The 56,070-nt window shown below is 72.1% G+C and carries 61 protein-coding genes (1 of these 61 cut by a window edge); 47 read left to right on the top strand and 14 right to left on the bottom strand.

Annotated features, from left to right (window positions below; all coding sequences use genetic code 11):
- The 5 genes from ACFXPX_RS04715 to ACFXPX_RS04695 all read left to right on the top strand — a co-directional run.
- Window positions 1-611, top strand: the final stretch of a protein-coding gene (locus ACFXPX_RS04715; protein ID WP_380594418.1) for a hypothetical protein. The gene continues 1,570 nt to the left of window position 1, outside the view; 611 of the gene's 2,181 nt are visible here — the last part of the coding sequence; its start codon lies off the left edge, out of view; its stop codon occupies window positions 609-611.
- Window positions 612-627: 16 nt separating this feature from the next.
- Entirely contained in the window at window positions 628-1,002 is a 375-nt protein-coding gene (locus tag ACFXPX_RS04710; protein WP_380522402.1) for a hypothetical protein, read from the top strand.
- 3 nt (window positions 1,003-1,005) lie between these two features.
- Window positions 1,006-3,306, top strand: coding sequence for a helicase HerA-like domain-containing protein (locus tag ACFXPX_RS04705; protein WP_380594416.1), 2,301 nt, complete (start codon window positions 1,006-1,008; stop codon window positions 3,304-3,306).
- A gap of 122 nt (window positions 3,307-3,428) precedes the next feature.
- Complete coding sequence (locus ACFXPX_RS04700) at window positions 3,429-3,782, top strand: hypothetical protein (protein ID WP_380594414.1); 354 nt, start codon at window positions 3,429-3,431, stop codon at window positions 3,780-3,782.
- Window positions 3,783-3,913: 131 nt separating this feature from the next.
- Window positions 3,914-4,423, top strand: coding sequence for an ATP-binding protein (locus tag ACFXPX_RS04695; protein ID WP_380522399.1), 510 nt, complete (start codon window positions 3,914-3,916; stop codon window positions 4,421-4,423).
- Here the strand turns inward: ACFXPX_RS04695 and ACFXPX_RS04690 are convergent.
- Window positions 4,420-4,764: a hypothetical protein gene (locus tag ACFXPX_RS04690; RefSeq protein ID WP_380522398.1), complete on the bottom strand. Its 345-nt coding sequence runs from the start codon at window positions 4,762-4,764 to the stop codon at window positions 4,420-4,422. The two genes, ACFXPX_RS04695 and ACFXPX_RS04690, sit on opposite strands and share 4 nt — an antisense overlap.
- Window positions 4,765-4,926: 162 nt before the next feature.
- Here ACFXPX_RS04690 and ACFXPX_RS04685 point away from each other — a divergent pair, with 162 nt between their 5' ends.
- The 19 genes from ACFXPX_RS04685 (at window position 4,927) to ACFXPX_RS04595 (ending at window position 22,398) form a co-directional block, all read left to right on the top strand.
- Entirely contained in the window at window positions 4,927-5,487 is a 561-nt protein-coding gene (locus tag ACFXPX_RS04685) for a hypothetical protein (RefSeq protein ID WP_380594412.1), read from the top strand.
- Window positions 5,488-5,686: 199 nt separating this feature from the next.
- Window positions 5,687-6,343, top strand: coding sequence for a hypothetical protein (locus ACFXPX_RS04680; protein WP_380594410.1), 657 nt, complete (start codon window positions 5,687-5,689; stop codon window positions 6,341-6,343).
- 121 nt (window positions 6,344-6,464) lie between these two features.
- On the top strand, window positions 6,465-6,755 hold the full coding sequence (locus tag ACFXPX_RS04675) for a hypothetical protein (protein WP_380594408.1): 291 nt from the start codon (window positions 6,465-6,467) through the stop codon (window positions 6,753-6,755).
- Between the two features lie 175 nt (window positions 6,756-6,930).
- A complete protein-coding gene (locus tag ACFXPX_RS04670) occupies window positions 6,931-7,392 on the top strand; it encodes a hypothetical protein (RefSeq protein ID WP_380594406.1) in 462 nt (153 codons plus the stop codon).
- A 73-nt stretch (window positions 7,393-7,465) separates the two neighbouring features.
- Window positions 7,466-7,837, top strand: a complete 372-nt coding sequence (locus ACFXPX_RS04665; RefSeq protein WP_380594404.1) for a hypothetical protein — start codon at window positions 7,466-7,468, stop codon at window positions 7,835-7,837.
- 124 nt (window positions 7,838-7,961) lie between these two features.
- Window positions 7,962-8,216 (top strand): hypothetical protein, encoded by a 255-nt coding sequence (locus ACFXPX_RS04660; protein ID WP_380594402.1) that lies wholly within the window; start codon window positions 7,962-7,964, stop codon window positions 8,214-8,216.
- Window positions 8,217-8,235: 19 nt separating this feature from the next.
- The gene (locus ACFXPX_RS04655) at window positions 8,236-8,970 is read left to right on the top strand and encodes a hypothetical protein (RefSeq protein WP_380594400.1); all 735 of its coding nucleotides are present in this window, start codon (window positions 8,236-8,238) and stop codon (window positions 8,968-8,970) included.
- Window positions 8,967-9,830, top strand: coding sequence for an AAA family ATPase (locus ACFXPX_RS04650; RefSeq protein WP_380594398.1), 864 nt, complete (start codon window positions 8,967-8,969; stop codon window positions 9,828-9,830). Before ACFXPX_RS04655 ends, ACFXPX_RS04650 begins: the two co-directional genes overlap by 4 nt.
- A gap of 222 nt (window positions 9,831-10,052) precedes the next feature.
- Window positions 10,053-10,619 (top strand): hypothetical protein, encoded by a 567-nt coding sequence (locus ACFXPX_RS04645; protein WP_380594396.1) that lies wholly within the window; start codon window positions 10,053-10,055, stop codon window positions 10,617-10,619.
- A gap of 241 nt (window positions 10,620-10,860) precedes the next feature.
- Window positions 10,861-12,180 carry a site-specific integrase gene (locus ACFXPX_RS04640; RefSeq protein ID WP_380594394.1) on the top strand — a complete coding sequence of 440 codons (1,320 nt, stop codon included), beginning with the start codon at window positions 10,861-10,863 and terminating at the stop codon, window positions 12,178-12,180.
- Window positions 12,180-14,096 carry a hypothetical protein gene (locus tag ACFXPX_RS04635; protein ID WP_380522386.1) on the top strand — a complete coding sequence of 639 codons (1,917 nt, stop codon included), beginning with the start codon at window positions 12,180-12,182 and terminating at the stop codon, window positions 14,094-14,096. The genes ACFXPX_RS04640 and ACFXPX_RS04635 overlap by 1 nt, the downstream gene beginning before the upstream one ends.
- Entirely contained in the window at window positions 14,093-15,649 is a 1,557-nt protein-coding gene (locus ACFXPX_RS04630) for a hypothetical protein (RefSeq protein ID WP_380522385.1), read from the top strand. Before ACFXPX_RS04635 ends, ACFXPX_RS04630 begins: the two co-directional genes overlap by 4 nt.
- 16 nt (window positions 15,650-15,665) lie before the next feature.
- Entirely contained in the window at window positions 15,666-16,790 is a 1,125-nt protein-coding gene (locus ACFXPX_RS04625) for a tyrosine-type recombinase/integrase (RefSeq protein WP_380522384.1), read from the top strand.
- Window positions 16,787-17,113 carry a helix-turn-helix domain-containing protein gene (locus ACFXPX_RS04620; protein WP_380522383.1) on the top strand — a complete coding sequence of 109 codons (327 nt, stop codon included), beginning with the start codon at window positions 16,787-16,789 and terminating at the stop codon, window positions 17,111-17,113. The genes ACFXPX_RS04625 and ACFXPX_RS04620 overlap by 4 nt, the downstream gene beginning before the upstream one ends.
- A complete protein-coding gene (locus ACFXPX_RS04615) occupies window positions 17,110-19,470 on the top strand; it encodes an XRE family transcriptional regulator (protein WP_380639576.1) in 2,361 nt (786 codons plus the stop codon). The genes ACFXPX_RS04620 and ACFXPX_RS04615 overlap by 4 nt, the downstream gene beginning before the upstream one ends.
- On the top strand, window positions 19,467-20,165 hold the full coding sequence (locus ACFXPX_RS04610) for a hypothetical protein (protein WP_380522381.1): 699 nt from the start codon (window positions 19,467-19,469) through the stop codon (window positions 20,163-20,165). Before ACFXPX_RS04615 ends, ACFXPX_RS04610 begins: the two co-directional genes overlap by 4 nt.
- The gene (locus tag ACFXPX_RS04605; RefSeq protein ID WP_380522380.1) at window positions 20,146-20,883 is read left to right on the top strand and encodes an SMI1/KNR4 family protein; all 738 of its coding nucleotides are present in this window, start codon (window positions 20,146-20,148) and stop codon (window positions 20,881-20,883) included. Before ACFXPX_RS04610 ends, ACFXPX_RS04605 begins: the two co-directional genes overlap by 20 nt.
- Window positions 20,884-20,959: 76 nt before the next feature.
- Window positions 20,960-21,994, top strand: a complete 1,035-nt coding sequence (locus ACFXPX_RS04600) for a hypothetical protein (RefSeq protein ID WP_380522379.1) — start codon at window positions 20,960-20,962, stop codon at window positions 21,992-21,994.
- Window positions 21,994-22,398 (top strand): hypothetical protein, encoded by a 405-nt coding sequence (locus ACFXPX_RS04595; RefSeq protein ID WP_380522378.1) that lies wholly within the window; start codon window positions 21,994-21,996, stop codon window positions 22,396-22,398. Before ACFXPX_RS04600 ends, ACFXPX_RS04595 begins: the two co-directional genes overlap by 1 nt.
- A gap of 218 nt (window positions 22,399-22,616) precedes the next feature.
- Here the strand turns inward: ACFXPX_RS04595 and ACFXPX_RS04590 are convergent, their stop codons facing one another.
- Window positions 22,617-23,162: a M35 family metallo-endopeptidase gene (locus tag ACFXPX_RS04590; RefSeq protein WP_380522376.1), complete on the bottom strand. Its 546-nt coding sequence runs from the start codon at window positions 23,160-23,162 to the stop codon at window positions 22,617-22,619.
- A 472-nt stretch (window positions 23,163-23,634) separates the two neighbouring features.
- Here ACFXPX_RS04590 and ACFXPX_RS04585 point away from each other — a divergent pair, with 472 nt between their 5' ends.
- The 4 genes from ACFXPX_RS04585 to ACFXPX_RS04570 all read left to right on the top strand — a co-directional run bounded on the left by ACFXPX_RS04585 (window position 23,635) and on the right by ACFXPX_RS04570 (window position 26,363).
- Window positions 23,635-23,871, top strand: coding sequence for a hypothetical protein (locus ACFXPX_RS04585; RefSeq protein WP_380593449.1), 237 nt, complete (start codon window positions 23,635-23,637; stop codon window positions 23,869-23,871).
- Between the two features lie 87 nt (window positions 23,872-23,958).
- Window positions 23,959-25,173: a hypothetical protein gene (locus tag ACFXPX_RS04580; protein ID WP_380593448.1), complete on the top strand. Its 1,215-nt coding sequence runs from the start codon at window positions 23,959-23,961 to the stop codon at window positions 25,171-25,173.
- Between the two features lie 128 nt (window positions 25,174-25,301).
- Window positions 25,302-25,568, top strand: a complete 267-nt coding sequence (locus ACFXPX_RS04575) for a hypothetical protein (RefSeq protein WP_380593447.1) — start codon at window positions 25,302-25,304, stop codon at window positions 25,566-25,568.
- 189 nt (window positions 25,569-25,757) lie between these two features.
- On the top strand, window positions 25,758-26,363 hold the full coding sequence (locus ACFXPX_RS04570; protein WP_380593446.1) for a hypothetical protein: 606 nt from the start codon (window positions 25,758-25,760) through the stop codon (window positions 26,361-26,363).
- Here the strand turns inward: ACFXPX_RS04570 and ACFXPX_RS04565 are convergent.
- Window positions 26,338-26,670, bottom strand: coding sequence for a hypothetical protein (locus tag ACFXPX_RS04565; protein WP_380593445.1), 333 nt, complete (start codon window positions 26,668-26,670; stop codon window positions 26,338-26,340). The two genes, ACFXPX_RS04570 and ACFXPX_RS04565, sit on opposite strands and share 26 nt — an antisense overlap.
- Window positions 26,671-26,791: 121 nt before the next feature.
- On the opposite strand from ACFXPX_RS04565, the gene ACFXPX_RS04560 reads away from it, so the two are divergent.
- Window positions 26,792-27,298, top strand: a complete 507-nt coding sequence (locus ACFXPX_RS04560) for a hypothetical protein (RefSeq protein WP_380593444.1) — start codon at window positions 26,792-26,794, stop codon at window positions 27,296-27,298.
- 17 nt (window positions 27,299-27,315) lie between these two features.
- On the opposite strand, the gene ACFXPX_RS04555 is transcribed toward ACFXPX_RS04560, so the two are convergent.
- Both ACFXPX_RS04555 and ACFXPX_RS04550 read right to left on the bottom strand, forming a co-directional pair.
- Window positions 27,316-28,266 (bottom strand): hypothetical protein, encoded by a 951-nt coding sequence (locus ACFXPX_RS04555; RefSeq protein ID WP_380593443.1) that lies wholly within the window; start codon window positions 28,264-28,266, stop codon window positions 27,316-27,318.
- Between the two features lie 63 nt (window positions 28,267-28,329).
- Complete coding sequence (locus ACFXPX_RS04550) at window positions 28,330-28,875, bottom strand: hypothetical protein (protein ID WP_380593442.1); 546 nt, start codon at window positions 28,873-28,875, stop codon at window positions 28,330-28,332.
- 298 nt (window positions 28,876-29,173) lie between these two features.
- Here ACFXPX_RS04550 and ACFXPX_RS04545 point away from each other — a divergent pair, with 298 nt between their 5' ends.
- A complete protein-coding gene (locus ACFXPX_RS04545) occupies window positions 29,174-29,584 on the top strand; it encodes a hypothetical protein (protein WP_380593441.1) in 411 nt (136 codons plus the stop codon).
- 9 nt (window positions 29,585-29,593) lie between these two features.
- On the opposite strand, the gene ACFXPX_RS04540 is transcribed toward ACFXPX_RS04545, so the two are convergent.
- The 3 genes from ACFXPX_RS04540 to ACFXPX_RS04530 are packed head-to-tail and all read right to left on the bottom strand — an operon-like array spanning window position 29,594 to window position 31,581.
- Window positions 29,594-30,493: a DNA ligase gene (locus ACFXPX_RS04540; protein ID WP_380593440.1), complete on the bottom strand. Its 900-nt coding sequence runs from the start codon at window positions 30,491-30,493 to the stop codon at window positions 29,594-29,596.
- Window positions 30,494-30,550: 57 nt separating this feature from the next.
- Entirely contained in the window at window positions 30,551-31,264 is a 714-nt protein-coding gene (locus ACFXPX_RS04535) for a hypothetical protein (RefSeq protein WP_380593439.1), read from the bottom strand.
- The gene (locus ACFXPX_RS04530) at window positions 31,261-31,581 is read right to left on the bottom strand and encodes a hypothetical protein (protein ID WP_380593438.1); all 321 of its coding nucleotides are present in this window, start codon (window positions 31,579-31,581) and stop codon (window positions 31,261-31,263) included. Before ACFXPX_RS04530 ends, ACFXPX_RS04535 begins: the two co-directional genes overlap by 4 nt.
- Window positions 31,582-31,833: 252 nt before the next feature.
- Here ACFXPX_RS04530 and ACFXPX_RS04525 point away from each other — a divergent pair, with 252 nt between their 5' ends.
- The 4 genes from ACFXPX_RS04525 to ACFXPX_RS04510 all read left to right on the top strand — a co-directional run bounded on the left by ACFXPX_RS04525 (window position 31,834) and on the right by ACFXPX_RS04510 (window position 36,924).
- Window positions 31,834-33,039, top strand: coding sequence for a hypothetical protein (locus ACFXPX_RS04525; RefSeq protein ID WP_380593437.1), 1,206 nt, complete (start codon window positions 31,834-31,836; stop codon window positions 33,037-33,039).
- A 65-nt stretch (window positions 33,040-33,104) separates the two neighbouring features.
- Window positions 33,105-34,826: a type I-E CRISPR-associated protein Cse1/CasA gene (gene casA / locus ACFXPX_RS04520; RefSeq protein ID WP_380593436.1), complete on the top strand. Its 1,722-nt coding sequence runs from the start codon at window positions 33,105-33,107 to the stop codon at window positions 34,824-34,826.
- Between the two features lie 251 nt (window positions 34,827-35,077).
- Complete coding sequence (locus tag ACFXPX_RS04515; RefSeq protein ID WP_380593435.1) at window positions 35,078-35,767, top strand: hypothetical protein; 690 nt, start codon at window positions 35,078-35,080, stop codon at window positions 35,765-35,767.
- 80 nt (window positions 35,768-35,847) lie between these two features.
- Window positions 35,848-36,924 (top strand): hypothetical protein, encoded by a 1,077-nt coding sequence (locus tag ACFXPX_RS04510; RefSeq protein WP_380593434.1) that lies wholly within the window; start codon window positions 35,848-35,850, stop codon window positions 36,922-36,924.
- 913 nt (window positions 36,925-37,837) lie between these two features.
- Here ACFXPX_RS04510 and ACFXPX_RS04505 read toward each other — a convergent pair.
- The 3 genes from ACFXPX_RS04505 to ACFXPX_RS04495 form a co-directional block, all read right to left on the bottom strand.
- Window positions 37,838-39,355 (bottom strand): hypothetical protein, encoded by a 1,518-nt coding sequence (locus ACFXPX_RS04505; RefSeq protein WP_380593433.1) that lies wholly within the window; start codon window positions 39,353-39,355, stop codon window positions 37,838-37,840.
- A 78-nt stretch (window positions 39,356-39,433) separates the two neighbouring features.
- Window positions 39,434-40,075 carry a helix-turn-helix domain-containing protein gene (locus ACFXPX_RS04500; protein WP_380593432.1) on the bottom strand — a complete coding sequence of 214 codons (642 nt, stop codon included), beginning with the start codon at window positions 40,073-40,075 and terminating at the stop codon, window positions 39,434-39,436.
- A 165-nt stretch (window positions 40,076-40,240) separates the two neighbouring features.
- Entirely contained in the window at window positions 40,241-40,363 is a 123-nt protein-coding gene (locus ACFXPX_RS04495) for a hypothetical protein (protein WP_380593431.1), read from the bottom strand.
- A 439-nt stretch (window positions 40,364-40,802) separates the two neighbouring features.
- Between ACFXPX_RS04495 and ACFXPX_RS04490 the strand changes: the two genes are divergently transcribed.
- From ACFXPX_RS04490 to ACFXPX_RS04460, 7 genes are all read left to right on the top strand, one after another.
- The gene (locus tag ACFXPX_RS04490) at window positions 40,803-42,455 is read left to right on the top strand and encodes a hypothetical protein (RefSeq protein WP_380593430.1); all 1,653 of its coding nucleotides are present in this window, start codon (window positions 40,803-40,805) and stop codon (window positions 42,453-42,455) included.
- A 64-nt stretch (window positions 42,456-42,519) separates the two neighbouring features.
- Window positions 42,520-42,777, top strand: a complete 258-nt coding sequence (locus tag ACFXPX_RS04485; RefSeq protein WP_380639574.1) for a hypothetical protein — start codon at window positions 42,520-42,522, stop codon at window positions 42,775-42,777.
- A gap of 149 nt (window positions 42,778-42,926) precedes the next feature.
- Window positions 42,927-43,889, top strand: coding sequence for a hypothetical protein (locus ACFXPX_RS04480; RefSeq protein ID WP_380593429.1), 963 nt, complete (start codon window positions 42,927-42,929; stop codon window positions 43,887-43,889).
- A gap of 192 nt (window positions 43,890-44,081) precedes the next feature.
- Window positions 44,082-44,690, top strand: coding sequence for a hypothetical protein (locus ACFXPX_RS04475; RefSeq protein ID WP_380593428.1), 609 nt, complete (start codon window positions 44,082-44,084; stop codon window positions 44,688-44,690).
- Window positions 44,691-44,736: 46 nt separating this feature from the next.
- Window positions 44,737-45,120, top strand: coding sequence for a hypothetical protein (locus ACFXPX_RS04470; protein ID WP_380593427.1), 384 nt, complete (start codon window positions 44,737-44,739; stop codon window positions 45,118-45,120).
- Window positions 45,120-45,512, top strand: coding sequence for a hypothetical protein (locus ACFXPX_RS04465; protein ID WP_380522357.1), 393 nt, complete (start codon window positions 45,120-45,122; stop codon window positions 45,510-45,512). The genes ACFXPX_RS04470 and ACFXPX_RS04465 overlap by 1 nt, the downstream gene beginning before the upstream one ends.
- A gap of 41 nt (window positions 45,513-45,553) precedes the next feature.
- Window positions 45,554-46,159 (top strand): hypothetical protein, encoded by a 606-nt coding sequence (locus tag ACFXPX_RS04460; protein WP_380593426.1) that lies wholly within the window; start codon window positions 45,554-45,556, stop codon window positions 46,157-46,159.
- Window positions 46,160-46,179: 20 nt separating this feature from the next.
- Here ACFXPX_RS04460 and ACFXPX_RS04455 read toward each other — a convergent pair whose 3' ends face one another.
- The 3 genes from ACFXPX_RS04455 to ACFXPX_RS04445 all read right to left on the bottom strand — a co-directional run bounded on the left by ACFXPX_RS04455 (window position 46,180) and on the right by ACFXPX_RS04445 (window position 48,869).
- Window positions 46,180-46,809, bottom strand: coding sequence for a hypothetical protein (locus tag ACFXPX_RS04455; protein ID WP_380593425.1), 630 nt, complete (start codon window positions 46,807-46,809; stop codon window positions 46,180-46,182).
- A gap of 328 nt (window positions 46,810-47,137) precedes the next feature.
- A complete protein-coding gene (locus ACFXPX_RS04450) occupies window positions 47,138-47,440 on the bottom strand; it encodes a hypothetical protein (RefSeq protein ID WP_380593424.1) in 303 nt (100 codons plus the stop codon).
- A gap of 133 nt (window positions 47,441-47,573) precedes the next feature.
- A complete protein-coding gene (locus tag ACFXPX_RS04445) occupies window positions 47,574-48,869 on the bottom strand; it encodes a helix-turn-helix domain-containing protein (protein ID WP_380593423.1) in 1,296 nt (431 codons plus the stop codon).
- A 477-nt stretch (window positions 48,870-49,346) separates the two neighbouring features.
- On the opposite strand from ACFXPX_RS04445, the gene ACFXPX_RS04440 reads away from it, so the two are divergent.
- From ACFXPX_RS04440 to ACFXPX_RS04415, 6 genes are all read left to right on the top strand, one after another.
- Window positions 49,347-49,874 (top strand): DNA-binding protein, encoded by a 528-nt coding sequence (locus tag ACFXPX_RS04440; RefSeq protein WP_380593422.1) that lies wholly within the window; start codon window positions 49,347-49,349, stop codon window positions 49,872-49,874.
- Between the two features lie 5 nt (window positions 49,875-49,879).
- On the top strand, window positions 49,880-52,099 hold the full coding sequence (locus ACFXPX_RS04435) for a hypothetical protein (RefSeq protein WP_380593421.1): 2,220 nt from the start codon (window positions 49,880-49,882) through the stop codon (window positions 52,097-52,099).
- Window positions 52,096-52,800 (top strand): helix-turn-helix domain containing protein, encoded by a 705-nt coding sequence (locus tag ACFXPX_RS04430; protein ID WP_380593420.1) that lies wholly within the window; start codon window positions 52,096-52,098, stop codon window positions 52,798-52,800. Before ACFXPX_RS04435 ends, ACFXPX_RS04430 begins: the two co-directional genes overlap by 4 nt.
- A 67-nt stretch (window positions 52,801-52,867) precedes the next feature.
- The gene (locus ACFXPX_RS04425) at window positions 52,868-53,053 is read left to right on the top strand and encodes a hypothetical protein (RefSeq protein WP_380593419.1); all 186 of its coding nucleotides are present in this window, start codon (window positions 52,868-52,870) and stop codon (window positions 53,051-53,053) included.
- A 60-nt stretch (window positions 53,054-53,113) separates the two neighbouring features.
- Complete coding sequence (locus ACFXPX_RS04420; RefSeq protein ID WP_380593418.1) at window positions 53,114-55,510, top strand: Helicase associated domain protein; 2,397 nt, start codon at window positions 53,114-53,116, stop codon at window positions 55,508-55,510.
- Window positions 55,511-55,588: 78 nt separating this feature from the next.
- The gene (locus tag ACFXPX_RS04415; protein ID WP_380593417.1) at window positions 55,589-55,942 is read left to right on the top strand and encodes a hypothetical protein; all 354 of its coding nucleotides are present in this window, start codon (window positions 55,589-55,591) and stop codon (window positions 55,940-55,942) included.
- Window positions 55,943-56,070: the final 128 nt, after the last annotated feature.

The raw sequence follows: 56,070 nt of genomic DNA, 5'->3' as shown, positions 1-56,070 counted from the left end.
ACCGACCGGAGATGGAGCAGGTCAGCGGATCCACCGCGGACCTCCGCAAGCCCGCCGAGGGCGGCACGCCGCGGCAGGTCCCCACCGCGCAGCGCGAGCCGTACGCCCCGAACCTCGGGAAGGCGCCCTACCGGGAGAAGGCTCCCGCCGCGGCCGTGGAGGTCGAGCCCCCCACCAAGACCCACGTCAGCTTCAAGCCGCAGGACCCCACGGACCTCAAGAACTACCGGCTCCGCCGGGGCGAGGTCCGTTCGCTGTTCCAGTTCGAGAAGGCCCTGGAGGAGAAGGTCACCGTCCTCGCGCGCATCGCCGAGGACGCCAAGGTCGCCCTGGACCACGCGGCCAAGCACGCGAAACTCGCCCAGCAGTACGCCGAGCAGGCCAAAAGCGTCAAGGGCGGTATCGCTCTGGTCAACAAGCTCGTCCGGCTGGCCGAGCAGGCGGAGGGCCTGCGCACGCGGGCGCAGGCGGCCAGATCGATGGCCCTCAACTCGGCAGAGGGCGTGAAGACCCTGGCCGCCAACGCTCGGACGCGCCACGGCGGTATCTACCGAGCCGTCGTCGACAGCCCGCTCACCGCTCCCGCCGAGCGCCAGTTCTACCGCAGCTGAACAGGAGAAGAACGCCATGACCACCGACACCACCCTGCGCCAGCTGCGGCGCGACGTCCAGACACTGGCCCGCTCCCTGCGCAGCGACCTCAACGCCTTCCGCGGCCTGGCACGGGTGCAGGACGACGAGGCCAGGGCGACGGGGCGGACCGCGGAACAGATCGCGGCCATGAAGGTGGACCAGGCCACCGTGGCCGAGACGCGCGAGGTGGCCCGGGCCATGGCCGGCCTGTCCCAGGCCGCGATCGCGCTCGCCGCCGCCACCGAGACCACCGCCCAGGCCGCGGCCGCCACCGACGAGCAGGCCCGTTCCGATCACGACGGCATCCAGCAGGCCCGCGACCGGTCCCCGGTCGAGATGGCCGACCGTGACTGGTACCGGCAGGAGTAGACGATGACCACCGACGACACCGCACCGGCCCGGGCCGAGCTCGATCCGGCCTCCGAGCGGCGCTTCGCCCTCGCGCAGGTGGCCGCACCGATCGCCGCCGCCATCACCATGCCGTTCCTGGACCCGCAGGCGGCCCTCACCATGACCACGTTCCTGGCCGCGCCCGCCCTGGTGGCCGGCCTGAACGCGGCCGGGCGCCTGCCCGAGGCCGTACTGGACGCCGTACCCGGCGGTGACATCCTGCGCGCCCACCGCGTCCCGTTCCTCGTCTCCTCGGTCGCCACCGTCACCGCGGCAGCCACCGCCACCCTGCAAGGCCCCACCGGCATCGACGCCCTGGTGGCGGGCTTCATGACGATGCCTTCGCTGGCCGGCCTGGTCTCCACCGTCTGGTGGAGCAGCGTCGGCTTCGTCGGCTACTCCCTGCGGGCGGTCCTGGGCAGCAGCCGGCGCCGCAGGGCGAGGGCGGCCAAGCCGCAGGACCCGCGGACGCCCAGGCCCGCCCGGGACGCCGCGGTCGACAAGATCCTCCAGCTGTGGGACGCCCACGTCTCCGGCGAGTACGGCGCCCACACCGGGCAGCACCTGGTCCTGACGGGGCTGGGTGACACCGCCTGGGAGGGTGTCGTCCAGGCCCCGCCGGGCCGCCCGGTGACGGTGACGGCCGACACCGTCTCCGGCGTCTACCACGTCCCCGCCCAATGGATCTCCATCACCGAGGGCCCGCACGCCAGCTCCAAGCGGATCCTCGTGCGCCTGACCGCCCCCTCCGAGGAGGAGGACCGCCACGGCGAGCTGGAGGCCCGCTGGCTCAAGCACGTCGCCCACAGCGGCGGCTGTATGCCCGGAACCCACCTGGAAGGAGTCATCCCCGACCCCGGGACCGGCGGCGAGGCCGCCTGGATCGTCGCGGACGAGGACACCGACGCGATCTCGATGCCGGACCCCGTCCGTATCGCCGGAGCCCTGCGCAAGACCACCCTGCTCGTCAGCGTCGAACCCACCGACGACCCCCGCAGGGCGATCCTGCGCGTCATGGACCGCTCGCCGCTGGAGGACGGCAAGCCCCTGCCCGGCCCCAAGACGCTGATGGCCAACGACAACGGCTACGTGGAACTGGGCAGCGGCGTGTCCGGGCGCCCCGCCCGGGTCCAGCTCTACGACCCGGCCGGAGGCGCCCGCCACGTCCTGGTCGCCGGCGTCACCGGCTCCGGCAAGGGCGGCGCACTCCAGCTCATCGCCCTCAGCTACCACGTCAACGGCGTCGCGATCATCTACGCGGACCCCAAGGGCAGCAGCAATCCCGACGTCGAGGACATGGCCGCGTACGCCGGCTGCGGCCTCGACGAGGCCATGGGCGCGCTGCGCGTGGCCTACGCGATCCTGCGGCACCGGATCCGGGAGAGCCAGCGCCTGCGGGCGAAGAACTTCAAGCCCACCCGCGACCGCCCCTACATCGCGGTGATCCTGGACGAGTACGCCCAGCTCCTCGGGGACAAGAGCCCCTACCGGGCGGAGGCGGCCAGGATCGTCGCGGCACTCGCCGAACAGGGCCGCTCCCTCGGCATCTCCCTGGTCCTGTGCGGTCAGATCCTCAACCTGGACAAGATGGGCGGGGACACGGCGATCCGCGACAACGTCTTCCACGGCGGGGCGCTGATCCTCCTGCGCAGCGACAGCGCCCAGAAGCACCGCGTCGACCTGCCCGACGCCTTCGACGGCGCCGACCCGTCGAAGATCCCCGCGTTCTGGCGCAGCACCAACGACTCGCTCATCTACGACCCGACCGTCCCCGCCGACGACCCCCGCCGCACCTTCGGCCTCGGGTACATCGTCGGCCCGGACGAGCGGGCGGAACTGACGCGCCTGTGGATCCTGGAGTCGGCGGCCGGCCTGTTCGATCCCGAGCAGATCGCGGTCCCGCTCGACTTCCCGGACTGGGACGACCGCTTCGAGATCGCCACCGCCTCGATCGACGGCGCGGACAGCGAAGGCGACGACGAAGACGGCAGCGGCGGATGGCAGCCCGCCTCCGTCACCTACGCCGCCACCCGCGAGCCCACAGCCGAGGAGAAGATCCTCGCCGTACTGGCCAGCTACCGCGACCCGATGCACCTGGAGGTCGGCTACCTCCACATCGACACCATCACCTCCATGGCCCAGGTCGCCGGCAAGACCGTCGCCAACCGCCTCACCGAGCTCGTCAAGTCCGGTGCGGTCGTCCGCAACCCGGACGAGAAGGGCGAGTACGGCCTGCCCCTGCCGAAGAACGCCGACGACGCGAGCAACCTCGTCCCGGCCTAGCCAGCGCTCTGTTGCGCCACCCAACCGAACACAGCCATCCCACCCCGGGCCCCGTCCCCGTCCCGAGCCTCAGGCCAGCAGGCGCGGACGGGGCCCCCACCCTGCGGAAAGGCAGCCCCGACATGACCAACCACCTGATCACCGACTCCTCCGGATCCGGCCTGACAACCGCTCTCGCCGAACTCGCCACCCACCGCCAGGCCCTCCCCGTCGCCCATCTGGAGGCCACCTCGTACGTGGCCGCCGGCGCCGCGTACCTGACCCGCGACGGCGACGGCCCGGCCCACCTGGTCGAGGCCGCGAAGGAAGAGACGAAGCGCCTGGCCGAGCAGGCCGCCGCCGAGCAGAAGATCAACGCCTGCTCCGACCTCGCCGACGACAAGACCCAGGTGCGCCGCAGCGCCGCCGAGTACGGCCTGCCGCTGCTCCAGAACGCCGACCAGGACAGCCTGCCGGAGCCCGCCGAAAGCCTCTGACCCTGGCCGGCCCACCCACCCCACACCGCGTCCGCCGCCCGCCCCGCGACCCCTGGCCGGGCGGGCGGACCGCTTCCCGCACCAACCCGACCGCCCCGGCGGTCACCACGCCCACCGAGAGGAACCACCGCATGTCCACGCACCTGATCGTCGGCCCCACCGGCTCCGGCAAGTCCCGCCACCTCCAGGAGCTGATCACCCAGCCCGCCACCGGCCCCGCGACCACCACCTGGGCCATCACCCCCCGCAGCGAACTGGCCGCCGCCGACCGCCGCGCCACCCCCGACGGTGCCGAGCAGATGCTCGACCACGCCCTCACCATCGTCGACCAGCGCAACGCCCGTCTGCGCGACGCCCGCCAGCGCGCCCACCAGCCCACCCAGGCCGAACCCCGCGTCCGCCTGCTCATCGACGAGGCCGAACACCTCCTGCGCCGCGAGACCACCGCCGAGCAGTTGTACCGCCTGGTCACCACCGGCCGCCCCGCCGCCGTCGAGACCGTCATCGCCGTCGCCGACCTGCGCCTGAGCACGTGGCCGTACGGGCTGCGCGACCACTGCCTCGCCGGCACCGTCACCCTCCTCCGAGGCGCCCGCACCGTGCCCGGCCACCAGGCGCTGGCCGACGTCCCCCAGGACTAACCGGCAACATTCAGCTCTCCCTGATCTGACCGGCACACCCTGCTGCGCGCCGCCGCCTGCTGGACCTGCTCGACCTGCCCGGCCTGTTCAACCTGCGCCCGGCCCACTCCTCCCCGACTGCGCTGGCAGAGGCCCTGGAGGCCCGCCGGGCCAAGGCCCGCAACCGTCGGGCCTCCCTGGCCGACGCCGGGCACTGGAGGCTCCAGCGCCCCGTCGCCTTCCAGCCCGGCCTGGTCGAGGCCGTCACCACGGCGGCCGACACCACCGCGCACCTCTACGCCCTCGCCGAAGCCGCACGGGCGCACCTGGACCTCACCCGGGCCGACGAACTGCGCCTGCACGAGCTGCTGCTGGAGGCCGCGCAGGCCGGTGACGACCTGGAGCGCCGACTGGCGGCCGCCGCCGCGTACGCCACCGGCCCGAGCACGGTCTGACGCAACACCCGCACCCGGCCAGACCCGGCCGGCACCCACCCGCACCACCAACCGAAGGGACTGACGACCATGCAGGACACCACCACCAAGCTGCCCGACTGGTACGGCCTCGCCGAGGAGACCTACCGGGCACGGCTCCAGGACGAGCAGACCAGCACCTACCAGACGGTGAAGTGGCAGGTCGACGCCATCAACGATCACCTCCACAGGCTCGGGATCACGCCGATCCGCCAGGCCCAGGTCGGCCAGGGCCTGGTCCTCAAGCCCGCCCTGCTCCTGGAGCCCGACTACGACGAAGGCCTGTACGAGGTGTCCGCGACCTGGGACACCACCTCGGGCCACGTGGCCGTCGCCGTGCGGGGCGCCGAGGACCGCCCCTCCAGTGCTCCCCGCGTCGGCAGGGCCCTCTCCGGCATCGGCGACGTGGCCGAGGCCCGGTGCTGCGGCGTGCCCGCGCCCAAGCCCGAGCCGCTGAACCTGCGTGCCATCGCGCTCGGCGCCCTCACCAACCCGGTGAACCCTGACCACATCTCGCCCGAGGCCCACGCCATCGTCGAGCAGCTCGCCGGTCTGACCGCCGCGGTGCTGTACGCCGCCGACACCGTCAGCCGATCCGTCTCCCGGCCCTGACCGGCGCCGGGTGATCACGCTGCCCGCCGCGCAGCACCCGCCTCCCGGCCCGCCAGGCCGGACAAGGGCGCAGCGCGGCGAGCGGCGCGGCCACCCGGACCGACTCCGACCGGCCTGGCCGTCGACTCCGCTCTCGATACGGCACGGCGCCCCGCCGAACGCAGACACCGAAGCTCACCACCTACGAGGAGACCAGCAGATGCAGCCCTGGAACCGGGACGACCACCAGATCGCCCAGGCCGAACGCGCCATCCTGACCTTCACCGGCGGCCGGACGCTGATCCTTGCCGACTGGCAGATCACCGAGAACGCCCCGAACCCGGACGGCCGCGTCTACGCCGAGCTGCGCGGCTGGGCCGCCAACACGGGCGGCGCCGGCACCGCCCAGGACCCATGCACCATGCCCGTCGAGTCGGGCCGGGCGCAGCTGGTGCTCGCCGAGCTGCGCGGCCGCGAGCCGCTGCGCGACCTCGCCGTCCATGTCGGCGTCGGCTACCCCGGCAAGCCGTTCCCGAACACCTGGGACCACCCCGGCGCGCTGGCCACCGTCTCCTGGATGGCCCGCAGGGTCGACGAGAACGGCCGCCAGGTCCCGGAGACCGAGATCGGCTCCACCCGGTGGACCGACCCCGGCACCGGCCGCGAGTTCGACCTCGAAGCCGCCTTCCTCCTGGACGGCGAACCGACGGGCAGCATCACCTGGCGCTACGACGACCGGTGGCAGGGCGGCGTGCCGGTGCTGCACCCCTTCTGGGGTGACGACCGCACCCCGGCGTTCGGCGATCGCCTCCTGATCACCGACCGCCGACTGGTTCCGGCGACCGGGACGCCCTCTGGCTCGTCCGCCGCCCACTAACCCCGCCAGCTGGGCAGCAACCGCGCAACGCGGTCCGGCCGACGGCGGACGGCCGGACCGCCCCGCCACCGACCGAACTGGGGCGGGAACACCTCCCGCTCCACCAGAAGGGACGACGACCATGGGCATCTACTGGGGCGACCACGTCGGACACGCCAGTTGCCTGACCACCCAGAACCTCGCCGAGCAGTTGCGGCTCGCGGACATCGGTGGCTCCGCCACGATCCAGACGTTCCTCACGGCCCTCGACGGCAATTTCCACGGAGCCCTGACCTTCACCCGGGCCCAGGCGGAGGAGATCCGGGACGCCCTCAACGAGGCCGCCGGCCGGATCAGCCCCACCGACTGGCAACACCTGGCCGTTGAGCTTGCATACGACGCCGCCGCAGCCGGTGGCTGGACCGTCGAATGACACCCCTGGCGCCTCGCGCGCCGTACGCACCCTCCGGCCTTAGCGCGACCGGACGGTGGCACGCCACCCCCGACCGCCTGCCCCGCCGCCCCTCGGCGGCTCGACGCTCCTGATGGAGAGGACCCCATGTCCGCACAGACCCAGCAGTCCCGCCCCCCTGGGCAAGACGCTCCCGATGGAGTTGTTCCGCAGCTGGCGCCGCCGCCGCGCGCGGCGCCGTGAGAACGACGCCCTCGCCCACACCGTCACCTACCGAGCCGACGGCACGTACCGGCCGGAGGGTGTGTTCCACTGCACGGCCTCCCGCTGGCTGGCGATCGCGGCGGCGAACGGCGGCGACTACGGCATCATCGGCAAGATCTGCGAGCCGGACGGCACGCCCATCCCGGCCTACGCGCCCAAGCCGGTCCTGCTCAAGACGCTGCGCCACCGCGCCGCCGCGGGTGCGCGCGTGCAGGTCGAACTCGGTCCCGCCGAGATGGGCACCCTCGTGGACCTTGCCCACGACGTCGGCGACGAACAGCTCCTCGACGCGCTGCGGGGCGCCGTGGCCCGCAACGCCTTTCCGCTGCACATCAACCTCGACGAGCCGCCGCCGAACCCCCCGGCGCCCGAGGCCGGCCCCGAGTCCGGGTGAACACCCGCCAGCCCCGCCCCCGCCCAGGCGCGACCGGCGACAGCCTGCCGCACCAGACCCCGTGGAGAACCCGATGACCGCGATCAGCACGCCCACCGAGCCCGCCCAGGACAGGTACCCGCCGCCACCGGACGAACCGCACCAGCCGGACTGCCCCGGGGGCTGCGACGGGACCGGGGTGCACCTGGTGACGATGACCTGGGACGACCAGGGCGACGGGATCTTCGTACCGGTCCACCAGGAGCACGTCGACTGCTCGGCCGGCCAGGATCAGGAGCCCCACCCCGAGGACTGCGCCGAGTGCGACGGCACCGGGTTCTCCTACGAACACGGCTACCGACACCTCTGCCAGCGCAACCAGGCGCCGGGCCGGCCCCCCTTCTGGGACGACATCGCCGACGACGAGGGGCCGTCCTACCCGGCCGCGGACGACCACCCGTTCTGAGGCAACCACCCACCAGCCCCCCACCGCCGGGCCCGGCAGTCCATCCGGGCCCGGCCCCGCACCGCCGGGCACGCCCTGGCCGGGCAGCTCAGGCGACAGCGACACACCCGCCTGGAGACCCCCTTTGCCGCACGACCCGATCCACGACAGCACCGCCGACCTCGACTACGCCGGCACCGGGCTCAACCTCGCCGACTCCCTGCTGCGCCGCTCCCTGGCCTGGGCGCCGCCGCACGACCGCCTCGACCCCGATCAGAGCGCCGCCGACTACCGCGCGCTCCTGCACCTGGACCAGCTGCTGTGGCCGCCGGCCAGCCGCAGGGGTGCCGAGCCCCGCCGCCTCTCGACCAGTACCGACCCGGGCCCGAGCGCCCACTGACGAACGGAGGACCACCGCCGTGAACCCCATCACCCGCCCCGCCGCCGCCCCTGATGCGCACGGGGACGACGTGCACACCTACTTCGGCCTCTCGTACGCCGGCCACCTCGTCCTGAACCGCTCCCTCCTCCAGTCCATGCCTCCCGGGTGGCAGCGGATGTTCGTTCTGCTCATGCGTCAGCTCAACGACGCCTTCGACCATGTGCCCCAGCCCGAGGCGTACATCGTCACCGCCGCCACCGAGCACATCGTCCGCGAGCTCAGCGACGCCGACCTGGCCGCCGTCGGCATCACCCGGGACTGGTACGGCGGCCTGACCGAGCCCCAGGAGCTGCACGCCGAGGCGCTGGCGGCCTGGCAGGACGAGCACCGGTTGGACGAGCCGGTCTACTCCGACGGCCGCAGCGAACTCGACCCCGACGGGCTGGTCCAGCTGCCCGTCGCCGACCCGCTGCCCCACTACAACCGCGGCCGCACCCGCGTTCCCCGGACCATCCCCGAGCCGCTGCCGGACGGCGCCGAGCTGTTCGATGCCTACCAGCACCTGGCGAAGGCGACCAGCGGCCTCGCCACCGCGAGCACCGACCTCGACGGCCACCTCGTCCAGGGCCTCAAGCCCGGGGCCGTCGCCGACGTGCTGGAACTCGCGCTGGCGGTAGCCGCCGCCGGCCTGCCGCTGGAGGGCACCGACTACCCGCGCGCCTACGCCACCACCCGCCCCACCCCGGCTGCCCGTACGCAGGCGCAGCGGTGAGCCCCGCGGCGACGGCCACGGCGCGCACGCTCACCGAGTTCGGCCTGCCCGATCCGGTCCTGGTCCTGACCATCGGCTGCTCGGGGTCGGGCAAGTCCACTCTGGTCCGGGCCTTCGCCCGCGACGACGTGCTCAGCGCCGACGCGCTGAGGGGCCTGCTCACCGGCAGCCGGGCCGACCAGAGCGTGAACAGCGACGCCTGGGCACTCCTGCACCTGGTGCTGGAGCAGCGGATGATCCTGCGGCGCAGCACCGTCGTTGACGCGACGAGCGCGACCGCAGCCGATCGTGCCGAGCTGGTGCGCCTCGCGGGGGAGTGCGGCGTGCCGGTGGCGGCGATCGTGGCCGACACCGCCTTGCCGGTGGCGCTGGCGCGCAACGCGCTGCGGGACGGCGCGCTGCGGGTTCCGGACGATGTCGTCCGCGAGCAGTTCGAGCAGATCGCCAGGAGCCTGCCCGGCCTGTCGGCGGAGGGGATCGAGTACGTCCGCCCCGTCAGCTCGCTGCCGCTGCTGACCACCCTGCTGCGCCGCCGGGCCGAACGGGACGCCGGGGTCGAGGCCTTGGCGCGCGAGGCCCGCGCGGTGTTCGGCGCCGGCCTGGCCGCGCTGATCACGTGGGACGGGCCCGGCAGCGACGGCGCGGTGCACGGCCTGCTGGCCGCCGGGACGGAGTCGCTGGAGCTGCGGTACCGGGGCGGCGGCGACGCGGGCCAGGACGGGTTCCAGACGATCGCGGTGTGCGAGACGGGCTGCTCGGGCCCGGCCTGGGTCAACGTCCGCAGTGCCGCCGACCTGCTCGACGTCGCGGCGGGCTGGTTCGGCGACGAGGCCCTGTGCGACGCCTGCCACGGCACCTGACCAGCGGTGGGGCGCCCATCAAGGTGCACACCTTGATGGCCGGGCCGGGCTCCCCAATTGGGGAGCCCGGCCCGGCGAACCAACCTGTTACCACTTCGTGACCTTGATGGGTGGTCGGCATCAAGAGGTCCGTCAAGGAATGCGCGGTTCACTGCCGCACCCGAAGCCGGGCCGCCCGGCCGGCGCCCGCGAACACCACCCCGACACCGAAGGGCCACGCCCGTGACCGCCTCCACCGAGCCCTACGTCACCCTGCCCGTCGACACCACCGACGACCCCGGGACGATCGCCGCCACCGTCGCCGCGATGGCCGCGTGCAGCGCCGCCTTCGACGTCGTCACCGGCGACCGACGCATCCGCTACCGCCCCGAGGAAGACCTCCTGGCCGACGCCCTGGCCCTCGCCGCCGTCCGCGACGCCTACCCGGACAACCCCTCCGTGCCGCGCCTGCTCCGCGACGCCCGCCTCATGTACCACCAGCGGATGCTCGACGACCAAGCCGACCGCCGCCACCCCGGCATCGTCGACCCCGGGCGCAAGCGCGCGAACCGGACCGAGGAGTTGCTCCTGGAGGCGGTCGTCCTCGACATCGTGTCCCTCCAGTGCGCAGCCGACATCCACAGCCCCACCGAATCCGCCCACCTCGCCAACCAGCTGCGCAGGCTGCTGAACCTGACCCTGCTCGACCACTTCGAGGTCCGCGCGTGGCTGCGGGGCGCCTACGCCGACTGGCTCCGCAACGGCCCCCACCGATTCGAATGCCCCGGCGGCTGCTTCGGCTCCGGTTAGGTCTACATCTGGTACATGTCTCACAAGCCCCTGAGCTGGGCCTATGGGTGGGCTGGAGTCCCGTTAGCGTTCGTGTGTCCTATTTGTCTCACCGAATGCTGCAATGGATCACTTCTTCACTTCAAGCGACCGGGTCCGCAGGTACTGGGAGCCGATACCCGGCGTCGATCTGGACGCCGTGGCCTATGTCACTCGATCGGGTGCACTGCCTGACGGGACGCCGTTCTTCCTCGATGAGGCGATGCGGCCGGCCGAGCCGCTCTCGTCGTTCTTCCGCTCAGAGGCGAAGACCTTGGGGGCGTCGTCGCTGCGGGACTACACCTACGACCTGCTCGACGTGGCGGACTTCCTGGCCGGCCTGGAGATTCCGGCGGACCTGCTGTCCGCGACCGAGGATGACCTGATCGCCTTCCGCGACGACCGCACCCAGTACCAGGACGAGCCGGTCAGCCCCGCGACGTGGCGGCGCCGGCGGGTGGCGATCAACAACTTCTACGGCTGGGCGGTGGACTCGGGGGCCCTGGAGCACCGGCCCTACCACCGGCGGAAGAACGGCCGGGACGTGCTGGCTTGGGGCGCCGTGTCCCAGCTCGACGTACGCCACCTGACCTTCGACCAGTGGCGCGTGTTCAAGGACGTCGGCCTGCGCGGCCTGCTGCCCGATGGCCGAGTGGATCCGGCGTTCCGCGGCACCGCCCCGCTGCGCAACAGCTGCGCGGCGGACCTGGCGATCAACACCGGGATGCGCTTGCGGGAGTTCAGCAGCCTGCTGGATATCGAGGTCGGCCCGCCCCGCCGGGACGGCTCGGCCCGGCTGGTGGAGCTGGAGGCGATCGCCAAGTACAAGCTGCCGCGTACCGTGGAGATCCAGGACGCGACGCTGCGCGAGATCGACCTCTACCGCCGCATCGAGCGGGCCCAGGTCGTGCGGCGGGCGGCCAGGACGCTCGCGCTCCGGCGTGAGGAGCTGTTCGTCGTCGACGACATCGACCTGCGGCAGATGAAGCTGAGCGGGGTACTGCACGGACGGCGGCGCACGTTCACGATCAAGCTGATGGACGCGCCGCTGCGGCGGATCACGGTGAGGGAGACCGGCCAGGGGCTGGAGCCGATGGCGCTGTTCGTCGGCCGGCACGGCCGGATGCTCAGCCGCCAGCGCTGGGACCAGGTCTTCGACGCTGCCCAGGCCCGGTGCGAGGCGGTGGTCGAGGAGTTCGGCCTGGAGCTGGAGATGCCACGCAACATCCGGATCCACGACCTGAGGCACACCTTCGCGATCTTCATGCTCGAACTGCTGACCCAGCTCGTGCTGGAGCGGGCGGCGAAGGAGATCCGCGACGGCGGCCGGAGCCCCGCCCACCTGGGCGAGCACCTGGCCGGCAACGCCTTCCTGCGCGTGCAGCAGCTGCTCGGACATCTGCGTCCGGAGTCGACGATGCGGTACCTGCGCTACATCCGCCGGACGAACCTGCTGGTCGCCCAGGCCGTCAAGGCGTGGAACGACCAGGACACGACGTTCGCCGAGTACGCCGCCCGCGAGGCCCGCAAGGCGGTGGCCTGATGCCCCGCCGTGGAGAGCGCCGTCCGCGTGCCAACGCCCGGTCTGAGGTGCAGCCGGTGGTGGTCGACGCGATCGGGATCCGCTCCAGGAAGGAGGTCAAGCGCACCCGCGTGGTGGAGGCGCGAATCGACCCCGGCGCGTTCCAGTGCCCGGCGCTGGCCGCGCAGCTGGCCGACGCCTGGCTCGACTACGCCGCGAAGAGCGCCCTGGCCGCGGGCAGCCACCAGCGCGGAGCGGTCGTCAGCTTCTGCGACTTCGCCGGCCCGCACCTGGCCCGGCTGGGACACGATCCGGCAGGGGTGCGGTTGGAGAGCGGGCACGTCGACCTGACGGAGGTGGTCTTCGCCTGGGAACAGCACCTGCCGACCCGGTACTCCCGCCAGTCGACGATGCCGTACGCGCTGGCCAGCGCCCTGCTCAACCTGATCGACCACGCGGCTCGGCGCGACCCGAGCATCCCGGACAAGCTGCAGGACCGCGCTCGCGGCACCAGCGTGCTCCGCAAGAACACCGGCCAGGTCCTCGACGAGTTCTCCAACCGCGAGCGCCTGGCCCTCAAGGGATCGGCGATGGAGGACATCAGGGCGCTGGAGAAGCGCCTGGCCGCCGGGCGGGACCTCCTGACCGCCGGGCAGGACCCCCGCGAGGCCGGCTGGCGGACGCCGGCGAACCTGCTGTGGGCGGCCCGGCACGGCATCCTGACCACGGCCGCCCTGCGGGACAACCTGCCGGCCCACGCCAGGTTCTGGCCGCAGGAACTGTGCGACCTGCGGCTCGCGGCGAGCGGGCGCGGTGCCGGGCTGGCAGGGCTGGCCTCCGGCGTGAGCCGGATGCTGTTCCCCAGCGAGAGCGACCTCCAGCCCTTCCGGGTCCTGCTGCTGCTGGCGATGACCGACTGCACCCCCGAGGAACTGCACCGCCTTCGCCTGCCGGAGATCGAGTTCGGCCCGCAGGGCGTCAGGATCGTCCAGACCAAGAACCGGGCCGGACGGATCCGGGCCGACTTCCATCCCACCGACCCTCAGGGGAAGTCGGGGGAGGTGCGCTTCGAAGGCGGCGGGCGGTGGGACGTCCCCGGCCTGATGCGGCGCCTGGTTGCCGTGAACGAGCTGACCCGGGAGGTGTTCAACTGCGAGCCGTGGCTGTTCACCGCGACCGAACTCGGCCAGCAGGGCCACCTGCTGGCCCGCTTCGCCGCCTTCAACTACGAGGGACGCCGCTTCACGAACTGGATCAGCGGCCACGAGGAGCTGGAGATCAGTCGGCCCCACGACACCCGGCGCCTGCGCAAGACCGCGAAGACCACGCGCGTGGCAGCGCTCGGCGGAACCCTGTCGGACCTGGCCGGAGACGACCACCACATCCAGGTGTTCGCCGGCCACTACGCGCACGGCACCACCGCTCACACCCTGGCGGCCCGCGCGGTCAACAACGCCCAGCGCAAGGTGTTCGACCGCCTCGTCGGCAAGCCGGTCCTCGTCCTTCCCGACGCCGAACGTCAGCTGGGCGAGCCCGCGGGCATCGAGGCGCTGGGCATCACCGCGGACCAGGGCAAGGCCCTGCTGGAGGGCGAGCTCGACATGGGGCTGACGAACTGCAAGGAGCCGATGAACTCACCCCACACCGGGCCGGGCAAGCCGTGCCACGTCGCCCCGGCGATGTGCATGGTCTGCCCGAACGCCGTGGTGTTCGTCTCGCAGCTGCCCCGCTTGCTGCTGTTCGCCGACCACGTGGAACGCATGCGCGAGCGCCTCGCCCCGCCCGTGTGGCAGCAGCACTGGGGAGGCAAGGCCGCCGCCCTGGCCGAGCTGTTCGAGCAGTGCGAGGAGCGCCTGCCCGCGGCCCGCGAGCAGATCGCCGCCGGCCATGTGGACCTCGACCTTCCCCTGGGGATGCGAACGGAGTACGACCGATGACCACCGCCCCCGCCTCCGCCGGCCCTTTGCGGTCGCTGACCTTCCGCGACGACGAGCCCGTCTTCGACGCGATGCCCGGCCGCCTTCCCGACACCCCAAGCCCGGTGTTCGCTCGCACCGACGCCTGGCCGGCCGACTGCCTCCAGCGGCCCGCGAACAGGCCGCCCGCCCACTGGAAGTACTACTTTCCGGTCGATCCGCTGTGGAACCTCACCGCCCGTGAACTGGCCTTCGCCATGTCCAACCCCAGCCACAAGGCCCTTCGCGACGCCGGTCTCTTCCTCAAGATCGGCAGGTGGTCTCCGTCGACGGTGATCGGCGACTGCGCGCGGATCGGTGTCCTGGCCCGCTGGGCCGACGACAACGGCTTGCCCGCCACCCTCGCCACCTGGAGCCCCGAGGACTGGCAGGCGTTCATCGACGACCGGGCATCGGAGAACAAGCCGAAGACCGTCATGACCTACGTCGACACCGTGCGCCACCTCGTCCACTTGGCCCCGGTCCTGACCGCCGCCGGGCCCCTGGCCGATCCGTGGCCGGGCCTGTCCGGCCGTCAGATCGCCGAGGCCAGCAGTTCCCGGACCCTGTCGACCAAGGCGATCCCGCCCGCCACCTGGTGGCCCCTGCTGAAAGCGGCCTGGGCCTGGGTGGACCGGATCGGTCCGCAGATCCTCGACCGGCGCGAGGAGCAAGCCGCCCGAGAGGCGGCCCCGGCCCCGCTTCCGACCGGGTACCGGCCCGGCCCGGCTATGGACGCCATCCTGGACGCCTGGCTGGCCGACCCCGCACGCGTCATCCCGGTCTCGGACCGGCCTCGCTCGGGCCGCCCGGCCGGAACACCGGCCTGGTCGACCATCAGCCTCGCCGTCACCGGCCACAACCCAAGCATCTTCTCCCTCGCGGGCACCGGCCGTGAGCGGGCCCTGGCCCGCCGGGCCAAGGTCCAGGCCCTCATCGACCAGGGCCGCGCCGCCGCGGTCGACCCCAACGGCGGCGCCGGCGAACTCCTCGGCGTCCAGCACACCCGCGCCACCGACACGCGACGGGGCAGCAGGGAAGCGTTCCAGCGGGAGATCGACGAGCGGATCGACCTGTGGCTGCGGAACCCGGAAAACCTGATCCCCGTGCACATCCGGCTCGAACCCGGCGACCAAGGGGTGCCCGACGGCGAGCCCGTGTGGAGGCTCTTCACCAGGCAGGTCTTCGGGCGCCGCTACCCCGCGGCCTTCGAGACGAACCACCCGGCGGTAGAGCCGCGCAAGGAACGGATCCGCCAAGCCGTCCGCGATCCGCTCCGCCGCACCGGCGACAGCCGCGGGCTGGACGAGCTGCGGATGATCCGGGCGGCCTGCTACGTCTTCATCACAGCGCTGTCGGCCATGCGCGACTCCGAAAAAGGGGCGGAATTGCGTTTGATGCAACACTCGACGGGGCGGTCAACACGCATAACCGCAGGTGGGAGGGGGTGCCTTCGCGGTCACCGGGTGAGGGGCAACCGATCGGCCAGCGGCTCTTGCGCTCGACGCGCGCCATCCCAACAATGTTGCATCTAACGCAACGGAGGTTGGAGTGGCTAGAGCGGCTGATCTGGCGGGGGCAGCCCAGCTGATGCTCGTGGACGGGGTTTCGTACCTGGACCCCGAGCCGGCGGTGTTCGAGGCGATGCTGGAGGGGTGGACCAAGCAGCAGCGGAGCCGCTTCCTGAACTGGGACTCGACCATCAAGCCGAGGCTGTCGTTGGTCCGCCGGTTCGCCGAGTTCACCAACCAGTACCCGTGGCAGTGGCAGCCGGCCGAGGTCGAGGCGTTCATCGACCACCTGCGTGCGAAGACGCCGACGTTCACCGTGTCGAGCGGCCGCGGCTACCAGAACCACCTGCGCCTGTTCTGCGAGTACATCACGGACGCGCGCTACGGCTGGATGAACGTCTGCCAGGAGCGCTTCGGCCAGGTGCCGGTGCAGATCCTGCACGAGTGGAACACCGTCACCCACGTCAGCGAGTACGAGGGCGACCCGAGCCGTCGCCCGCTGACCTATGACGAGATCCAGGCCCTGTTCGACGCCGCCGACGGCCGGGTCGAGGAGATCCGCAAGCGCGGCCGCAAGGGCGCGTTGGCTGCGATGCGGGACTCCGCCCTGCTCAAGAGCTACTACGCCTACGGCATGCGCCGCCGAGAGAGCGTTCAGCTCGATGTCGCCGACCTGCGGCGGAACCCGAAGGCACCGCAGTACGGACGCCACGGGGCGATGTTCGTCCGGTACGGGAAGTCCTCGAAGGGCAGCCCGCCCAAGCGCCGCACCATCTTCACGGTCCCGGAGATGGACTGGATCGTCGACGTCCTGGACCACTACCTCGCCGAGGTCCGCCCCCGGTTCGGTGCTGGGAAGCACCCGGCGATCTGGGTCACCGAACGCAGTGGGCGCCTGTCCCGCCGGTCGGCGAACGAAGCCTTCGACGCCGCACGGAAGGCCGCTGACCTGCCGGAAGAGCTGAAATTGCACTGCCTGAGGCACTCGTACATCACGCATCTCGTCGAGTTCGACTACCCGGAGCGGTTCGTCCAGGACCAGGCCGGACACGGCTACGCCAGCACCACGGCCATCTACACCGGCGTCTCGGACGAGTACCGCAACCGGCTGCTGCAGCGGAAGTTGACCCATCGCTACCCCGGCATCTGGGAGGACCCCAAGTGATCAAGAAGATGGGCTACCGCTGGAACCTGCGCAAGCTCATGGCCGACCGGGAGATGTTCCAGACCACCGACCTGGTCCCGCTGCTGGCTGAGCGGGGCATCACGCTCTCCCGCGAGCAGGTCTTCCGGCTGGTCACCCAGCCCCCGCAGCGGCTGTCGATGGACGTCTTGGCGGCTCTGTGCGACATCCTCGCCTGCCAGCCGAATGATCTGATCGAGGTCCAGGTCGTCAACCAGGAAGTCCGCAAGACCGCCGGCGGCGAGACACCCGGACCGCTTCCGGCCGTTCGCCGGACCTCCATCCGGCGCCCGGAGGGCCTGTGACCGCGCCCTCGCCGACCGCGCCATCGGTCGTCGCCCGCCTCGCCGCCCAGGCCGCACGGCTGGATGCCGCCACCTCCGCCGTCACCACCCACCTCACTGCGGCTCTGCCCGGCCTCGGCTCCGAGGAGGCCGCGGCGGCGCTGGTGGTTGCGGTGCCGATCCCCGTGCGCGGGGCGGCTCGTTTCCTGGAAGAGCTCGCCGAGCACCTGGCAGGCCATCCCGCGGCCCTGACCTCCGGGAGTTCGCTCTGTCCGCCGCTCCTGCTGCGGCTGACCCAGGTGTTGTACGAGGGCGGCCATCCGGTGGTTCGCCCCGGTTGCGCGCACTGCGGCACGGTGCGGACCGACCTTCGGCAGCTGCGGCCCGAGGGACGGCTCTGCGCGACCTGCGACGCCAAGAGCCGCCGCGCCACCTGCGCGCGCTGTCACCGCGAGGGCATGCGGATCTCCGCCCGCCGCCCCGAGGGCGGCATTTGCTCGGCCTGCTACCACAAGGACCCCGCCCGCCTGGAGGAGTGCGCCGGGTGCGGCGAACTCCAGAACCCGGTGGTCCGCCGAGAAGACGGCCGGGGCCTGTGCATCAGGTGCTGGAAGCGCCCCACTCACACCTGCGTGACCTGCGGCAAGACCGCGGTCGCGGCACTGGTCGACGCCGACGGCGCTCTCTGCCACCTCTGCTACAACCGCCACCGCCGACCGCGACGGCTCTGCGGCCGGTGCGGGCAGCTCAAACGCATCGCACGCAACGCGCACGACAATGAGCCCGACCTGTGTGACGGCTGCTACCGCGGCCCCGAGGTAACCTGTTCCGCCTGCGGTCGGATCCGCCCCTGCAGCAGCAAGCTCCAGGGCCAGCCCGTCTGCGGCAACTGCTACCGGCGCAACCGACAGGGCGAGCCATGCGCCCGCTGCGGTCGGACCAAGCCGGTCAACACGCGATGGCCGATCGGGCCGGTCTGCATGACCTGCTACAACACCGTCCTCCGGTCGCCGGCCGAGTGCTCACGCTGTGGCACGGTCCAGCCGCTCATCGCGCGGGACGCCGACGGCATCGGCGTCTGCGGACCCTGTGTCGGCTTCGCCGCCGACTACACCTGCCGCCAGTGCGGCCGCGCCGGCAACCCCCACAGCCGGGGTCGGTGCGCGTTCTGCGTTCTCGCCGAGCGGGTCGACCTTCTGCTCGCCGGAGCCGACGGCGTGGTCCCCGAGCAGTTGCAACCGCTCGCGACGGCGCTGGCGGCCGCTCCGGCGCCCTTCCAGGCGATCCAGTGGATCCGCGAGAGTCCGAACAGCAAGCTCCTCGCCCGCCTCGTCACCGAGGACCGTCCGCTCAGCCATGAGCTGCTCGACGAGCTACCACCCAGCCGGAACCAGCGCTATATCCGCCAACTCCTGGTGCACACAGGCGTTTTGGGCGCCCGCAACGAGGACCTCGAACGGATCCCCGGTTGGCTGGAGCACGAACTGGCCGACAAGCCGGCGGCCCACGCGAACCTCGCCCGCCCGTTCCTGCACTGGTTCCTGCTCCGACGCGCACGCCAGCGCGCCGCCGTCCGCCGTTACCCGGCCTCCGCCGACCGCGATCTCAGACGGCGCGTCAGCGTGGCCTTGGAACTGCTGGCCTGGCTCGACCAGCAGCAACTGGCACTCGAAGACCTCACCCAGGAGCACCTCGATGGCTGGGTCACTGGCGGCGCGAGCCAACGGCGCTACTTGATCCGCTACTTCCTGAGCTGGACGGCGAGCCGCCGGCTCACCCGCAAGCTCACTGTCCCCTCGATCCCGCAGCAGGAGCCGCAGGCCCTGCTCGATGAGGACGACCGCTGGAGCCTCCTCCAGCGATGTCTCACCGACGATGCCCTGCCCTTGGACGTCCGAGCAGCCGGCGCGATCACCCTGCTCTTCGGTCCGTCCGCAGAGCGGCTCTGCCATCTGACGCCCGACCATCTACAGCGCGGCAGCAAGCACACCCACCTGATGCTCGGCCGCCACCCCGTCCTGTTGCCCCCGCGACTGGCCGGTCTGCTGCACCAGCTGGCGGAAGAGTCCCTGCCCGGCTCACGATCCCTGTTTGCCCAGGCCACCCCGGGCCCCCGGCTGCTGTTCCCGGGCCTGGTCCCAGGGAAGCCCATCTCGACCCACGCCATGACGCAGAAGCTCAACCGCCACGGAATCTCGGTCCGCGCGGCCCGCAACTCCGCCCTCGCCGCGCTCGCCGCCGATCTCCCCAGCCCCATCCTCGCCGACCTGACCGGCATGCACCGCCACACCGCGATCCGCTGGGTCGCCTATGCCCGACGCGACTGGGCCGAGTACCTCGCCGCACGCGCCGAGGACCAACAGGAAGGCAGACGATGACCAACGCGACCGGCCGCAACGATGAGCGCACAGTACAAGAAGTGCTCGATTATCTGATCACGCACTTGAACGACGCCCTGCGTCGTCCGGGAATGTACGGCGGCGAGACGGCGATCAGGCTCTACCTCGACGCGGTGGCGTTCGCGGACGCCTCCGAGCAGGCATGGCAGCAGGAACTGAAGGACCTGCAAACCCGCCAAGGATCCTCCTCCACCGGCGTGAGCGGAGCCTTCCAATATCTGTGGGGTGATGCACACGAGGGCGCCGTGGCCTCGGTCTACGCCGAGATCGCACACCGTCAGGGATGGCTGCGACTCGACCGGGCCCTCACCTCGGCTGAGCACGACGAGATCCGTCGTGTCAGCGAGACCTGGTGCCGCAAGGACCGCCTCCTCAGCGACATCGTCACAGCGTTCGGTCCGCCCTCGGTCCTCTTCGGGGGGAACAACCCCAACTACCCCAAGACGCTGGCATACGCGACCGACCGACGTGACGACGCCCTGCTCTGCTTCCACCTCTGGAACACCTTCGCCCCGAGTCCAAGCTCGTCGTCGGCCTCTGTCCATGCCGAACCCGTCCTCTGGGCCTTCCGGGACGGCGGCACCCTGTTCACGGACGGCTTCACGTTCACGCCGGAGGGATCCGCCCGCCGCTCCGCGGCTATGCTCCCGGTGCATGACCGCCGCCTCGCCTGAGTCCCCTTCACCGCTTCAGCACCCTGGGATCACCGGAGAGCCGGCGGACGACGACGTGTTGATCGAGAAGCTGCGTACCCGGGCCTGGGATCCGGGTCGGCGCTTCGATACGGCGAGTGTGCCAAGCGCCTGGATCGCGGAGCGCTACGGAGCTGACTGGTTTGACCGGCCCAACCCGGATCTGCGGTCGACGGGTAGCGACGGGACGGTCCAGCTCAGATCCTCGGCCGAGGAAGTCGCCTCCTACTACGCGGACTCCCCACGCGGGCTGCTGTTCCCGCCCGTCACCATGGCCGAGGTCGAGGCCGTCGAGCGCAAAATCGGTCGGCGCCTGCCCGACGTGCTCCGCCGCATCTACACCGAGGTCGCGGACGGAGGGTTCGGGCCCGATGGCGGGCTCGTCAGCCTGCGCGAGGGGAACCGGGCGCCGGGGCACCTGAGCAACTGGAAGTCCGCAGTGAGCGTCCATGAGCGGCACCGCGCGGCCGGGGTGCCGGCGTCCTGGTTCTTCCTGACAGACGGCGGCTGCACGATGAGCTGGCACGTCTCGCTGCTTGCCGTCGATAACCCAGTGCTGCTCTACGACTGCGACGGCTGGGTCCCCGAGTGGGGCGAGAGCCCGCACGACGGCCTGTCCTACGCGACCTCGTCGTTGCGGAAGTGGCTCTGGACCTGGGCCGAAGGCGGCGATGTCTGGCGCGAGGTTCTGGACCGCTGACTGCTCGCCTCCGTTCCAGAGAGGTGCCGAGGTCCTCGTCTCGGCCGCACCGAACCCGAGATCGATCGAAGGAATAGTGCATGGTCGGAATAACCCCCTCCCGCCAGTAGTCCAGGAAATCCGCCGCGGCGCGCTCACCCAGCACTACGGGGCACCCGCCATCGCCTCCACCCTGGTCAAGGGCAGGGCGGACGCCCCGCGCGAGCACTGGTGGATCATCGAACCCGTCGCCCAAGCCGTCGCCTTGGCCGAACGCCTGTCCTGGCACGAGACCCACGTCTTCGCCAGCCTCGTCCCGCCGGCCGACGACAGCAAGCACGACGTCGCCAAGGGCTTCATCCCGCGCGACGACATCGACCACTTCATCAAGACCGTCAACGCCACCGCCGCCCGCACCGGCCTGGAACCCATCCCCGAGGCGCTCGTGCGACCGCACATGTTCCGCCGCACCATGTCGGTCATCACCCGGCAGGAACCCGACGGTGAGATCGCCAACGGCCTCCAGCTCAAGCACGCGGCCCGCCGGGCCCTGGCCAACGCCGTCACCGCAGCCTACGGACAGACCGACACCCAGTGGGCCAAGGAGTTCAACATCGAACTGGAGACCGCCGCCGCCGAACGCCTCACCGCCATGCTCCGCGCCCGCCGCACCGGCCAGGCGGTCGCGGTCGGGCCCGGCGCCCACCGCCTCCACACCGGACTCGACAAGGTCAACACCCAACTCGACCAGGCCGGTCAGGCCCTGCGGGCCACCGCCGCAGACCAGCGCCTGGAGGTCAGCCTGCTGCGGGACGAGTTCGCCGACCTGCACCTGGGCACGATCAACCACTGCCTGTGGAACCAGGCCACCGCCGAGTGCCAGAACGCCCTGCCCGAACAACAGCGCGGCAACCAGCCGCTGCTGGGCGCCTGCCAGCCGGCCCGGTGCCGCAACTCCGTCCTGACGATCAAGCACGCCCCGATCTGGCGCCTCGAAGAGCAGGACCTCACCCAACGGTTGACGACCAAGCTCCCCGCCCCGCGCCGGGTCCTGATCGAGAACCGGCTCGCGGACGTCCGCGCGGTCACCGCCCACTTCGACCAGCTCGACCCGACCGAGGAAGGTGCCTGATGCCCGTCTCGCCCGCCACCGAGGCCAAGCTCCGTGCCGCCATGCACCGGCTGTTGGACGGCCGGGCCGAGCGCACCGACGGTGCCCTCACGAAGGAGAACCTGGCCCGTGAGGCCGGCGTCAGCCACGCCACCGTCCACCGCGCCGGCACTGTCCTCGCCGACTGGGACGCCCGCGTCGCCCGTCCCGTCCTGCGGACCCCCGGCGAAGTCCGCCGTGACGAGGAGATCACAGAACTCCGCCGACAGCTCCGAGAGTCCAAGCAGAACGTCACCCTGCTGCAGAACAAACTCGACGCCCTGGCCACCGTGACCGCCAACCTCTACCACGAGAACCAGGCCCTCAAGCAGGACCGCACCCGGCGCACTCGCCCGGCACTCGCCGCCATCCCCGCACCCGGCTGACGAGAACCTCGGACGGATCCGCCTGCAGCCACAGGCCAACGCCCACGACGTCCCAGGCGAAAACCACCGGACCGCACGGCAGCGGCCCCGCAGCGATCGTGCCGACATACCGACGCGGCAGGCGACTGAGCCCGCGAACTAGGGAGGGGTCGATGCCCCGGGCAGTGGGCGGGCCAGCCGCACCCAGCGGCTACCCCGCCCACTGCCGGCAGGAGTTCTTAGTTCAGGTTGGTCGAGTTCATCACGAAATGCCGGTAAGAATCCGCGTTGCGGAGGGCTTCCTTCGGATCCTTTGCGGCCAACATCTTGCAGGCGCCTTCGTCATAGGCCAACGTCGCGGTGGCACCCGTGCTGGTGAACTGGGTGGCGAGACTCACCAGCGCGCCCGCCTGCAGCAGCGGCGGGAGCGTGAAGAAGTACGGGTAGAGGCCCACCTCGCCGTACGTGTCCGGAGAAACGGTACCGATCCGAGCCTGTCCGTCCTGAATCTTGTTTTCAGGCTCGCGACGGAAGGTGAAATCGGGGATCGTCGACAAGCCCGAACCACCGCCGGCCAGTCGAAGGATAACTCCCGAGACTGTCTTGGCACTGGTGGCGTCCGGCGTTCCGAACCACTCCTTGAACCGCGGTGAGGTGCGCTGCAGTCCTTGAAGGTAGCTGTACGTCGCCTCCACGTTGGCGTGCGCGCTCGCGGCTGCTGTCGTCACCGCCTTCTGCTCGGCGGTGCTCATGGCCACAAAACGTGACGAATCCGGACTGGTCATACCACTTCCTCCACGAGTACGAGGGTCGCTCCACCGCCACGGAAATGACCTCGCGCCGCAGCCGACTTCGACTCCGCGTGCAGCGTCAACTTCCACCCTCTCGGGATAGTCGCCGGGCCGATGGAGTCGTTGTCGTCCGGCAGGCCGGTGTCGCGGACGGTGCGCTTCGGGATCCTGTCCGTGCTGCCGTGGTCGTCGTGAGTGGTCACGTGGCCGTCAACCATCGTCCCCTCGGCTTCCTCCGGCTGGCACAAGACGAACGCGACCCTAGAGATCGCGGGGCCTCGCAGTGGCGGAACCACTCGATAGATCACTCGTTCGAGTGAACATGATCGAAAGGCTCACAGATTCACAACGAAACCTGAGACACCCGGTGCCGACAACCCACCACGGCTGATGCTCCCTCGACATCGGCGCCCTGCGACAGAAGCACCCATGAGACACCTGAACCGTTCATAAGCTGGGACAGGTCATGGCGGTCATGGTCTGGCGGGAGGAGGACCTGGTGCCGCTGCACGAAGAGCTGGTGGACTGCCGGCGCGGCGCTCCGACGCCCGGCCACGACACAGAGTGCATCTGCCTGGGCACCGGCTTCATCCGCGAGCGAGGCGAGCGGCTTCTGTGCCTCGGGCCCGTCGACGACACCCTCACCGCGCCAGTCCCCTCGCAGAACGACACCGAGCACCCTCTCCGTGGCGAGCCCCGCTGAACCCGGCCCGCACGACACCGAACCGCTGCGCCGCCTTCGGCGCCGACGCACACCCAACCATGACTGAAAGTCAGGAGTGATCTACAGATGGCAATCGAGATTGTCGTTCCGCAGGTCCAGCAGGCCCTCTACGCGGCGCCGCAGGTCGCCGTCACGCCGGTGGCCGAGGTGATCTCGTCCGTCTCGGTCCGCTACCCGAGGTTCTCCGCCGGCCACTACCAGCAGATCCTCCTGGACACCCGGACCGGCGAGCTGCGCCTCTTCGAGAATCCCGAGCACCTGGAGCCCTGGAACCCGGCCTGGACGTCCGCCAGCGACGTTCCCCGCGAGACGTGGCTGCGGTGGCACCCCGGCACGCACTTCTCCCACCGGGGGCCGCACATGTGGTTCCAGCCGGTGCCGGAGCTGCTGACCTGGGTCATCGACTCCGGCGTCAAGGAGCTGCCCTACCTCGGGGTCCAAGACGCCAACCGGCTGCTGGAGGAACTCGCCCCGCACGCCCAGGCCCTGCTGGACGGCCTCTTCCAGGCCAGTGGGGAACTGGACTGGTCGGCCGCTGCCGCCCGGGCCGGGCGCACCATCGGCCGCCTGTGCGGCCGGCACCGCCGAGCCGAGCCCGCGACTGCGGACGCCGACCTCGTCGACTACGCCGACATCGTGGCCTGCTTCCCGCAGGTCTACCAGCCGGGAGTGCTCGGAGCCGGACGGAACGCGCTCGCCTACGAGTGCGAGGCCATCACGCGCTTCCTGGGCCACAACGAGCACTGGCACCCGGAGATCAAGAAGGTCTACGGCTGCCCGGCCGACGACGGGACGTACGTCTACCTAGAGGTCCTGGGCGTGCGGTCCTGGTACCGGACGATCCTGCTCGGGGGCGACCCGCGCCCCGTCATGGTGTGCGCGGACTGGGACGCCGAGCACCAAGCCCTCGCCTTCGGCCGCATCACCTCGATGACCACCAACGCCGGGCTCACGTCCTGGGCCGCGCGCGAGACCGCCCACGCCGGGGAGGCCGGCGTCCGCCTCCTGGACGCGCTGGAAGCCGCTCATGCCCACCGGACCGCTCTGCGCGAACAGGACTGGAACCGCCTGGCAGTGACCGGCGCCGACATCGCGGAGATGAAGGCCGAAGCGGCGACCGGCGCCGACGTCGAGGGCCTGGAGGCCGAGCAGGTGGAGCTCATCGGCCGCGCCATCGCCTGCGGCCATACCGACAGTTCGATCGCCCGGCGGGCCCGGACCAGCGAGCAGGCCGTCACCCGCCTCCGCAGCAAGGCCAGCGGGCGCCCTGCGGCACTCTGAATACCTGCCCTCTCGCCTCTGAACAGTCGGTGGCCATGCTCAACGAGCGAGCGCGGGCGGGGAGATCCGCCCCGCTCCCCAGCGCATCACCGTCCATCGGCGCCCCAGCCCGATCGAAGGGAAACACGATGACCGGAATTCTGCTGGTTGCCGTGCTCGGCAGCCTCACCACCCTTGCTGTAGTAGCCGCTGCGGCACGGCGGCGGGCGAGGACGGAACCGCGTTGCGACTGGTGCGCGACCCAGTCCGGTGGCTGGGTGGTCCGAGGCCACGACGCCTCGACCTGTCGCGGCTACATCCTGGACGTACGCCGACACGACCCCGGCGCCTTCGGCGACAGCTACCGCACGGGCGAGGCGATCACGCTCCGCCGTGCCTCCGCCGCGCAGGACTGACGAACGCCCGCTGCCACCGGCCAGCATGAGACAAGGCGGTTCCAGCCGTTCCAACGGTTGGGACCGCCTTTTGCGTTTCGGGTGAGGTGACCGAGGCCACATGCCCACTGCTCAGTGCTGGGCAGCCTCACCCCGTCGCGCGCACCACCGCGCCTCCCACCCGGCCCGCTGCGCACCGTTATCGCCCCCGTGTGGCTGTTCAACATCGTTGTCCAGCACACCGCCGGCAGCGTGCTCGCCGTCGGGCCGTCAACCCTGGTCGTGCAGCAGCCCCGCCCGCTGCGTTGGCACCTCTTCGGCGTGCTCGTGCTCCTGCCCGCCGCCGTCGCCGGCATGCTCGCCCTGATGGTCCCGCCCGGCATCGCGGCGGCCTGCGCCGCCGAGGCCCTCGCCGGACCCCTCGCGGCCCGCATCGCCGGGCCCGCCGTCCTCGCCGTGGAACTCGCCGCGCTCGTCTGGCAGCTCGTGCACCTCGTCGACTCGGCCCGACGCGGCGCCGAACTCCACCGCGTCATCACGCCCCTGCGCCGTACCGCACCGTGGGGCGCAGTCGGCGGCCTGGCCGGCGGCCGGGACGGACAAGCGACACGCGACCTGGTCCGCCAGACCCTCGCATGGGCCGACGAGCAGGGCCTCGGGCTTGCGGCCGTCGCCGCCAACGACCGACTCCACCGCCTCTACCTCCGCGGCGGCTTCCACCCCGTCCACCCCGGCTCGCCGGTCCTGCTGCGCCCGCCCGCGCTCCTCGCGGCCCCGGAGCCGTCGCCCCTCACGCCAGAGCGGACAGCGAGATGAGCCCGGCCACCGTCACGAACCACAGCACCTCGCCCACCGGCGGACGCCACGTCTCGTGCACTCCCCGGGCGCTCAGCGCCATCAGCAACAGCAGCAGGCCCGGGAACAGCGCCAGCGGCCACGGCAGGTCCAGGACGGCGGCCTGACCGATCAGCCGCGACACCTCCCGCGCCGACCTCCCCGCCAGCACCCCGACCGGCACCGCCAGGAGCAGCCACGCCAGCAGCCGACGTCCGGCCCGCCTTGGATCACCACCCCAGGCCCGGGCGCGTGCGAGAAGCAGGGACGAACCCCGAGAAGTCGTCACCTTCCCAGGCTGCCAGGCGCACCCGGGCCCGGCACCCGGTACGCCACCGTCCGACAGGACGGCCCCGGCCGAACCACCCTGAGGATTCAACGGGCCCGTGCTGCTTCGCTAGGGTTCGCCCGTGATTTGGAAGAACGAGATAGGTCTCGGAGACCTGATAGCACTCGCCGCGATTGTCCTGGCGATGCGGCAGCTGGTGACCTCGCGGAGGGATCTTGTCGCCGAGAGGCGGGCCGACTTCTACCTCGGGGAGCTGATGGCCATCTCGATCGCCATGGGCCCGGTACCCGAGGCGTTCCTCAAGAGCAGGGACCTGGCCCTGCGCCTGGCGGTACTGCCCGAACACCACCTCCTGCTGATGCGAGAACTCGCGCAGGACGAGACGGGCGCGGCGCTGGCCCGGGTGAACGATGAGATGAACGCTGCGTCCGGCAGTCCGTCCGTTGACTGGCAGGACTACCTCAGGGGCCGTTGTATGGACGACGTGGAAGCCGCCGTGGCCGACGTGCTAGAGACCACGAACAGGCCCGGGCCGCTGCGGCGGCTGTGGAAGTGGGCCTGCGGCCACGTGCGGCGGCTGTGGAACTGGGCCCGAAGCCACGTGCGGCGGTCCCGCGGTCAGGCGTAAACGTCCTCGCCCGGCCGTCAGGCGTCCTCCGGCCACACGTCGCGCAGGACGACCGTTCGGCGTACGCCCGCGTCCATCATGGCCCGCGCCCGGTGCTGGCCGTTGACGTAGGTGCCGTCATCGTCCGGCATGATCGCCAGGCCGAGGGAGAACAGCGATCGCAGCACCTCGCGCTGCCAGTTGTCCGCCCCGGCCGCCCGGGCGCGCTTGTCGGCGACGCGGACCATGTCCTTGGCCTCGACGCCGGCCTCGGTGCCCTCGGCGAGGATCGCGATCGCCAGCGCGTTGACGGCGTGCCAGTCGCCCCGGTGGTACCAGCAGCAGGTTCGACCCGCGCGCACCGGCACCAGGCGCCGCCACCAGGGAACCCGCCGGGAAGCGCCCGCCGGCATGCACTCGGGCGTACGAAACGGCCGCGGCGTGCCGAGCCGGGACACCTCCATCACCTCGAACCGCTTCTCGGGCTCCGGCGGCAGCTCACGCGGGACGTAGCCCTCGCCCCGGTCCTCGGCCACCGGCCCGCCGACGAGCTCGGCCATCTGCCCGGAGGTGATCGACCGCCACTGCGGGCCGCGCAGCCGGTACGGACCGGCCTCCCGGAACGTCACGAGCTCGAACTCCTCGGGCATCCCGAACCTCCCGTCGAACAGCTGCCGCTGTACCCACAACGGCGGGAGCTCCTCGCCCGGGCACAGCCGCTCCCACACCGCCTCGGCGTACCGCTCCGCCCCGTTGGTCAACCCCGGGCCCTCGTGCATGGTCTGGGTGGCCACCGCGACCGGCCGCAGCCCCTCGCCGGTGAACAACTGCACCCGGAACGACGACGGCAGACCGCCCCCGTCGTCGATCCGGAACATGTGCTCGTCCACGGTGCGCACCCGGGCGCCAGCGAGCCGCAGCGCCGCCCGTACCGATCCCCGAGCCTGCTCGGATTCCCCCGGCCCGGGGTTGAGGAGTTCGTCGTCCATCCCCAGATCATCCCGGCCGCCGCCGACACGGGGGCGCGCACAGCCGTCACAGGCAACCTGCGGTCACTGCCCGGCGGTCGGCATGGAGGCGGCCTCCAAGTTGTCGGGGTGGGTGAAGCCCTCCCAGTCCTGCATGGGGATGGGTTGCGGTGGCGGCCACGACCCGGCGTCTTCCGGCACCGGCCAGAGCGGGACGGTGGACGTGTTCGCCGGGAACGGCACCAGCACCCTCCCCTCGTCGAGAGGGCCGACCCTGAGAACCTGCATGACCAGGTAGCCGACGCGAAGCGTGGCAATGTACGCGTGGCCGCCCGGCATCGCGAACGCCGGGCACAGGAACTCCGCCATCAAGGCGACCGGACCATGCTCCGGCGGAGCCGCCATCCCCAAGCGGGCAACCATGTGGCGGGTGGGCCTGCGCTGCTCGTAGAAGTCCGTGAAGTCGCCGGGCGGGACTATCGCCTGGGAGCTGTAGGCGGCGGCGGACATGAGGATGGTCTTGAGCGACCACGCCGCCAGAGCACCGCGTGCGGACGCGTCAAGCACCACGTTCTCGCCTTTGATCATCGCGGGCAGAAGGTCCTGAACGCTCGTCTCCAGCGCGCTCATCCAACCGTTGTTGCACGGCCCGCACGGAGCCTTGACGGTGCCAGTCAGAAGCCTCTGCCTGTGCGTGAGCGCGCCGGCCTCCGACGCCCGCACGGCCACGCCGTGCTTCAAGTCCCCAGGGTCAAAGGCCGCCTTGAGCCACCGAGGTAGGACGTGCTCCGCGGTAACCGGGCCGCCGCCGCAGAAGACACAGGTGCGAGACATGGCCCCAAACCTACGGGCCCAGCCGCAAGCCTCCAAGGCGCGCCCACCGCCCCGGGAGGCATCACGCAACCCTCCCCCGCTCGTTGAGCCCGACGTGACCCGAACTCCACGCCGCGCCCTCGGCCTCGGCCCCGACTCCCCCGCCGCCCGCCCGCAACGCGCCCCGGCGTGGCTGCCCCGGCCAGCACCCGAACCCGCCACCCCGGCCCACGACGCCGAGCAGGCCCTCGACGCCATCGCCGCGCTGCGCCTGATCCGCACCCCCGCGGCCGCCGTCGAGTCCGCACTCCTCCTCGCCCGCGCCCTCCTCGCCCGCCCCGCCGAGGACCCCACGATCCGAGAGATCGCCGAAGGTCTGGCCGCCGTCCTCCCGCAGTACCTCGCCGCCGCCCGCCCGCAGCCGGCCGCCAGCGTCACCCCGCTGCGCGCCGTGCCCACCGCCACCGTGTCCACCACCGGCGCCGCCGCCGGGATGGCGCCCAAGCCCACCGCGCGGCGGCGGTAGCAGCGCGTGCTACTCGGGCGGCCGCATCCTGACGAACCGCACCCGCCCGTGACGGCCGGAGCCGAGCAGCACCTCGGCCGCCGGCCGCGGCCCCGCCACCCAGTGCACCCCGGCCCGCTCGGAGTCGGGACGCAGCCGCCCTCGCACCGCCTGCGCCACCTGGCGGGCCTGCACGGCGGTCAGGCGCGGCGACGTGGTCACCTGACGCCCGTCCGGAAGCCGGGCGAGCACCACCTCGGGACGGTCCGGGGCACCGACGACCCCGGCGAGCTCGACGTCGGCCGTCTCCGCGTGCCGGACCTTCACCCACGAAGACGACTCCGGCCGGTACGGCGACGCGGCCGCCTTGCACACCAGACCCTCGACCCCGGAACCGTGCAGATCCCGGTACCAGCCGAGCGCCGTATCCCGGCTCCTGGTCGCCATGACCCGCTCGACCGGCGGCCGGGCGCCGGTGAGCACCTCGGCCAGCAGCCCGTGACGCTCGACCAGCGGCAGGCCGCGCACGTCCCGGCCCGGCACCGCCAGGACGTCCCATACGACGTAGCTCACCGCGACCCGGTCCGCCGCCCGCGCCCCCGCCGAGCGCAGCAGCTCCGTGAACGCGAGCCGTCCGCCCCGGTACGCGCACAGCTCGCCGTCGAGGACGACGCCCGGCGCGAGCAGCTCCGCCAGCGCCGGCAGCACCTCGGGGAAGCGCCCGTGCAACGGCCGTCCGCGCCGCGACCACAGCTCGACCCCGGCCTCGGTGCGCACCATGCAGCACCGGATGCCGTCGACCTTGATCTCGTACACGACTCCGCCGGGCATACCGTCCTCGGCGGGCAGCACCGGCACCAACCGGGGCTGCATCAGCGGCACCGGCGGGCGAACGGCGACCGGGTCCGGCGCCTTGCGTCGCGTGGGCACCCTTCCATCGTCGCGCACCCCCGGCCGCGACGGGGCCGCCCGCCGCCACCGGGCGCACTACGCCGACGCCAGCCCGATCCGCGGCACCGGCTCGATCCGGGCCGCCGACTCCACTGCGCTCACGCCGCCGCACTCGTCCGGCAGCAGCAGCCGGGCGCTGCGTCCCCGCGCCGCGCGCCCACGCCCCGTGCAATGAACTGAGATCTCGCGGCTGGACAGCTGTCCCCATCCCTGGCCAACGCCGGCCCAGACCGGATCTGAGACGCTCAGGCTCAGCGCGGCCCCCCGCCACCGGGCGGAGGTCAGCATCGTGGTCCCGGTCGTGCGCAGCCGGGCGGCGATCCGTTCGACCTGCCGGCCCGGCAGGGTGGCCGGCGGTTCGGTCAGGATCAGATCGCAGGCCCCGGCCAGAATCGACACCACCTCGGCCCACTGCTCCCCGGGGAGGTCGTCCACCAGGAGCGTGCGCTCCCACGGCATCCCGTACCCCCGCATGCCGGCGAGGCCGAGGTCGGGCAGCCCCACAACCGCCGACCAGGTCACCGCCGTCGCCGAGGCCGGCCCCGCTGCCAGCGCCAGCAGAAGGCTCGCGCTGCCGAGGACCTCGACCGTCTCGCCGCGGGGGAGCCGGCCGTCCGGCAGCACGGCGGCGAGCGCGGGCAGCACCGGGCGGGTCTGCGCCTCGACCCTCGCTCGGCGCGCGGCCGGGCTGGTCTCCGCGAGGAGCTCGGCGAGCCCCGGTCGCCCGGGCAGGGGAACGGGGGCGGTCACCGGCTGTCCTCGGTGACGCGATCGGCCGGGTTGTCGCGCTGCGGCAGCACCGGTTTCAGGGCCCCGCCCTTGTAGTGGACCCACGCCGCCTCGGCCGGGGCCCACTGCACGCGCGCCGCCCACTGGCCGGGGCGGCGCAGCAGGCGCCAGCCGGTCACCACCGCAGGGTGCCAGATGCCGGCGTAGAGCACCCACACGGCGACCAGGTCCGGCACGAGCTCGCCGACAGCGGCGGCGAGGTCGTTCTCGTTGACCCGGCGGACGCCGCGCCACGTGCGAGGGCCGGTGGCATCGAACGGGGAGGGGCGGCAGTGCATACCCACATCATCTCGTACACGTGTGCGAATACCGACCCGCCCCGCCTGTTCGCCTGCAACGCTGCCGTCCGACTTCCCATAGCGGCGCCCCGGAGGGCCCGCGAGGCGGGTCCGGCGGTATGGCTCCACTCCGGGCTCACGCCCGTTCGAGTGAATGACGGATGATCCGTCATTGGGTGGTTGTCTCGCTCTTCGCCGGGTGCTAGCGTCATGAATGACGGAAGGTCCGTCATTCGAATTCGGGAGTCTCTGATGGCGACGCGCGCACTGACCACGGCCGAGGCCTCGGGCCTCGGCTTCGACACGTCCGACCCGGCCGCCGGGGCGCTGCGGCACATCGACATCGGGACCATGGCCAACGGCTACCCCTCGGACCTGGTGGTCGCCAGGGTGGAGGGCGGCTGGATCTGGCACTTCGGCGAGGAGGCAATCCTCTGCGACAGCGAGGCCGAGGCCGACGCCCTGTTCGACAGGGACCTCACCCAACTCGTCCGGGACTGCGCCGACCCCTTCGAGAAGGGCGGGAGCGACTTCCTGTGGGACACCGCCGACGTCCTCATCGCCACGGTCGGGTACGAGGAGTACGGCGATGGCGCGTACTGCGTCTCACGGATCGACGGCACGGTGTCGTGGACCACCCACACGTCGCGGGAGAAGGCCGTCGAAGAGGCCCTGGAGCTGGCCGCCGGCCTGCTGGACGAGGCGCTGCCTGCCGACCCGCGGGCGCCGCTCGCCCGCTACGTGGTCCGGGCCCGGGTTTACCTGGCCCTCAGCTCAGGGGACGGACTGGCCGGCCCGGACGGCTTCTGCGAGCAGTTCGACGCTGCGGAAGACGACACCTGGTTCCCCAACGACCACCAGGGCGTGGCCATGGCCCGGGTCGGCACCTGGTGGGTCGTCGCGACCAACGACAGCGTCAACGGCGACTACCTCGCCTTCTCGCTGCACGAGGACGAGGACGAGGCCCGGACGGAGCTGACCCGCGGCATCGGCGCCTATTACAAGGGGGCCGAGGACATCGCCTACGACTGGACGGCCTTCGACGGGACGGCCTTCGTCCGCGCGGCACCGGTCGCAGAGCAGAGCCACACGTACGCCGTCGTGGCTGTCCTCGGCGACCGGGAGTCGGTGCTGCTGACCGTCGACGGCCGGAGCGAAGCCGCCACGAGGGCGGCCGAGACCCTCGCCCAGTACGCCGCTCGGACGCCCGTGCCCACCGAAGCGGACGACACCCAGACGGCGATCCAGTACCAGGCCATGCAGCGTCGGGTACTCCAGGACACGGTCGCAGCGCTCGCCGACTGCGAGGCCCTCCTCGGGGACGCGATCCGGCGGGCCGACTTGGAAGGGCTCTACGGCCGCGGCCGGGACCTCACCTGGATCCAGGTCGCCCACCGCCTCGGCGTCGTCCGGGACACCGTGCAGGAGATCCGCAACGGGAACGCCTGGAAGAACTGACCACCCGCCACCATCTGCCCCTCGGGCGGGCCGCGAGGCCCGCCCGTTCCTCCCAGAGGAGAGCCGTGACACCGTCGTTCAACCTCTCCGAGAGCGGATGGCTGCCCGTCCGCGACCTCGACACCGGTACCCACCGCGAAGTGGGACTACGCGAGGCCTTGGTGCGGGCCCACCGCCTGCATCTCGCGTTGGTCCCCGGCCAGGAACTCGCGGTGCTGCTAAGGGTGCTGCTGGCCGCCTACGACGCCGCCGCCGGGCCGGCCGACACCGCCCAGTGGCAGCACGCCCGGCGGGCCGAGACCCTCGACACCACCCGCATCGACGCCTACCTCGACCAGTGGCACCACCGCCTCGACCTGTTCGACCCGAAGCACCCCGCCTTCCAGAACCCCCACCTGACGGAGTACCCGCGCGGCCCCGAGGTCCTGCACCCCTCCTACCTGATGAGCGAGACCGGACGGAACTTCTTCGGCCGGGACACGACCGGCCCCGGCACGCCGCCGCTGCCGGCTCCCCTTGCCGCCCGCCGCCTGCTGGTCCTGCTCGGCTACGACGTGTCCAGCATCAAGGCGGCGGCCGGAGGCGGACGGACGTACGGCGCCCAGGTCCCCCCGGCCGCGGACAGCGTCCACGTCAGCGTCGACGGCAACCTGAACCTCAAAGACCTGCTGCTGCTCAACCTGCCCCCGCAGCCGCGCACTCCGGGGGACCGGCCGGTCTGGGAACAGGCCACACAACCGCCGGCCACCGGCGAGGCCCGGGCAGCGCTCGGCCGCATGGACCTGTGGACCTGGCCCGCGCGCAGCATGCGCCTGCACGCCGACGACAACGGCGACGTCACCGCCGTCGCCTGGCACGACGGCACCCGGCTGGAGGGCAAGGCCGCCGAACGCTGGACCACACAGCGGGCCCTGGACCCGCTCACCGCCTGGCGCACGACGAAAAGCCTCGGCATCACAGCCCCAGCGCTGGCCACCGACCAGCACGGCACGATCCCGCCCTGGACCGGGGTCCTGCTCATGTCCTCCCACCACGGCCCCGCCGTCCTGCAACACCTGCGCGCCGCCTGCGAACGCGGCGACATCCCAGGCGACACACCGCTGCGCCTGGCCGTCTCCGACCTGACGCACGGCAACGAGCACCGCACGACGGTGGCCTGTGTTCCGGCGGCCTCCGTGGCGATCGGCCGTGCCCGGCTCTGGCAGGGTGAGGACGCGAGGCGGCGGGACCTGCTCGCGTGGGCGGCCGGCATGCCCGAGATGACCGTGCGCGCCATGCGCCACGGCGTGCACGCCGCGGGCCTGCCGGACCACCTCGCGAAGGAGAACCTCAACGTCAACCCGGACGATGCAGCGTGGCGGCGGCTGGTCGACGCAGTCGACAGCGAACCCGACCCCGGCCTCTACGAGTCCTGGCGCAGCCACCTGCTGACGCACGACCTCCGCCGGTGCATGGACGCCCTGCCCCCGACATCCCGCAACACCGGGATCAAGGCCGGGATCATCGCTGAGCAGGAGCTTCGACGGCTGGCCGGCAAGGCCTGTGTGCTCAAGTACGCGGCCGAGTTCGCCGCCGCCACCGGCGCACGGCCGGCCCCGGCGAGACCAGCCGCCGCCCGCGGCCGGGCCTACACCGCCTGGGGCGAGAGCAAGACCCTGCCCGAGTGGGCCGACGACGGCAGGTGCCTCGTCGCCCTGGCCACCTTGCGCCAGCGCATGCGCAACGAGGAAATGGACCTGGAGGCCGCCCTCACCACCCCCAGCCAGAAGGCCAGGACCGCCCAGTAGCCGTGGTCCACGGCCCGCTGACCGGCTGCCTGTCAGCGGCTGACCGTACGCTGGGCCCGGTGACGGCCACCGACACCGGCCCAGCACCCACGCGGCGCACACGCCGCCGCCCCTTCCCTGCCTTGCAGGGCCGCGCAGCTCCCACCGCAGCGCGTGATCCCCGGAGCACCGGGGACGCCGGACCATCCTCCGGCCCGCCCCGCCCCGGCACGCCCGTGCCCGGGACCGGTCACGCACCCAGGGAGCACACCGTGGCGTACGACGACGACCATGACCGGCGCAACGCCGAGGCCGCTGCCGAGGCTGACAAGAACGGCTGGCCCGCCCTGACCGGCAGCTACAAACAGGCCGACTGGGCAACCACCATCCGCAGCGGCGTCCTGGCGACGCTTCGGGAACTGGTCGGCCCCTTCCAGGCCGCCCACTTCCCCGGCCGCCCCCGCGTCGCCGAGGAACTGACGGACATCCTGCTCGGACGGACGGGCGCGCCCTGGTGGATCGAGCTGAGGGAGATGGGGCCGGTCTCCCTGGCCGCCGGCGTCGACCTGCCCCGCGTGCTGAGGGCGCTGGATGCGATGCCCGCCCTGGACACCGGCCTCCCCCACACCTCCGCCCAGGTCTACGTGCCCGTCCAGTACACCGAAGGCGCCCCCTGGCCCCGGGTCGACACCGTCCGGGGCGCGGTCTGCTCCTGCGGCTGGTCCTGCGGCACCGTCGCCGGCGCCTTCGAGTCCTTCACGCTGTTGCCCAGGCACATCCAGGCACTGCCCCGAGAGGACCTCGTCACCGTCGCCCAAGCGCACCCCGAGACGCCCCACGGCTGCCCCGACTCGGTCGGCACGGGTGGCCATGTGGTGCCCTACGCCGGGTGCTCGACCCAGAACATCATCCGCACCTACGTCGAGTCCCTCCGCAGGAAGAAGGAACGCGCCGGCCACTGACGCCGGCCTCAAGCCCGAGGGTGGGGCCGGACACATCCGGCCCCACCCTCACGGCAACCCCCCGACACCGAGGAGTCCAGGTGCCCGCTCCGCTCTCCCCGCTCCCGGCCGGGACCCACTGTTCGGCCGTCACCGTCGCCACCCCCACCGGCCCCGCGGCCAAATGGGCGTTGTGGACCGACCGCCTGACCGTGTTCTGCCACGGATGCGGCTACGAGATCCCCCTCGTGGTGACGGAGCCGCCCGTCCGTCTGACCCCCGGCACGCTCACCGCCGTCGAGGTCCCGGAGCTCCGGCACCACTGCGGAGCCACGAACGTCCCCTACTGGCAGGTCGTCGCCGCCGCCGACCGGGTCCCGGCGGCGGCCGCCGAACTCACGGCCAGGCGCCGACGACGCCTGGCCGAACTCCGCGCCGAGCTGCGCCGCCGTACCGCGATCGTCCTGCGGGACGTCACCACCGGACGGCGGCCCCGGGATCCGCAGGGGTACCGGCTCGACATCGCGCAGACCCTCGCCACCGTCGGCACCGACGACCAGGGGTGGTACGCCTGGACGCTCGATCCGGAACAACCAGGTCTCGACACCATGATCACGGTCCGCCCCCGCGACCTGCCCGAGCTCCTCCCGGGCTACCTCCCGCCGCGTCCCGAGGGAGGACCGACCATCGGCCGCCTGCCCCCCGGCACTCCGGAGCCCGCCTACGACGGTCCGACGTGGGAGATCAGCGCCCTCGAACCCGGCGACGAGGACGAGCCGCCGGTCGAGCGCTGGCAGCCGGGGGACATCCTGCGGGTGCGGGTCCGAGACCAGGCGCCGGAGCCCGCGCCCCCGACCGCCGCCCCTCTCGCCCCGGACCTGCCCGCCGACTTCCAGATCGACCTGACGGCCATCCTCCGCCCACCCCCCACAGAGCCGGCCGTTCCGACGGACGCGCCCGGGTACCGCAGGCTCTCCCCCTCAGTCGTCAGCATCATTGCGACCGTGGCCTCCGTCGACCTACCAGCCTGGGAGGAGGCCAGCGATGACAGAGGCCTGGACGACGAGTGGACAGGCTGGTACTTAAGCGCCCACGTCAGGCCCGCAACGCAGCACGAGGCCGCCGCCTACCAAGCCGCAGCGGCAGGTGCCACGCGGTCGAGAGGGAGCACGAGGTGAGGGTGCCGGCCGTGCCGTACGTCCTCGGCGCCTTGGGCGCCCCGGACGGGACCTGGATCGTGCCGCGGCCCTCCTCGACGACGTCGCGCCTGGCCCGCACCTGCGCGACGACGTCCTCGACCACCGCGGCCACCAGCTCGGGCGCGAGCTGCCCGCCGGCCTCGGCCGCGACCCGCCCACCGTTTCGCATCGCGCCGAACATTCATGATCTGTCGCTGCCTCGCGGAGGCCCGTGGTAAGGGCCCCGGCCGTGACGCTGCGAGCGCCTCGACCGGTAGCGCACCGTAGTCAAGAGCTCGGCATGGCCAGGTATCGATTCCGGTCTCAGCCACGGGGGGCTGTCGCGATCGACTCGACGCGGGGGAGTAGTGGGTGCTCGTGCAGGTTACAGGGCATGACAGAACGGACGACGCCGAAACGCGACAGGGGGTCACCACCGCTGTGGCGACCCCCTGTCCTTCACCGCCGACCCGTCAGAGCGGCTGGGCTCCTGCGGCCCGAACGGACTCAGTCGAACCCGACGTGCTCCCCGGCGTCTTGGCCCCGCGGTCGGGGCGCCGCCGCCCACTGGTCCCACCGCCACGGCACGTGGCGCGTGTGCCGCCGGTGGTAGCCGCACCCGCGGTGGCGGCAGCGGGACGGCGCGATGCGCTGGGACGCGAAGCGGTGCGGGGGGAGGAGCCATTGCCCCTCGGCCTGGGCGTGGTCGGCGCGGTGCTGCCCGCACCCCGGCCACCCGCAGATCCAGTAGCCGTCGGAGCCGTCCGGTTGGACCGGTCCCTCGCGGAACCAATGGTCGATGATCAACGGCGGTTGCGAACCCATCGTCGGAGCCTCTCGATCGGAAGGTGCCGGGGCCGGTGAGGCCGAGCGGCCCCGGGCGGGCAGCCCGGCCTCACCGGTGAACAGGTGGTCAGGCGGAGCCGTCGGCGCCGTACCGGGCCGTCAGGTCGTCCACCAGGCGGCGCAGGTCGGCGGTCATCGGGTGCAGCAACGCGATGTGCCGGCGCCAGTTGATCAGCGACCAGTCGTCGCCATCCATGCCGTTGTGGGTGGTGGTCAGCACCCAGTCACGGCCCTCGGCGATCCACACCTGATCGGGGTAGAGACCCCGGCCGAAGGCCGTGCACTCCGCGGCCGGACGGGTGCGCAGCTCGACGAGCTCGACGCCGGCGAGTTCCTGGTCGAGGTCCTCGGCCGGCAGGTAGCGGGCGCCCTCGCGCGGGTAGCGCCACGACAGCAGCCGGCCGACGCGCGCACGGAGCCCGCGGTCGACGGCGGCCTCGGCCTCCTGGGCGAGCAGCGGCGCGGCCTCCTCCGCGGTGGCCGGGCGCACCCGGCCGCAGAAGAACCAGCCCGATTCGCCGATCAGCTCGTCCGTGGGTGAGTCGCCGTCCTCGTCACGGATGTACTGCGGCCGGTCCTCCGAGACGACGACGCCGAGAAGCGACGGCATGCCGTGGACGCGGACCAGGCCGGGCGCGTCCGCGGGTACCGGCTGCTCCCACTCGGCGACCTTGAACCGGGCGATCTGACCGATCGTCCAGTGCGGGCCGGGGACGGGCTTGAACCGGCCGGGCACGCCTGCGGTGATGCGCCACGTCGGCCCGTCGTACTGGCCCGCCGCCGGCGGCGGGCAGTCGCCGTCGTGCTCGACCGACCAGAACCCGCCGACGGCCGCCGGCGGGATGAGCCAGCCTTCGAACTCGGCGACGTCCCGGCCGCAGCGTACGCACCGGTCCGCCCGCTCGTTGCGCCGGCGCGGCGGCGGGGGAGGGGCGGCCCGCTCACCCTCCGGCGGGCAGTCCCCGTCGTGCCGGACGTTCCACATCCCCTCGTGCGGGCTGCTGAGGATGCCGGTGCCCGGCTCGACCCAGCCCCCGCACTTCGAGCACGCCTGTCCGCGCTCGTTGCGCAGCGGCGGGCACTCGCCCGGCCGGTGCTGCACCGAGCGGTGCCCGGGCGTGCCGACGAGCAGGCCGGCGCCCGCCGCGACCGACTTGCCGCACAGCGCGCAGCGGTCGGCGCGCCCGTTCGGCTTCGGGGCCTGGGGCGCGGCGGCGCGCACGAGCTGCGGGGCGTGGACGCTCGGCGGGTACCGGTCCAGTGCGGTCCGCAGGGTGTTGCGGACGCCGTCGCCGAACTCCGCGCTGAACGACTTGAGGGTGCTGTCGCGCATGACGGTCAGCGCGCCCCTGGTGTTGACCCGCCAGAGCCGGACCCGCCGGGCGGTCTCCGAGGTGCGGTCGACGCCGACGATCAGCGCCCCGGCCGGCAGGCGGTACACCGCCCCGGCCTCCAGCCACGGGCCGACGCACACGTACCCGCCGCGCCTGCTCTCGTCGAGCGCGCGGAGCAGCTTGCGCCACGGCTTGACCGCCCCCTCCTCCGTCGGGGGGACCTCGATCTCGTGCAGAGGGATGGTGGACATGGAACCCCCGGTGAGGTCGGCCGCCGCCGATGGCGGCGCGAGGTGGTGGCCGCCCGTCAGGAGACGGGCGGCGGGTGGTCACTGAGAGGTGGGAGCGGGACGGGTCTCGGGTGCGTGGGCCTTGCGGCAGGCCGTGCCCCGGCAGGTGAGGTGCCGGTATCCGGCGTGGGTGCCGCACCGGGAGTCGGCCGCGGAGACGCACAGCGCCTCGCCCGCCGTGTCGAGGCACCGGCCGAACTCGGCGTTGGTACGGGCGAGCGCGTACACCTGATGGTGCGTCATGCCCACCTGCGGTGCTGCGACCTTCACGGGGGTGCCGGTTCGCACCAGGGCGAGGAGCTCCTCGCGCTTCTCCGGGGGGAACCGCTGCTCGCGGGCCCGCTGCCGGTACGCCCTCGTGCTCTTCGCGTGCCACGCCGTGCAGTCGGCGCAGGCGCAGCCGAGCCGCCACAGCGTGGACGGGTCGTACCGGTCGTGGTCGAGCGGCGGCAGGTCGTCGAGGTCCATGTCGAGGCAGGCGAGCAGCTGCTCGCCGGCCCAGGTGTAGCGGCCACCGCCCCGGCCGGGGATCGACGACCATACGGCGCCGGGCAGGTAGCCGGCGTGGTCGAGCGCGCGGATCGACTGCACCGAGACGCCCAGGAGCTCGGCGAGGTCCCGCACCGTGTACGGCGCGTCGGCGGTGATCCGGGCCCGGGCCTGCTCAAGGGGATGACTCACGGGATTTCCTTCCGAACGAACTCCACAGGTGCGGAGCAGCACGATAGTGCCCACCACTGACAACGGTCCGAGGTGGATGGAACACGGCAGGTGATCAGATCTCGCGCCGTCGTCCAGGACGAGCCGCAGCCGCGGGTGCGCGGAGACCGGGGTGCCGGCCTTTGGTCAGTCGTCGGCGCACAGCCCGTACACCGGCGGCTCCCAGGCCGGCCCGGTCGCCCACCGGTAGACGGCGCGCCAGTCATCGGCGGCCCGGGCCTGGGCGTAGCCGCTACCGGTGCGCGGCACGTAGGGCCGGTGCCGTGCCGCCTCGCACGAACCCTCGACCCAGGACTCGGACCCCGGCTCGACGTACCTCGGCAGGTTCAGGCGGGCCAGCTCACGCAGCCTGGCCGGCCCGGCCGGCGAGCGCGCGGCCCACCGTCGTCCACAGCCTCTTGAGGCGCACCTGAGCATGAAGTCGCGAGGATGGCCCCGGAGACGGCCACCACCCCCAGCCGGACGAGATGATCCGTCCCGCCTGGCTGGGAGGCCTTCCCGGCGGCATGGGAGGATGCGGTGGCCGGCCCGGTGGATGTGCCTCGACAGCTCTCCCCGGGCCGGTTTTCAAGGGCTGTTATTTGCAAATGAAAGTTGCAAATAACAGTGCGCAGTGAGATCCTGGTCACGTCGAGGCACAGGCGGTGCCAACCGGGCGCTGCCGCATACCAGTTGGAGAGCAACCCTCATGATCAGCACTGCCGGTCACCCCCAGCAGGAACCCCGGACGGAGTTCACCGTCCCGCCGGTACCCGACGGCCACCAGCCGGACGGATCCTGGCGGCGCACCCTCACCGCGCTGCACGAGCAGCACGGCGGCCTGCGCGGCCTGATCGGCGAAGACCTGCGCCCCGGCGACCAGGTCTCCCTCCCGGTCGGCCGCTTGATCGTCACGGTGGACAAGACGCCCGAGGCCGGACCCAAGCCCGTGACACTGACCGTCTGGCGCGCCGGCGAGCCGGACGCCGTGCTCCACAAGGCCTTCGGCAGCCAGAGCGGCGCCTTCGGAGCCGCGACCCGCCGTACGCTCGCCAACCTGCTCGCCGAAGGTCCGACCGCCGAAGGGCCGTGCCTGCTGGTGCGCCGGGCTCGGGCCACGTTCACCGTCCCGACCGTCCCGTCCGGTCTGCACCCGGCCAGTTGCTGGCGCAAGACCATCACCGCACTCGATCTGGCAGAGCCCGGCGGCAAGGCGGTCCAAGGCCAGTGGCTCCAGCACGGTGACACCGTCACCCTGCCCGTCGGCGCGCTGGTCGTCGTGGTCGACAAGGCCACCACCGGGTGGGCGGAGGCATGGAGCAACGGCGAGAGTTACGTCAAGAAAGACGCCACGGTCACAGTCCACCGCGTCGGACAGGACGAACCGGTCTGGACCCGGCACTTCAAGCAAGCCCGTTCCGCCTTCGGCGACATCACCCGCCGCAAGCTCCAGGCCCTGCTGGACGCCGAGGAAATCCCGCAGGACGGGCCCGAGGTGGTGCACGCGGTCCGGCGCCCGAACCACATCGCGGGGCCGTGCCGCTGGTGCGGGGCCCACCTGCCGGTCAGCTTCGGCCACCTCGTCGGCCACGGAGACGACATGGAGATCGAGCACCACGAGAAGTGCCCCGCGAAGCCCGCCGCCAGCGGCGAGGTGTGCGAGCTGTGCGGGGTGGCCGTCGTCGTCGGCCAGGCCGAGCAGGTCCTGCGGCGCGACGGGTCCGGCCACTGGACGGTCCTCCACCACACCGACCGCTACAGCTACCCGCGGAAGCGGCTGTGCGAGATCGCCCCCGTTCCGTCCCCCGAGGAGCAGCAGGCCGCTGCCGCTTCCCGCCGCGCCGCTGAGAAGGCCGCGAGGGAGAAGGAGCAGGCCGCCGAGCTGCGCCGTGCCGACAACCGCAGGAAGAACCTGGAGAAGAAGCTGGCCGCGGAGAGGGCCGAACAGGACCGCGTGGCCGGCCTCAAAACGGTGTCCCGGACCACGAAGCCGGTGTTCGACAAGGGCCTCGGCCAAGGGCGCCGGGCGACGTTGGAGGAGCACACCGACCTGCTGGAGGACGGCACCAGCACCACCCGCTGGTCGGTGCACGTCTCCTACTCCGGCAGCGGCTTCAACGGCGAGGACTACGACCCCGACGAGGGCACGGAACAGTCGTACAGCACCAAGCGGGAGGCCCAAACGCACTACCGGACGCTGCAATGGGAGCCCGAGCCCCGACGGGAGCGTCCCTCCGGCCCGCCCTGCGACAACTGCGAGCAGCCCGGTGCCCGCCACCCCCGCCACGACTCCTCCGGCATCGCCGGACGCGTGTGCGACCACTGCAACCAGGACGACGACTTCCAGCTCTCGTTCGCCTGAGAACCCCCGGGCCGGGCCGCCCACCACAGCGGCCGGCCCGGCCTACCGCCCCTGGGAGGGGACGATGACCGACCCGAGCACCGCCAAGGCCGACCGAGGGCCGGACTGGCCGCTCACCCGAAGCGAGCTCGCCCGCCTCCACCACGTCGAGCCCTCCACCGTGATCCGTGCACTGTCCAAGGCAGCCAAAGCCCCCCGGACAGACCCCTTCCTCCCCCCACCACCCCAGCCGGTCAACCCCGGCGCCGCGCAACCCCGCTACCACCCGGCCGAATTCGCCGCCTGGTGGCCCCACCGGCCCCGGCCGGGCCGCCGACACTGATCCACCACTACCACCGGCGCCAGCGCGATGACTGTGTGTCACACCTTGCCCGTACGCTTCGCTCCAGACCTACCGCCATACGAGGCACGCTCCAGGCGCCGCACCGACCGCCCGCATCCGAGCAGCGCCTCTGCCGAGAGGAATACCCGTTGAGCACCTCCCCGCAGCCGCCCTTCCCGAACACGCTGGCCGTCGGCCAGCCCTACAGTCCCCACATCACCCGCTGGCGTGACGGAACCGCCGAGCTGCGCCTCACGGCACAGGGCGCTCAGTTCGTCTTGGCCGTCAGCAAGCCGGCCAAGCACGAGATCAAGGCGTTCGCGAAGGGCAACGCCGAGTTCGCCGTCGTCAACGGCGACCACGTGACGCTTCTCCTGTACAAGTTCACGGACCCCTTCGACAGCAACCCCAAGCACGGGCTCCCCTGGTCGGACGCCCCCTGGGAGTACCACCGGCAGGCCCAGCTCGCGCCCGCCGACCTGCCGACGAGCGGTGTCCCGCTCTACCTCGCCCTCGTCGACGCGGACACCGGCATCACCCAGGCGCTGCGCCTGATCGGCCTCCCGGCCGAGTTCTCCGCCGCTTTGCGCGAGGGCATCGTGCGCCAGAAGGCACACCCCATGGACAACAACGCCGCGACGGCCGAGATCAACCGGTTCTACCAACAGGCCCCCAGTGACCTTGTCCTGATCGCCGACTCCCGCTTCGAGGCCCTCCGCGACGGCACGGCCGACACCACCCAGCTCACCCTCGGGCCGGCATCCGATGAAGACGCCGAAGGCCAGGTGAAGTCCCCGGCCGACGGCAAGGCCGACGCGGCACTCCGGCTGGCCGCCCCGTACGGCACCCCCCGCCCCTACCCGGGTGTCCTCCCTGCCGATCTGATCCCCTGGCACACCTGGATCGCGGACTGCGGTCACTCCGTCGTCGTCGCCATGGCCGAGGAACTCGCCAAGCATCCGGACAAGCCGGACTACTTCCTCATTCCGGCATCTCCGCAGACGGTCATGCGGCTCGGCTACACCTGGGTGGACGGGTACCCCGCCGTCAGCGGGCTGAACTATGACCCCGAGCTCGGCCTCATCACTCCGGACGACGAGTACGAGTTCTGATCGACAGGGATCGACGGTCGGAGCGGCGGCCGATCAGTGCCGCCGCCCGAACCGGCCCCGGCGCGGACGTGTCGTGGACCCCGAGACCTGTGAGCGACCGCCGCTGAGCCGACGCCGGTGCCCCTGCCGACCGCCGGCAGGGCCTTCCGCCCGGAGTCGGCCTGACGAGAACCCGTAGAAGGGCAGCCCCTGGTGAACCATGACAACCCCCGTGCCACCTTCCTGGTGGGTGGCGTCCCGGTCGCCCGCGACGTCCCCGCGGAGTTCATGCCCCACGTGATGGCCGAGCAAGCCAGGGACATGATGCGCCTGCACGACCTGGCCCGCAGCGCCACGGAGCTGAGCACCTTCGCCGCACGCGACGCCCGGGACCTCGTCCAGGGCCAGCCCTTCGCCAGCAAGATCGACTTCTATCGGGCCGAGGCCGCCCGCATCGGGCGCAGCCCCGACGACGGCGAGACCGCCTACGACGTGTGGACGGACGCCAGCCCGCTGGCTCGCCGGGACGCGCTACTCGGGGCCGCGTGGGCCGCCCGAACCCTGCCGGAGCTGCCGCCGACCCCCGGCGCCTGGCCCGACCCCCGCGCCACCGCCGAGGCCCTGCACGAGTTCGCCCGCCAGCACCCCGGCGACAACCCGGGGACCTTCCTACCGATGCCCGGCGGACCGCTCCCGCACCCCGCAGCGCTCATCGCCACCACCTACCTCGATGACACCGAGAGCGACCCCGTCGAGCAGTGCTCCGCCCTGCTCATCCTCGCCTACGGCGCCGTGCGCGCCCGCGCCGCCAAGAAGAGCTAACCAGCCCGGGGTGCCGCCGCCGGGCCAGCAGCGAAGGAGCAACGTCGTGATCCCGCTGGACCCCGAGACCGAGGACCACCCGTCCACCGACCACCTCGGGCGTCGCGTCTACGGCTCGGACTGGAACGACGACTCGGGCCCCGAGCCCGCCCGCGCCTACCGCAATCTGCGCGGCGGGCACCTCGACGGTCTGCTGCTGTACGTCGGGGGCTGGAGCGAGGATCGGATCTCCGGCGGCGCCTACCTCATCGTCCCGCGACCCAGAGGGCCGGCGGGCGGACTACGAGCCGCGCCCAGACGACCTGGAGCGCTGGGACTACCGCGGACCGATCGCGTGCTGATCCAGGTGGACCGCCACCTCGCCGGGCACGGCCCGGGGCCGGGCGTCAGCGATACGATGGCGGGCCAGACCAGCCGAGGGGGGAACTGATGGGCAGGCCGCCGATGGACGACGGACGCCACGGACCGGTGCGGGAGCTTGACCCCATTGCCTCGGCACGTGCCGGTGAGGCCGTCCACCGCATGGTCTGCCAGTGCGGAGAGCCGACCGGCGATTTCGCCGGGCACGCGATCCACGCCCGTGAGGTCCTCCAGGTCCCGGGCCCGGCCTGGCTGCCGGTCGGCGCCCGGCTCGCGCTGCTCCTCGCCGGCGGGGTGGCCCTGGCCATCGGCCTCATGCTGATCGCCGACAACCTCCTCACCGGCACCGCCCGGTTGGTGCTGCTGGGCCTCGCCGGGCCGACCGCCTTCGGCGCCACCATGGGCCTGGCCGTGTTGCTGCGCCCCTACATCGTCCCGAACGGACGTCACCCGATGGGGTGACGGCGCGTCTGCGTCGGCCAGGGCTGCGGAATGATCGCGGCATGTACGCGAACCTGAACCCGACCGAGGGTCAACTGCGCGCCGCGCTGGCGGCATTGGGCATCGACATCCCGGGCACTCTGGAGCACGAGGACGACGCGGTGCGCGCTGGCCTGCTCGCGGCGCACCTGCGCCGTGCGGCCGATCACGCCAGCTACAACCTGGTCGCCTCCGCCGACTCCCGCACCGTGCTGGAGATCTCCGAGGGCAGCAAACCGCTGGCCTGGCCGGTGCCCGAGGACCACCAAGCCCGGGTTCTCGCCCACCTCGGCCGGGCGGACGGCCACTTGGCCGTCCTCGCCGAGGACTTCGCGCCGCCCGGTGCGGTGGCGCTGAGGACCGGCGGCAAGGTCGAGGAGGGCTTCGCCGCGGCGGCGGCCAAGCTGCTGGAGGCCGCCGGCGAGACGCTTCGGTTCCGGTCAAGGCCGGACGAGGACGACCAGGCGGCGGAGGAGCAGCACGCCCAGCAGGTGATCGACAACCTGCACGAGGGCGAGGAACTGCTGAACAGGGCGCTGAACCGCCGCGAAGCGGCGCGGTTCGGTGTGGAGGACATGCTCCTCACCGACGAGTCAGTTGAGACCCGGGCCACCGGCCTCGATGGCTGACGGCCCGGGGTGAGTGCGGCTTAGATGCCGAGCTTCTCCGTGATCTGTTCCTCCATGTGCATCGGCCACATCTGCTGGTCGAGGGCGTGGTCCTTGTGGTCCTCGCACACGAAGCCGGGCACGGCGCGCTGGTCCCGGCGGAGGTAGTGGGCGTCGTACACGCCGCACAGCGTGCAGGGGATGCCGCGGTCCGCCCGGTGGGGCAGGTTGACGGGGACTTCGGCGCCGACAAGGTGCGGCAGGTCTGCCGCGGTGCGGCGCTTTGGGGTGAGGAGCTGCTGCACCGGGTGGCGGTTGTTGCGGTGGACGGTGACCACGGGCAGGGCGACGAGAACCGGCTTGTCCTGGCCGCGGTGGCGCATCCACATGCTCACCGGGCCGGGGTCTCCGGCGTCGGTTCGGGCCCGGGCGGTACGGACGAGCTCGGTGTGTTCGTCCGCGAGCATCATCACGAACAGATGTTCGCCAACCCGGCGGTAGTGCGGACGCAAGGCGGTCGTCTCCCAGCCCCAGATCTGACACAGCTCCACCGCGCTGAGCCGGCCTGCGGCCCACCTGCGGACGTCGCGCTCGGCCGCGGCGATCTGGCTGATGCTGGTCATGATGCCGGCGGCGGCGAGGGATTCCCGCAGCTCGCGAAAATCCCTCATGTCTTCCCTGCTGATCGGTGACGACATGGCGGTGCCCTTCGGGGACGGTGTGGCGCGCAGCCGGGCGGAACGCTCCGGCGCGGACCGGCGGAGGCCGGCGAACCCTCGAGGGCTGATGGACTTCACGGCAGGGGATGTACCGCACCTGCCGGTGAACAGGGTAGCGGGCGAAGAGCGGGAAGGGAGCTCGCCAGTGCCTTGTGTGCCTACATCGCGATCATGGGGCTGCTCTGCGGAACCACGGGAAACCGCCGCTCCAGCCCCAGATGACGGGCCTGGCTGCTCGGGGTGGAGGCGGCGACCGCCTGGCCGCCGCCCCGCCGGTGCTCTACAGGGCGTTGAGCCGGTCGAGCGCCTGGCGCAGCTCGGGGAGGGTGGCGCCGTGGCCGTACTGGATGGAGCCGGCCAGGTCGCGGACGGCGGTGTGCAGTGCCTGCCCCTGGTCCGACTCGCCCCAGTGCGGCCAGCCGGTGACGGCCAGCCCCAGCTTCTCCTGGGCGTAGTAGATGTCGGTGCGGGGGGCGTCGTCGTCTGGGTTGGCGAGGTAGCGCTCCAGGGCGGCGTAGAGCTCGTTCCCGGCGTCCACGAGGTCCTGCGGGGGTGTCGTCATGTCGTCTGCATCGTTGATCATCGGGTGATCGTAGGAGGGGATCATGTGGGCTGACCAGCGGGTTTCGCCCCAGACTGGTATGAGCGCGGCTTGGCCAGTGCTCATGTCGGTGGTCTTCGGCATGCCGTTGGGGGAGGCGGCGCGCACGCGCGCGCTACTTCGTTGCGGCGCTGAGCAGTTCCGGGTCGAGCTGCTCATCGCGCACGTAGGGGTTGTCGCGGCCGCCGAGTCCGAAGGCGCTGTAGATCCGGGCGAGGGCCTGGTAGGCGTCGGCCTCAGGCGATCCGGAGGCCGACCAGTCGAGGTTGAAGGTGTCGACGGAGGCATCCCGGGGCGAGCCCTGGAAGGGGAAGCCCGGGTTGGCGCCGGGGGCCAGGCGAACCCCGCCGAACCCGGTGGCGACCACCCGGTGCTGCCACGGCCCGGGGACGGTCGGCCGGATGTGCTGGTCGACCAGGCGGTAGTACTCGTAGGTCATCTCGGAGAGGGTGAGGACGTTCAGGCGGCCGGCGGCCTGGTAGTTCTCGTTCATGGCCCAGCCCAGCATCTCCGGGGTGGCGAGCGCGGCCGCAGTGACCGTGCCGTCGGCGGCGACGGCGACGGCACGGCGGGGTTCGGACAGGAGCAGTCCGCCGGCGAACGGGACCGAGCGGCTGGGAGCGAAGGCGAAGTTGAAGCCGCCCTGGCGCAGGGGTTGCTGGCGCTCCAGGGCGCCGCGGATGCCGGTGTCGTCGTGCAGGGCCGGCAGGAAGGTGGCGGGAACCTCGGGGGAGCTCTGCCAGAACAGGACCGGAACGTCGTCCCAGCCCTGGTGCTCGGCCAGGGCCTGCCGGGCGCCGGCCGGGTCGACGGGCGGCGCCGGGGGAAGCGGCGCGGCGGGGTGTATCCGGCGGCGTACCCCGCCGTTGATCAGCGAGTAGACATCGTCGGGGGACAGGAAGTCGGTCTGGTCACCGTTGCGGATCGGGACGCACCAGGTGTCGACGTTCCTCCCGTCCGGCTGGGGCGTACGGCGGACGAGGGCGTAGCGCTGGTCCTCGGGGAGCTGCTCCACCTCGATCACCAGGTAGGAGCCGGTGGTGCCGTCGCCGTTGTCCGGGTGGGAGAAGAGGGCGAGGTGGACGGACAGGAGCGGGCGGGCCTCGGAGGCGAGCGCCTTGATGTAGGCCTCCGCCGTGATCCGGGCGGGGTCGAAGGGGGTGAGTGCGGCGGCGGTCTCGTACAGCTCGCCCGGCTGCCGGACGGCCTTGACGCCGCAGACGATCAGACCGCCGGCGCGGTTGGCGAAGGCGGCGACGTCCTTGGCCATCTCGACCTTGCTGTGGGCGTTCCGCAAGTCGTAGGGCTCGGCCTTGAAGTCGAGCCACTCGGACTCCGCGGTGCCGAGCAGGTCCTGGGGGCGGCCGGAGCCGAGCGCGGCGACCAGCTCGGTGCGGCTGTTGAGTGCCATGGCGCCGCATCCTAGTGTGACTGGCAGCCGTAGTTGGCGGGACAGTTGTGCAAACGCGCAGGTCGGGGGCGCCCCTGGAAGTCGTAGTTGGCGAGCACTGGCAGTGATAGTTGGCGGCGCTGCCCCCCGGGAGCACACCACCGCCAGCGAATCCCCAGGTCGCGAGGCCAAAGGCAGGTGATCCGCCAACTATCACTGCCAACCGCCAACTACGACTTCCCGTCACACCTAGCCGGGCCGGGGCGGCCCGCACCGATCCGCTTATAGTCCTTCTCGCTATCGAGAAAGACTATAGACAGCGGCAGCTCCATCCCCTAGGGTGTGCTTAGTGTTTTTTGCTAAGCAACGAGACTATGGAGGATGGTGTCGGTGTACCTGACGACCGGCCAGGCAGGATCGGCCCTGGGATGCTCTGGACCGACCGTCAGAAAGCTCCTGGCCACCGGCACGATCCCCGGTGCCCGCACCGAAGGCCGCATGATCGTGCCCAGCGGCGCGGTCGAAGTGCTCCAAGAACGCAAGCAGCCCGACCTGGCCATACTCGGGCGCCCCGAGATCACCGTGCTGCGCACCGGCGGTCCGGAGCGAGTCCAAGGTGACCCGGACCAGGCATGGAGCGGCTTCCATGTCGACCTCTCCGAGAAGGACCTGCTGACCGGCCTGTCCGGCTGGTGGCGCTGCGACCCCGACAGGGTGGCCGCCACGAGGGTCATGCCGGTCACCGTGGCCGGGTTCGTCGTCGCCGTCCTCACCGGACTGGACGAATGGACCCGAGGCGGCGGCGGCACCTCCCTGCGATACCGCTTCACCAGCGCCCGCCTCGCCGGATACCTCACCGACCTCACCGCCCCGGTCAACCGCATCACCACCGCGCCGGCCGGCACCGACGACCGCCGCCTGGCCGACCTGCTGCTCGGCACCCGGCTGGACTCCAAGTCCAGCGGCCCGATCGCCTACGTCCCCAGCCACCCCGCTACCGACCCGGCCTCCGCCGAAGGGGAGTGAAACCGATGGACCGCGCAACTTACAACGCCCAGCTCAAGGAGCTGCGCCCGCTGCGCGACAAGGCCGCCGCCGCCGCCAAGGAAGTCGTCGCCGCGCAGAAGGCACTCACCCAGAAGCAGTCCGCCTTCGACATCCTGAACGCGGAGCGCGAGACCAGGATCAAGGCGCTCGCCGCCTACGAGGGAGCTAGCGGGGAGGCCGTCGCCAAGGCAGGCGGGTTGAAGCTGGCGGACGTGGTCCGCATCGCCCCCAGCCTGGACCCGACCCCGCCCGAGGTTCGCGCCGCCCTCAGCGCCACCAGTTCGGCAGAGGCTGGCCCGGCGGCCCCGCCCGTCGAGCACAGCGCCATCGCCCCCGCCTCCGCCGAAGCGACCGTCGCCGCGCCCCGTACCGTCCTGGTGGGCCCTCCTGCCACTGCCCCGGCCCCGGCAGCCGTGGAGGAGTCGGAGCAGGCCGTGCCCATCGAGCCGTCCGGCGACACGGAGTTGCGTCAACGCGTGCTCCCGTCGATCCCGGACGGGCCCGGTGCGCAGGCCTACACGCGGATCGCCGAGGTGAAGCGCAGGCGCCCGACGTGGGAGCAGAACGCCTACCACACCGTCTGGCTGGACGCCCGCACCGGCGACCTGGCCACCGCCACCCGCCAGTTGCAGGTGGACCTGGGCGGCCGAACGCCCGGCGAGATCCTCGACGCGGTGATCGCCACGCTGCCGAACACCCGCCGGATCTACATCACCGGCGGCGACCCCTGGCACCAGAACTCCGAGCGCCACCCAACTCTGATCGGGGCCGTCGCGGACTGGCTCAACACCCCGAGCCCGCGCTGGGAGCCCCGGCTCGGCCGCGGTGCCGGCCAGGACCCTCTCGCCAGCCACCTCGTGCACGAGCGCAAGCCGGTGGGCCGCTACCGGCCTGCTGATGCCGAGCGCAACGCCGGAGCCGTCGAAATCCTGTCGGCCGCGCAGTGGTTCGAGCCGGGCGGGGCGGACGCCGCGCTGGTGCGCGATGCGTTCGTGCTCATGCGAGACGCCCTGCGCCGCCAATGGGACGACGCCGTGATGATGAGCTTCCCCTCCTCCATGGGCCTGGACCTGTGGAAGCGCACCATCCCGGTGAGCGGAGCCTTCGCCGGGGGCTACCCGGTGATGAGCGCGGAACTGCGCGAGCTCGTGCACGAGACCGCCGGCCAGGGTCGAACCGAGCTGATCCTGCCGCCGCGCGTCCCGGCAGAGCTTCCGGGTCTGGCCGAGTACGACCGCACCCTGGCCTACGGCCGCCACACCTGGCGCTCCGGCGTCGGCGCACCCAACCGGCTCACCGGCCGCATGTTCCAGACCCTTGACCGCAAGGAACAGACCCGGGCCCTGATGGCGCCCTCCCACTGGCAGATCCGCGCGACCGTGCCCGAGGACTGGCGGCACGTCGGCCTGCTGCCCTGCCCGGTCCCGGGCGACCGGGCCTGGGAGTACCCCGCCACTCCCGGCACCACGTTCACCACCTGGGCCAGCGGAGCGGAGATCAACGTCGCGCTCAACAACCCGCAGCAGACGCCGTGGCGGATCGAGATCCTCGACGGCCTGGTGTGGAAGGAGGCCAAGCCACTGGACGACTGGTCGAACAAGCTCAAGACGGCCTGGTCGGGCCTGGTCAACCTGTCCCGGGTGCACGGGAACGAACGCACCCGCCGCGCCGCCCACCTCGCCTCCCGAGGCATCCGCAGCATCCTGCTCTACGGCATCGGCAAGTTCGCCCAGCGCCCCGGGATGAACACCGGCACCACCCCGAGCGGGCAGCCCGTCCCGGACGGCGCCGAACTGATCGACGACGACGGCACCGTTCAGACCTGGCGCCGCCTCACCACCACGGACCGGGACGCCTTCGCCCACCCCGAGTGGGCCGCCGGAGTCTGGGGCGGCGCCCGGGCCGCCCTGCTCGACATGACCATCAAGGACGGCAGGAACATCCTCGCCCGGGTCGGCGCCCTGCACCTGCCCGCAGGCTCCGTCGTCGCACTGCGCACCGACGCCGTCTACACCACCCACCCTGTGGAGTGGCCCTACCGAGGACAGCCGGGTGAGTACCTGGCCAAGGGCTACCTGCGCGGCCCGGTCGCCGCGCCGCGCAGCGAGGACGACCTGCTGGCGCTGCGTGAGCTCGGGCGGGCCCGCTTCGACGCGGAAGCCTTCCATGCGGCGGCGCAGGCGGTGGCCGGAGGTGCACGGTGAGTCCCGCCGACCCGAGCAACCCGAACGAGGCGGCGCGCCTGACGCAGGAGATCCTCGACGAGGGCTTCACCAAGCGACAGGTCGCCAGGATGCTCGGGCGCGACGCCTCCCTGGTCTCCCAGTTCTTCACGAAGGGCAAGGGTGCGAGCATGGTCGGTGCTCTGCGCCAAGTGGTCCGGGCGGTGCGCGGCGGCGAGCGCGACCAGGAGTCGCTGGCAGGCATCGCTCAGCAGAACATCACCCGCCGCACCGGCAGGGGCGGCGAGAAGGCCCGGGTCCGGCGCCCCAACACCATCGGTATCCCGGGCAGGAGCATGGCGGGCCGAGCAGGCAAGCAGGCGATCAGCTCGGGTGCCGGGCACCTCGCGCAGGTCGTGCACGCCACCGGCCAGGCCGGGGGTCGGCTGGCGTTCACCGTCCGTATGAAAGCGAACCAGTTCCTGCTGTCTTCCGGCTCGAAGGAGGACTCGCCAGGGCTTCGGCGCGGGGTCCTGCCCCGCACCGACGGCACCGAGGAGCGCCAGTACGGCGACGCCGCCCACGGCGGGTTCGACGCCGCCGAGTGGAGCCGAAGGGTCGCCGAGCACCACGGGGACGTCACCGAGGCGATGCAGGAGTGGCTGGTCGCGACCGGACGCGCTGTACCCGACGCCGAGATCGAATACCTCGAAGTCCGTGGCTGGAAGCGCCCGGGCCGGTAGCCCGAGCGACCGTCACTGCCCGCCCCCGCTCCACTCGGGGGCGGGCCCTTACCGGGAGAGAGCGCCCGTGCCAGCCCAGTTCACCTTCAACGCCGAGACGCGCACCACCACCTGTCGCGCCTGCTCGGTCTCCGAGATCGACACCGCCACCGAGGAGGAGGCCAAGATCTGGCGCGCGACCCACCTCCGGCACTGCCGCCCGCCGGCCGCGACGAACCAGACCGCGAAGATCCTCCCGCTGCGCCCCCGGTAGACCCGCGCCCTCAGGCCCAGCGCTCCGACCCACTCACCACCGAACGAGAAGGACACCTCCGTGGACACCACCGGGCCCGAGACTGGCACCCTCTCGCCGGAGACCGCCGCCGATCTCGCCGAGGCAACGGCTCTTGTCGAGGCCGTCACCCGGCCGGGCAACCGCCGCCTGCCCACCCCGCGGGTCCGCCTCGCCGACCTGAGGGACTACCAGAAGGAGGCCGTGAAGGCAGCCGTCCGGCAGGTGAAGCACGGCGGTCGCGGGATCATGGAGATGGCCTGCGGTGCTGGCAAGACCCTGGTGTCCGCGACCTGCGCCAAGCGGCTCGCTCCCTACGGCCGGGCCCTCGTGCTCGTGCCGACGATCGAGCTGCTGGAACAGACGGCCACGTCGTGGAGCCACCTCGGCGGCCGGAAGGGCGTGGCGATCGCCGCGTGCTCCAAGGAGGAGGCGCTGGACAGCGCCGAAGCCGGCGCGCACGTCGAGGGGCACGTCACCACCGACACCGCCGAGCTGGCCGACCTGGTCACCCGCGTCCCGGCCGGGCACCCGGTCACCGTCTATGCCACCTACGCCTCCCTGGAGCGGCTGGTCCGCGCCCACGACGAGTACGGCCTGCCCCAGTGGGACCTGGTCATCGTCGACGAGGCCCACCGCACCGCCGGAGCCCTGGAGAAGTCCTGGGCCGCCGTCCACGAGGACACCAAGGTCCCGGCTCTGCGGCGCCTCTACTTCACCGCCACCCCGCGGATCGCGGCCGAGACACCGGGCGGCGACCTCTCGGACCTGGTGATGGGCACCGCCAAGCCCTCGCTGTACTCGATGGACGACGAGAACGTCTACGGCCCCACGATCTACCGGTGGTCCTTCGAGGCAGGCGTCGTCGGCGGCTGGATCGCGGACTACAAGATCCTCGTCCCCGTCGTGACCGACCAGGACCTGTGCGACCTTCTCTCCCTGCCCTCGATCGCCGACCTCCGCTCCCAGCGCACCAACGTCGACCTGCAACGGCTCGCCCTCCAGGTCGCCGTGCTGCGGGCGATCGCCGACCTGGGACTGCGCCGCATCATCTCCTTCCACGCGCGGATCACCTACGCCCGCGAGTTCGCCGCGACGATCACGGAGACCGCGGCCCTCCTCCCGGACTACGACCGGCCCGAGCGGATCTGGGCCAAGGCGGTGGCCGGCACCGACCCCCGCCGCGAGCGCCAGCAGGCCTTCGCCGAGTTCCGCCAGCACACCGGGGAGCGGGAAGGGCAGGAGGGCGAGGAGTGCGGCATCCTGTGCAACGCCCGCCTGCTCGCGGAGGGCATTGACATGCCCGCGGTCGACGCGGTGGTTTTCGCCGACCCGAAGACCTCCGTCGTCGACATCGTCCAGGCCCTCGGCCGGGCCGTCCGCCAGCAGCCCCAACAGGGCAAGGTCGCCTACATCATCATCCCGGTCTACATTCCCAGCCCCGACGCGGACGGCGAGGAAGCCGACGACCTGCCCACCGCCGACCCGGCCATCGTCGGCCAGGCCGGGCCCCAGGTACAGGAGGAGGCCGAGCAGGCGGTCAGCGCCTCCGCCTACGCCCCGGTGCTGCACGTCCTGCGCGCCCTGGCCAGCGTCGACTCCCGGGTCGTCGGCCGAGTCGCGGACCTGCGCACCCACCGCCGACAGGACCACCTGCTCAAGACGGACCCTCGCCTCACCGACGCCGACGACGCAGAGAGCGGTGACGGCACGCCGTCCGCCGAGACCGAGGAGGAGCCGCTCGCCTGGCTGCGCATCGACGCCAAGCGCCACCGGGGCGACATCCTGCGCAGCCTCAAGTTGCGCATGTTCTCGCCCAGGGCTCAGGAGTTCGAGCACATGCTCGGCGTCGCCACCGCGTTCCACGTCGAACACGGTCACCTCGACCCCCCGAACACCGAGGAGAACCGCGAGCTGCACACCTGGCTGCGCAACCAGCGCCACCTCCACGAGACCGGTGCCATGAACCCGGCCCGACGCTCCGAGCTCGACGCCATCGGCATGATCTGGAGCAAGACCGCCCACGCCTGGGAGCGCGGCTACGCCTACGCCAAGGCATGGCACCACTTCCACGGAGACCTGGCGATCCCCAGCAGGGCGACCCTGGACGACTACAACATCGGTCGCTGGATGCGCCGCCAGCGCCTCGACCCCGATCCGGCCGAGGCACAGCAGGCGACGCTGGACGCCCTCGACCCGCTGTGGCGCCTCGACCCCGAGTGGAGCCGCACCTACCGCAGGATGGTCGCCTACCTCAAGGCGGGCGGAACACTCACCGGAACCGCAACTCGCACCGGCGGGAAGGCGGACCCGACGCTGCGACCGGGCAAGTGGCTGGCGAAGCAGGCAGCCGCCCGGGAGGCCGGGACGCTGACCGACCAGCAGATCGCCCTGCTGGAAACCCTGAACGAGCACGTCCAGAGCAGCACCTCGGACTGACCGTCGGCCCCGGCCGTACGGCACCACTGTGCACCACCTCCGCCGGCCCCGCCCTGGGGCCGACGGCGTTACCGACACGTGCGCGAGCACCTGGTGGCCAGCGTGCCCGGGGAGGAGCGCGAGGCCCGGCACCAGGGGATGGTCGACTCCTGCCGCGAGGAGGGCCTGGCGGTCGTCGCCTCGCTCACCGCCGAGTTGGTGCTCGGCCCCGGGCGCCGGATCACGGTTCGCCTGACCGACGGCGACGCCTACCAGAGCGTGCCGATCGAGGAAGAGGGGCAGCCGGTGCGGACGTGGCGGCTGCCCGGCAGGGACCGGCTGGAGCTGCACCACGGCATGCACGAGATCGGCCGGATCGTCTGGCGGATGCTGCGCGCAGAAGCGTCGGCCGCCCGCCCGCCCCGCCGGCCGAGTCCCGGTGCGAAGGCGTGAGCGCCGGCTGGTAGCGCGGTGGCCCGGGGGTCGTCACCACGACCTCCGGGCCACCCCCCGCTTTCTCACGGCGGCCCGGCGGCGGGGCCGGTCGGCCCCCGCCGGGCCGGCCCCGGCCCGGGCCGGCG

The organism is Kitasatospora sp. NPDC059146 (assembly GCF_042786665.1).
GTDB lineage: Bacteria > Actinomycetota > Actinomycetes > Streptomycetales > Streptomycetaceae > Kitasatospora.
This window is presented reverse-complemented; position numbering and strand designations above follow the sequence as displayed.

Coding starts and splice junctions, on each gene's coding strand:
- ACFXPX_RS04590 (WP_380522376.1), bottom strand. CDS start 23,162: ATGACCAGTCCGGATTCGTCACGTTTTGTGGCCATGAGCACCGCCGAG.
- ACFXPX_RS04630 (WP_380522385.1), top strand. CDS start 14,093: ATGACCACCGCCCCCGCCTCCGCCGGCCCTTTGCGGTCGCTGACCTTC.
- ACFXPX_RS04705 (WP_380594416.1), top strand. CDS start 1,006: ATGACCACCGACGACACCGCACCGGCCCGGGCCGAGCTCGATCCGGCC.
- ACFXPX_RS04670 (WP_380594406.1), top strand. CDS start 6,931: ATGGAGTTGTTCCGCAGCTGGCGCCGCCGCCGCGCGCGGCGCCGTGAG.
- ACFXPX_RS04525 (WP_380593437.1), top strand. CDS start 31,834: ATGGCGACGCGCGCACTGACCACGGCCGAGGCCTCGGGCCTCGGCTTC.
- ACFXPX_RS04455 (WP_380593425.1), bottom strand. CDS start 46,809: ATGAGGGATTTTCGCGAGCTGCGGGAATCCCTCGCCGCCGCCGGCATC.
- ACFXPX_RS04695 (WP_380522399.1), top strand. CDS start 3,914: ATGTCCACGCACCTGATCGTCGGCCCCACCGGCTCCGGCAAGTCCCGC.
- ACFXPX_RS04680 (WP_380594410.1), top strand. CDS start 5,687: ATGCAGCCCTGGAACCGGGACGACCACCAGATCGCCCAGGCCGAACGC.
- ACFXPX_RS04640 (WP_380594394.1), top strand. CDS start 10,861: ATGCGGCCGGCCGAGCCGCTCTCGTCGTTCTTCCGCTCAGAGGCGAAG.
- ACFXPX_RS04465 (WP_380522357.1), top strand. CDS start 45,120: ATGGGCAGGCCGCCGATGGACGACGGACGCCACGGACCGGTGCGGGAG.
- ACFXPX_RS04435 (WP_380593421.1), top strand. CDS start 49,880: ATGGACCGCGCAACTTACAACGCCCAGCTCAAGGAGCTGCGCCCGCTG.
- ACFXPX_RS04450 (WP_380593424.1), bottom strand. CDS start 47,440: ATGATCAACGATGCAGACGACATGACGACACCCCCGCAGGACCTCGTG.
- ACFXPX_RS04585 (WP_380593449.1), top strand. CDS start 23,635: ATGGCGGTCATGGTCTGGCGGGAGGAGGACCTGGTGCCGCTGCACGAA.
- ACFXPX_RS04555 (WP_380593443.1), bottom strand. CDS start 28,266: ATGGACGACGAACTCCTCAACCCCGGGCCGGGGGAATCCGAGCAGGCT.
- ACFXPX_RS04505 (WP_380593433.1), bottom strand. CDS start 39,355: ATGTCCACCATCCCTCTGCACGAGATCGAGGTCCCCCCGACGGAGGAG.
- ACFXPX_RS04700 (WP_380594414.1), top strand. CDS start 3,429: ATGACCAACCACCTGATCACCGACTCCTCCGGATCCGGCCTGACAACC.
- ACFXPX_RS04675 (WP_380594408.1), top strand. CDS start 6,465: ATGGGCATCTACTGGGGCGACCACGTCGGACACGCCAGTTGCCTGACC.
- ACFXPX_RS04580 (WP_380593448.1), top strand. CDS start 23,959: ATGGCAATCGAGATTGTCGTTCCGCAGGTCCAGCAGGCCCTCTACGCG.
- ACFXPX_RS04665 (WP_380594404.1), top strand. CDS start 7,466: ATGACCGCGATCAGCACGCCCACCGAGCCCGCCCAGGACAGGTACCCG.
- ACFXPX_RS04490 (WP_380593430.1), top strand. CDS start 40,803: ATGATCAGCACTGCCGGTCACCCCCAGCAGGAACCCCGGACGGAGTTC.
- ACFXPX_RS04485 (WP_380639574.1), top strand. CDS start 42,520: ATGACCGACCCGAGCACCGCCAAGGCCGACCGAGGGCCGGACTGGCCG.
- ACFXPX_RS04635 (WP_380522386.1), top strand. CDS start 12,180: ATGCCCCGCCGTGGAGAGCGCCGTCCGCGTGCCAACGCCCGGTCTGAG.
- ACFXPX_RS04440 (WP_380593422.1), top strand. CDS start 49,347: ATGATCGTGCCCAGCGGCGCGGTCGAAGTGCTCCAAGAACGCAAGCAG.
- ACFXPX_RS04710 (WP_380522402.1), top strand. CDS start 628: ATGACCACCGACACCACCCTGCGCCAGCTGCGGCGCGACGTCCAGACA.
- ACFXPX_RS04685 (WP_380594412.1), top strand. CDS start 4,927: ATGCAGGACACCACCACCAAGCTGCCCGACTGGTACGGCCTCGCCGAG.
- ACFXPX_RS04460 (WP_380593426.1), top strand. CDS start 45,554: ATGTACGCGAACCTGAACCCGACCGAGGGTCAACTGCGCGCCGCGCTG.
- ACFXPX_RS04610 (WP_380522381.1), top strand. CDS start 19,467: ATGACCAACGCGACCGGCCGCAACGATGAGCGCACAGTACAAGAAGTG.
- ACFXPX_RS04530 (WP_380593438.1), bottom strand. CDS start 31,581: ATGCACTGCCGCCCCTCCCCGTTCGATGCCACCGGCCCTCGCACGTGG.
- ACFXPX_RS04445 (WP_380593423.1), bottom strand. CDS start 48,869: ATGGCACTCAACAGCCGCACCGAGCTGGTCGCCGCGCTCGGCTCCGGC.
- ACFXPX_RS04550 (WP_380593442.1), bottom strand. CDS start 28,875: ATGAGCGCGCTGGAGACGAGCGTTCAGGACCTTCTGCCCGCGATGATC.
- ACFXPX_RS04595 (WP_380522378.1), top strand. CDS start 21,994: ATGCCCGTCTCGCCCGCCACCGAGGCCAAGCTCCGTGCCGCCATGCAC.
- ACFXPX_RS04575 (WP_380593447.1), top strand. CDS start 25,302: ATGACCGGAATTCTGCTGGTTGCCGTGCTCGGCAGCCTCACCACCCTT.
- ACFXPX_RS04605 (WP_380522380.1), top strand. CDS start 20,146: ATGACCGCCGCCTCGCCTGAGTCCCCTTCACCGCTTCAGCACCCTGGG.